The following is a 57,671-nucleotide window of genomic DNA, read 5'->3' on the forward strand; positions in this document are numbered from 1 at the left end:
AAGCCTCGAACCTCTCGCAGCAACTCGCGGTCCTGCGCCGGGCCGGCATCGTGACGTCATTCCGCGACGGCGCCCTGGTGATGTACGCCCTCAGCACCCCGGACGTCGCCGACCTGCTGGCGGCAGGCCGGCGCATCCTCGGCGCGGTACTCACCGATCGCGACGGACTCCTGGTGGAGTTACGCGCTCACCGGAACACCTAGAAACTGGCGTAGTACGACGCGGCCATGTCCTCGTCACCGTGCCCCAGCTCAGCCGCTCGGCGGAACCGTTCCGCGCCGGCTTCGGCCACGTCCAGGCGTACCCCATGATCTCGGCCGGCATCGACGATGAGCCGCGCGTCCTTCTCGGCGGTGACCACCGCGAAGCTCGCAGGCGAAAGCCTGCCCTGAAGAATCGCGTCGCCCTTGGCGCGCAGATAACCCATGTCCAGCGGACCGCCGCTGATCAGACCGAAGAAGTCCTCCGGGTCGACGCCGAGCCCTTTCGCGAGTGCCAGCGCCTCACCGATGCCGTGCGTAGCCGCCAGCACCCAGCTGTTGGCGACCAGCTTCAGCCGCGTCGAGGATCCGGCCGAACCGTCCTCCCCGGTCCAGACGGTACGCGCGCCGACCGCCTGGAAAACCGGCTCCACCGCGATCCGATGCTCTGTGGGCCCGGCCGCGAGAACGGTGAGTTGCCCCGCCTCAGCTGGCTGCCGGGTACCGAGCACCGGCGCGTCGAAGAACACCACCCCTTGCTCTCCGGCAAACCTCGCCAGCTCCGCGACCGCCCCGAGGCTCGCCGTGGTCGACTGCACCCAGGAGGCCCCGGCCTGCAAACCCGGTGCCGCCTGCCGCATCACGTCGGCCACCGCGTCACCGTCATAGAGCATGGTCAGCACGACGTCAGCCTCACTCACCGCGTCAGCCGGGCTCGCGGCCAGATGCGCGCCGTCCTTTTCCAGCGGCGCGGCCTTGTCGGGGCTGCGGTTCCAGACGTGTACTGCATGTCCAGCTTTGACCAGGTTGCGGGCCATCGCGGCCCCCATGATCCCGGTGCCAAGAACACCAACAGTGAGTCCACTCATGCCCCCATCCTCTCCAACACCTCCCTTGGGTACGCCCAACACCCACGGCCGGCAGCAGACCATGCCCGCATCAGACGGGCAGGCCCCCGGGCAGCGGGTGACGGGCGGGCCGCCCAGGCAGCGGGTGACGAGCGGGCCGGCCCGCTTGCTGAGAGGGGGCAGCCCTGGCAGAGAGAGTGACGCGGTTGACCTTGTGAGTTTGTGGCTGCCGCGGCGGCGCAAACTCACAAGATCCGCGAACCGCGACAGCTCGGCAGCGCTCCACCCACCCGCCCACCGCGATCTTGTGAGCTTGTGGCCGGCACAACGGCACAAGTTCACAAGATCGCCCGGTTCCCCCGCGGTCCGCCCGGCCATCAGTCGTGGCCGCGCGCCCGCGCGCCCGCGCACCCGCGCACCCGCGCACCCGCGCACCCGCGCACCCGCCGGCAGCCAACCATGCCCGCATCAGGGGAGGACCGCCGCCGGGCAGAGAGGGTGGCGGGCGGCCCGGCTGCTGAGGCGGGCGGCCCGGCTGCTGAGGGAGGGGCGGGCAGCCCCGGCCGCTGAAAGGCGGGCAGCCCCGGCCGCTGGGAGAGGGTGGCCAGGGGGCGCTGGGAAATGGTGGCCAGGGCGCTGCGAGAGGCGGCCGGGGCGCGAGACGAGCCCGGGGCGCGCGAGTGCGGGCGTGACGACGACAGGCGGGTCTGCGGTCCGAACGCGAATGCACGAGTTTGCGGGACGGCCGTCCGTGGCATGTCGGTTTCGTAGGTTTGGCGTGCGTTTGTGGTGACGCTCGGCCACCACGGCAGGTTGGCGTGCCGGATCTTGGAGACTCGTGGGCTATGCCCTACTGGTCTCCAAGGTTCGGCCAAGGCGGTGGTTCACCGTTTCGACCGGTGAATGCGGTGCTTCACCGTTTCGGCGTGGTGGACGCGGTGCTTCACCGATCTTGTGGAGTTCGGCGAGCCGTTCGCGTGTAACTCCGCAAGATCGGCCAGGCTTGTTCGATCTTGTGGAGTTGTGCGGACACGTCTGCGGGGAAGTCCACAAGATCCACGCGGATCGGCTCGGCGCGGCTCGGCTCGGCGCGGCACGGCACGGCACGGCACGGCACGGCACGGCTCGGAGCGGCTCGGAGCGGCGCGGCTCGGCGCGACACAGCTCGGGGCGGGCCGACCGGGCGAGGCCGGGTCGACGGCCGGGCGGGTCGGCGGCCGGGCGGGTCGGCGGCCGGGCGGGTCGGCGAGGTGGGTGCGGCTTGGGAAGGTTTCAAATGTTGCGGACAGGGTTGGCTCAGGGTGGGGCCAGGGTCGGGGCCGAGGATCCGCCGCATGGTGAAGGTGCTGTACATCGTGGGCTGGGGTCGCAGCGGTACGACGATTGTCGACAACGTGCTCAACTCGTACCCGTCGGTCTTCTCCACCGGTGAGCTGTTCTATCTGTGGCGGCGTGGCCTTCTGCAGAAGCGCAAGTGCGGGTGTGGGGCACGGTTCGCCGCCTGTGCGCTGTGGCGGGAGATTCTCGACGTCGCCTACGGTGACCGGCAGCCCGACCCGAAGGCCGTCGACGAAATGCAGAAGCGGATCACTCGGGTACGGCACACCCCGTCGCTGCTGAGCGGACCGCTCTCGGACGAGGCTGAGGAGTACCGGCGGCTGCTGACCCGGCTCTATCACGCGATCGCCGAGGTCACCGGGGCGAAACTGATCGTGGACTCGTCGAAGGTGCCGTCCGGGGCGGCGCTGCTGCCGAGGATGCGGGGCGTTGAGCCGTACCTCCTGCACATGGTGCGGGATCCGCGGGCGGTGACGCATTCCTGGATGCGGGCCACGCCGCAGCTCGATCGGCCCAAGCCGCAGCTGATGCAGCAGCATCGGCCCGCCGACAGCACCATGCATTGGCTGGTCTGGAACGCGTTCGCCGAGCGGCTGTCCCGGGCCTATCCGAACCGGCACCGGCTGCTGCGGTACGAGGACTTCGCGGCCGCGCCGAGGGACGGTATCGAGAGCCTGCTGGAGTTCACCGGAACTGAAACCCAGCACGACACCGGACCGTTCCTCGACGGGTCGACCGTGCGGCTCGAACGGAACCACACGGTCTCCGGCAATCCGAGCCGATTCCGTACCGGTGAGGTCGCCCTTCGGGCTGACGACCGGTGGCGAGCGGACCAGCCGATCGGTCCCCGGCTCGCGGTGACCGCGCTGGCCCTGCCCATGCTGCACCGGTACGGATACAGCGTGTCAGTAGCCGCTTGACCTGGCCCACAGGTTGATCCCGGACTCGGTGGCGTACTCGTCGATCTCGGCCAAATCCGAAGAACTGAACGAGGCGAAGTCGAGGGCTGCCACGTTCGCCTCCAGCTGCGCGACACTGCTCGCGCCGAGGACCGTCGAGGTCATCCGCGGGTCGCGCAGCACCCAGGCGATCGCCATCTGCGCGAGGGTCTGGCCTCGTCGCTGGGCGATCGTGTTGAGTGCACGGACCTTGCCGAGGTTTTCCTCGGTCAGCCAGTCGGCGTGGAACGAGCCACGGGCGGGCTTGTTCGAGCCGTCCAGGTAACGGTCGGTGAGCAGGCCCTGTGCCAGCGGGGAGAACGCGATGCAGCCGGCGCCGTCGCGTTCCAGGGTGTCGAGCAGGTCGTCCTCGATCCAGCGGTTCAGCATCGAGTACGACGGCTGGTGGATCAGCAGCGGTGTGCCCAGGTCACGCAGGATCGCCGCGGCCTCGGCGGTCTTGGCGCCCGAGTACGACGAGATGCCCACGTACAGCGCTTTTCCGGCTCGGACGGCCGCGTCCAGGGCGCCCATTGTCTCTTCGAGCGGGGTTTCCGGGTCGAAGCGGTGCGAGTAGAAGATATCTACATAGTCCAGTTTCATCCGCTTCAGCGACTGATCCAGGGACGCGGTGAGATATTTGCGGGAACCCCACTCGCCGTACGGGCCGGGCCACATGTCGTAACCGGCCTTCGTGGAGATGATCAGCTCGTCGCGGTGGGCGGCGAAGTCCGAGGCCAGGACACGACCGAAGTTGGCCTCGGCCGAACCGTACGGCGGGCCGTAGTTGTTGGCCAGGTCGAAGTGGGTGATCCCGAGGTCGAAGGCGCGGCGCAGGATGGCCCGCTGGGTGTCCAGCGGACGGTCGTCGCCGAAGTTGTGCCAGAGGCCCAGCGAGACGGCCGGCAGTTTCAGGCCGCTTCGCCCGGAGCGGCGGTATTCCATGGTGTCGTAACGGGTCACCTGACGAGTTCATCAGATGAAGCGACCGGATGCTCACCGGACACGAGACCACCCCGCCCGTAGTCGCGCGAGCAGAGCAACCGCTCGCTTAGGGCGTACCAAAGCTGGTTGAGCAACGGGGACCGGCGGCGAGGCCGCGGGCCGCACCTGGCGCAACCGATCCGCGAAGGCCGCCATCGTGTCGACCGAGGGCGCCGGCGTGAGCGTCTCGTCGAGAAGCTGGGTCAGACCGGGCCAGGATTTGATGATCCGGTCGTCACCGTCCGGCCAGTGGCTGCCGGTGAGCGCGCGGAACAGCAGCGCCGCGAGGTTTGTCACGTCGTCACGAGGCGTCGCGTTGCTTCGCAGGGCGAAATCGTGCACGAGCGGGGCCCCGGCCGAAGTGATCAGGACGTGCGAGGCGCGCAAGCGACCGTGCGTCATCGACGTGTGTGCCGCAGCCAGCGCATCGGCAAGCGTGATGACCAGATCGATCGCATCGGCCGGGGCGGGCGGGTCATCGCGCAGGACCTCTTCGAAGGTGCGGCCCTCGATCAGGTCCAGCGCGAGCCACGGCCGGCCGGTGGCGGTGATTCCACCGGAACGCGCCGGGACGATCCCCGGATGGCGGCCGAGGCTGACGGCGGTGGCGCAGTACTCGGCGAAGGCGGCCTCCTCGGCCCGCCCGCGAGCGAACCGGTGATAAAGCCGCAGAACGACCGCCTTGGCGGCCCGCTCGTCCCAGGCTCGATAGAGATCGGCTTCGGCGCCGGTGCTGATCCGCTGCAAGCCGGTGTAACCGGCCGGGGTGTCGATCCCCGCCACCCTCGCACCCCCCGATGTCTCGGAATCAAGATCTCACCGGACCGGGCGGCGCCGGGCAACCTGTTCCTAGCCACCAAAAAGCGTAGCTTCGGAGGATGGCCTTCGACGAATTTCCTGCTGAGCACAGGCGGCCGTGGACAACGACAGGATCTCCCGGCCCGGACGCTGCCAGAGCTCCTCGTTCATGACCTCGACCTCGATCGGGCCGGTGTACCCGGCCTTCTCCACGGCGGCGTCGAACGCCGCGATGTCGACACAACCCTGGCCGGGCAGGCCGCGCCCGGTCAGCACGCCCGCCGGCAGCGGGGTGATCCAGTCGGCCAGCTGGTAGATCGCGATCCGGTCACCAGCCTGCTCGATCTTGTCGAGGACCGTGTCGTCCCACCACAGGTGATAGGTGTCGACAGTGACACCTACCTGGTCGGCGGGGAAAGCTGAGGCGATCGCCACGGCCTGGTCCCAGGTGTTGATCACGCAGCGGTCGGCGGCGTACATCGGGTGCAGGGGTTCGATCGCGAGAGTGACGCCGGCCGCGGCGGCATGCGGCACGAGCTGGGCGATCGCGTCGGCGACGTGCTGGCGGGCGCCTTTTATGTCTTTTGACCCGCTGGGAAGGCCTCCGGAAACGAGCACCAGAACGCCGGTGCCCAGAGCCGCCGCCTCGTCGATCGCGCGGCGGTTGTCGTCGAACCAGTCCGGCTCCTGGAAGAAGCCGCTGCGGCACAGCGTCGTGACTTCGAGCCCGGCATCCCGGACCAGGGCGGCGACGCGCTCAAGACCGTATTCGGCCACCGGCTCGCGCCACAGCGCCACCTTGTCGACATCCGCCTCGACCAGGCCTTTGACCAGGTCGACCAGGTCCCAGTGCTTCGCGGTGATCTGATTGAAGGAGAACCGGCTCATCCCACCGCCACCTTGAAGAAGCTGTTGGCCCGCGCGGCCGCGAGCTCCGGGTCGCCGATCAGGCCGGCCGCGTCGGCCAGCTCGATCAGCTTGGCGAAGTGCGGCACCGACCGGCCCGACTGAAGACCGCCGACCATGGTGAAGTGGTCCTGGTGACCGGCGAGCCAGGCCAGGAAGACGATGCCGGTCTTGTAGTAGAACGTCGGCTTTTCGAAGATGTGCCGGGAGAGCGGGACGGTCGGGGCGAAGATCCGGTCGTACTCGGCCAGGTCGCCTCGGTCCAGCGCGGCCAGCGCGGCGGACGCGGCCGGGGCGATCGCCGCGAAGATGCCGAGCAGCGCGTCGGAGTAACCCCGCTCGTCGCCGCGGATCAGGTCCGGATAGTTGAAGTCGTCGCCGGTGTAGAGGCGGACACCCTCGGGCAGCCGCCGCCGCAACCGGATCTCGTGGTCGGCATCGAGCAGCGAGATCTTGACGCCGTCCACTTTGGCCGGATTTCCGGCGATCAACTGAAGGACTGTTTCGGTGGCTTTGTCGACATCGGCCGAGCCCCAGTAGCCTTCGAGCGCCGGATCGAACGCGGTGCCGAGCCAGTGCAGCACGACCGGCTTATCGGATTTTTCCAGCAGGTCGCGATAAATGCCGAGATAGTCGTCGGCATCCCTCGCGACCGCCGCCAGATGGCGGCTGCACATCAACACCGGCACGGCGCCGGCTTCTGCCACATCACCCAACTGCCTTTGGTACGCGTAACGCACCTGCTCCAGCGTCGCCTGCCCCGGAGCCAAGTCGTCAGTGGCGACGCCGGCCACGATCTTCCCGCCGACACTGCGAGCCTCAGCCGCGCTACGCCGGATGAGTTCCCTGGTCGCGGCGTAATCGAGGCCCATGCCCCGCTGAGCGGTGTCCATCGCCTCGGCCACACCCAGACCGTGCTGCCACAGGTGATGGCGGAACTTCAGCGTGGTGTCCCAGTCGACGACAGCCGGTGCGCCGGGCGCGTTCCCGGCTCTCGGGTCGGCGACGACGTGCGCGGCTGCGTACGCAATGCGGCTTTCGATTAAATTTTTGGAATTTTCCCAGGCGGGGTGGCTTCTTAACACCAATTTCCGGCCGTCGGGCAGGTTAACCGTGGCCATGTCAGGCGCTTCCCAGCTCGATGCGGCGGCCCTCGCTCGCTGACTGAAGACCCGCCTCGGCCAGCCGCACGCCCCGGGCGCCGGACTCGAAGTCCCAGTGGAACTCCTCGCCGGCCACCACGTGCCGCAGGAACGCTTCCCACTGGACCTTGAATCCGTTGTCGAACTCGTCGTTGTCCGGCACCTCGGACCACTGGTCGCGGAACGACTCGGTGACCGGCAGGTCCGGGTTCCAGACCGGTTTCGGCGTGGTGGCCCGGTGCTGGATCCGGCAGCCGCGCAGACCGGCGACGGCACTGCCCTCGACGCCGTCCACCTGGAACTCGACAAGCTCGTCGCGGTAGACGCGGACCGCCCAGGACGAGTTGAGCTGTGCGACGATCCCGCCTTCCAGCTCGAAGATCGCGTACGCGGCGTCGTCGGCGTCGGCCTGGTACGTTTCGCCGCGCTCGTCGACCCGGCTCTCGATGTGCGTGACCGTTGTGCACTGCACCGCACGGACCGCGCCGAAGAGTTCTTCGAGGACGTAGTTCCAGTGCGGGAACATGTCCATCACGATGCCGCCGCCGTCGGCCAGCCGGTAATTCCACGAGGGGCGTTGTGCGGTCTGCCAGTCACCTTCGAAGACCCAGTAGCCGAACTCTCCGCGTACCGAAAGGATCTTGCCGAAGAAGCCGCCATCGATCAGCCGCTTGAGTTTGCGCAGGCCGGGCAGGAAGAGTTTGTCCTGCACCACGCCGCTGCGGATGCCGGCGGCGGCGGCCAGCTCGGCGAGCTCCTCGGCGGCGCCCGAGCTCTCCGCGAGAGGCTTCTCGGTGTAGATGTGCTTGCCGGCCGCGATGGCCTGCCGGATCGCCTTCTCCCGCTGGGCCGTCACCTGCGCGTCGAAATAGATCTCCACATCCGGCCGGGACAGCGCGGCGTCGAGGTCGGTGGTCCACTCGGTCAGGCCGTGCCGGGCCGCGATCGAGGCGAGTTTGTCCGGGTCGCGGCCGACCAGGGTCAGCTCGGGCCAGATGTGCCCACCGCCGGCCAGCGGCACGCCGCCCTGCTCACGGATGGCGAGGAGGGATCGCACCAGGTGCTGGCGATATCCCATCCGGCCGGTGACACCGTTGATGACGATCCCGATCGATCTGCGCGCTGCCATGCGGGGGTTCCCTTCGAGGACGGGGAGGAAAGCGCTTTCCTGCTGCTCGTAGCGTAGGCCGCCAGTCCCGTCCGGTACAAGGCCTCGTTCCCGGGCCGGCCGGGGTCTTCATTCTTCTAATTGACGCGAGAAGCCAATGGCGGAAATGATTCTTTCCGTTGACGGGGGCGCGTTTCCGCTGGTGAAGCGGTTCTCAGAAAAAGTGATATGTGTGCGGCGCCATTATGACCGCGCGTTGACAGGCGCTGTTCGGGATATTTAATCTCGGTCCGCTTTTCCATCCACGTCTGGAGGCGGCGATGAGCAGGATCGGCGATCTCGTCGCTGCGGCGCAGAGCGGCGACCGGAGGGCGCGGGAGGAGTTCGCGCGCGCCTACCTGCCGCTCGTCTACAACGTGGTGGGCCGGGCGCTCGGCGGGCACCCGGACTTCGAGGACGTGGTTCAGGAGACGATGCTGCTGGTCCTGCGGGATCTGCCGGCACTGCGGCAGCCGCAGAGTGTGCGGGCCTGGGTTCTGGCGATCGCCATGCACCAGATCGGCGTGCACCGGCAGCGGGCCGAGAGCGCGGCCGCTCATATGGCGGTGGTTCCCGCGGTGCCCGGGCGGGCTTCGTCCGACTTCGAGGAGCTGGCGATCCTGCGGCTGCGGCTCACCGGGGAGCGCCGGCAGGTGGCTGAGGCGAGCCGGTGGCTTGATGACGAGGACCGGGTGGTACTCGCGCTCTGGTGGCAGGAGGCCGCCGGTGAACTGAGCCGGGCCGAGGTGGCGGGCGCGCTGGAGACGACGGTTGCCTATGCGGCGGTACGGATCCAGCGGATGCGTGGGCAGCTTGATCGCAGTCGTGCGCTGGTCGCGGCGCTGGAGAGCCGGCCGCGCTGTGCCGAGCTGGAGGCTGTTGTCGCGGCGTGGGATGGGCAACCCAGTCCACTGTGGCGCAAGCGGATCGATCGGCACGTGCGGGATTGCCGGATGTGTGCTGGCAGGTCTGCTGGGGAGGTCGCGGTGGAGCGGCTTCTCGTCGGGTGTGCGTTGCTGCCGGTGCCAGCCGCGGTGACGGCAGCGGTGGGTGCCGCCACCCCCAAAAGCACTGGCTCCACTCCAGCCTTTGTGGGGATCGCGGCCACGGCTTTGGTTGCCGTGGTGGTGGGCACTTATGCGTACGTCTCGAAGCCGGAACGGCCGGAACCGGCCGCTCAGAGTGCCGTTGTGGCACCCAGCGTGAGTGTCGTTGATTCACCAAGCGCTTCGAAGAAGATCGCGCCCAGCAAGATTGAGAAACCCAGCGCGAGCCCGACGCCGACGGCGCCGACGGCGCTGGCGAGCCGCTGGGCGAGCTGGCCGGTGCCCGGCCCGGCACGAAAAGCGAGCTACAAAAATCTGGGAAACGGCACGGTTCGTGACAACGTCACCGGACTGGAGTGGCAGCGCGAGGCCGCGGCGAAGACCTATACGTTCACCCAGGCCAAGTCCTATTGCGATGGGCTCGGTACCGACGGCGGCGGATGGCATCTGCCAACCCGGATCGAGCTCACCTCGATCGTCGACCACTCCCGTTCCGCTCCGGCGATCGACACGAAGGCGTTCCCTGGCACGCCGGCTCAGTTCTTCTGGACCGCCACGCCCTGGGCGGTGACCAAGACGCCGCTGCGCGCCTGGATCATCAACTTCTACGAGGGTCTGGCCAGTAACGGAGCGTTCCAGGACGGTTCGTTCCAGGTCCGATGTGTACGCTCAGTGACCGGCACCGGCAAGCCCGCCTATCAGATCTCCGGCGGACAGGTGACCGACCCGCAGACCGGGCTTATCTGGCGACGGGCCACCTCGAAGGAGATGTCCGCGACCGAGGCGACAGCGTTCTGCGACGGCCTCGGCGACGGCTGGCGCCTGCCGACCGTGCGGGAGCTGTCCACCACTGTCGACGACTCGCGGGTCGCGCCGGCGATCAGCACGAAGGCGTTCCCGGACACGCCGAAATTCGGCTGGTACTGGACCTCGGACAAGGCCGATCCGGAACCGGGCAAGCGGTGGGCGCTCAACTACGACGACGGCTACACGAACTACCGCAAGATCGAGAGCGGATTCGCACGCTGCGTACGGCAGTGAGCGGCGTCACATAAGCGGCGGCGCAACCAATTCACCGTCCCGGACCACCTCTGGACTGTCCGGGGCGCCCCCACGCCCCCTCATCCCCGCCGCGGTACGGCGCGGGACCGAAAGGGAGCACATGAAGAAGCGGAACATCTACATCGCAGCCGGGATGGCCGCGGTGGTGACCGGAATCGGCGCGCTCGCGACGGTCTCGTTCGCCGGCACCGAAGCCGCCACGGCCGCGGGTTTCAGCGACGACTTCGCGGACGGCGACACCGCGGGCTGGAGCAAGTCGGGTGGCACCTGGGCCGTCACCGGTGCGGCGCTGCGACAGACCAAGACCGGCGCGACGCTCTCCCGGCAGTTCGCCGGGCTGACCGACTGGGCCGACTACACCGTTTCGGCGAAGGTGCAGCCGCTGTCCGTGGCGGCCGGCGGGTACGCCGCCCTCGTGGCACGTTCCACCAGCTCGACCAGCTTCTACCGGCTGGCGCTGACCGGCGCGAACAAGGTGCGACTGGAGTCGGTCAAGTCGGGCAACGCCACGGTTCTGAGCGAGGCGGCGCTGACCGTTTCGGCCAGCAGCTCGTACACCCTGGGCCTGACCGTCAAAGGGAACACACTCACCGGATCGGTGAACGGGGCTTCGATCCTGACCGCTTCGGCGTCGACGTTCGGCACCGGACGGATCGGGCTGCAGACGTACAACGCGACCGCGTCGTTCGACGATGTGAGCGTGAAGACGACAGTGGCGTCTCCCACCACCTCGGCCGCGGCTTCTTCCCCGGCGGCTTCTTCCCCGGCCGCGACCGCGACCGCGTCGCCCACAAAGACCGCGACCGCGTCGCCTACAAAGACCGCCAGCGCGTCGCCGACGGCGACCGCGTCATCGTCGCCTTCGGCCGCCACCGGGAAGTTCGAGACCAGCCCGATCGGGTTCGGCGCGGGCACGACCGGCGGCGCCGGCGGCTCGACCGTGAAGATCACCTCGCTGGACCAGCTGATCACTGAGGCCGCCTCCGACGGCGCCAAGATCCTGCAGATCTCCACGATCCTCACGGGCAGCGGCACCGACCAGGTCGTCGTCTCCTCGAACAAGACCCTCGTGGGCGTCGGCTCGAACGCGGGTCTGACCGGTGCCGGCATCTACATCAAGAAGGCCGACAATGTCATCGTCCGCAACCTGAAGATCTCGTTCGCGCAGGCGCCGGTCGACCTGATCGCCGCGCAGAAGTCCACCAAGATCTGGATCGACCACAACGAGCTCTTCAACGACACGAGCCACGACAAGGACTTCTACGACGGCATGGTCGACCTGACCCACGCCACCGACCTTGTCACGGTCTCCTGGAACTACCTGCACGACCACTCGAAGGGCTCGCTGCTCGGCCACAGCGACAGCAACGCCGCCGAGGACACCGGCAAGCTGCACGTCACGTACGCCCACAACTGGTTCGACAACGTGGCCTCCCGGCTGCCGCGCCTGCGCTTCGGCACCGTGCACCTTTACAACAACCTCTTCACCAACGCGAAGACCAGCGGCATCCACTGCCTGATGGAGTCGCAGTGCCTGGTGCAGAACAACGTGTTCGTCAACGTGAAGCTGCCGGTCTGGACGACCGAGGACTCCGATCTGGACGGTTTCGCCGTCATCTCCGGCAACGACTTCGGTGGTGAGGCGCCGGTGATCACCCAGACCGGCACGTTCACCTCGGCGCCGTACTCGGTGACCCTGGATGCCACCTCCTCGGTGTCCGCGCTGGTCAAGGCCGGTGCAGGAGCCGGCAAGATCTGAGCAGTCGCTCACCCGCATCAATGACGTCGGCGGCGGTCCACTCCAGGGCCGCCGCCGCGATCGTCATCTCGGTCATCGCGACATCCGGCACCGGCGTGTCCTGCCCGACTCCGCAAAACCAGATCGACTCCTTCGCAGCGAGTTCACTCACGGCCGCGTTCAAAACCCTTGCCGGGTACGGGATAAAAAGCCGGAACTGATGCGTATGCGGCGGTTCGGGCTGCACCCGGACACCTGGCAACGCAGTGAGCGCGTCGGCGACGACCCGGGCGTGCCGTACGTAATCCGGGATCCGCGGCAGTTCCCGGTCGAGCCCCGCGAGGGCGGTCAGCACTGCCGGCCACTGCTGGAAGATGTTGCCGCCGTGCCGGTGGCGCCAGGCTCGCGCGTACCGGGCCAGGTCGGCGGTGCCGGCCAGCGCAGCGCCGCTGATCCCGCCCAGCGTCTTGTAGAACGAGACGTAGACGCTGTCGGCCTGCTCCGCGATCTCGACGAGCGACCGGCCCAGATAGGGCGTCGACTCCCAGATCCGGGCGCCGTCGAAGTGCACCCGGGCGCCGATGTTCACCGCCTCCTCGCAGGCCTCGGTCAGCTCGTCCCAGGTCGGCAGCGTGAAGCCGGCGTCGCGTAACGGCAGCTCGAAGACGACAGTACCGACCCGCTCGTCCAGCTCGGCGAGGTCGGCGGCGGTCGGGTTGCGGGGTGCGGTCGTCGAGGTGACGGCTCGCAGTCCGGTCAGGCTCGCGTACGCGTCCCGCTCGTGAACCAGCTGGTGGCCGAGCGGATGCAGGGCCACCGCGTCGGATTCGGTGGCGCCGTACCGCAGCGCGACCTGCTGAGCCATCGTCCCGGTGGGAAACCAGACGGCCGCCTCGGTGCCGAGCAGGTTCGCCACCCGCTGTTCGAGGACTGTCACCGGGCCGTCGCCGTAGAAGTCCGGCAGTTCGTCCAGGTCAGCGCCGGCTGACAGATCGGTCAGCCGCTCCCGCATGGTCGCTGGGCGTACGCCGGAAAGGATCCGATCGCAGGCTCGCATGACCGTCTGGCGGTGGCGCATCGAGTTTTCCGGCATCGCCGGATGGTCGCAGACCGTTCCCGGTTTTGTCGTACCGTCTCGCTAACGTGCCGGCCATGGAAACCCTCCCCGAGCCCTGGCACCGGCATCGGCATCCGCGTCGCGGCAGCGCCGGGGTGACCCCTTTCGTCCCCGACGCGAAAGCTCGCGCCGTGGTCCAGGAGGAGATCGGCCGCCGCCCCGGCCTGGTCAACAAGATCCTCGCCGCGCCGACCACCGAAAAGTCGACGGCCCTCGCCGCGCGCGCCTGGATCGAGAGCAAGCCCGGTGCGTCGCCGCTCGGTGCCGCGGCGGTCGCGGCGATCACCGCGCTGGGCAACTTCTCGCCCCGGCCACAGCTCGCCACCTGGGCCGATCTGCTGATCGCCTCGCACGGTCTGAGTTTCGCCGCCGAAACCGCCGTCATCCTGAACGCGTTGATCATCATCGACGACGGCCCAGGGCGTGACGACCTTGGCGTGCGGCACCTGCGCTCCGGCGAAAACCGGCAGGGCTGGCAGATCGACACCCCGCTGCTGGTTCTGCTGCGCGTGCGCCGTGCGCTCGCCACGGCGAGCGACGCCCAGCACGACGCGGTGGTCCAGGCCCTGCTTCCCTACCGGTCCTTCCATGCGTACGCACGAGCGGCCACCTCCATCCTCGCCCCGTCCCGGCATGACTGGGTGGAGCAGGACGTGCTGGCCGCGGTGGCCGACTCCGACTCGTACCGCGCTGCCGCCCTGACCACCGCGGTCGCGACCGGCACGCAGCTGGACGCGCTCGTCCTGGTCGCCAACACCTGGACCGTGGTCGGCTCCACGGCCATGATCGCCACGATCGTCGACGGCGTCGGCCCGGCCGCCGCGCCGGCGCTCTTCCATTGGTTCGACGAGGGCTACGGCAACGTCGACGTGCAGAAACGCCTGCTCGCCACCCTCGCCTCCCTCCCCGGCGACGACGCGATGCGTGGGCTGATCGCCAGGGTCGACGCGAAATACGTGGGGGCCACGCTGACCGACGCCGCCGCGGACAACCCGGCGCGGGCCCTGCGGCTCTTCGCCGAGGGCGCGGCGAAACAGCAGGTCGCCGACCTCCTGCGCGGCCACGTGCTGACCCACCCCGAGCTGATCGACGAGGTGGTGCCAAGCCTCGACCCGGCCGCTGCCGAGCAGATTCGGCGAATCGCCGACGAGTCGCGTTCGCTGGTGACCGCCCCGGCCTCGGCAATCCCGCCGATCCTGGTCAACCCACCCTGGCTGATCCGCTCCAAGCCCGCTCGGCCGGTCGTGATCAGTGGCCTGACCTGCGCCGACCCAGCCGCCGCACGCTGGCTTCCGGGCGAGCGCGATCAGTGGGCCGACCCGGCCGGTCTGCCCCGAGCCTTCACGTCGAAACTGTCCTGGATCCAGGTCGCCGAACGGCTGCTGACCGGCCGCGGTCAGTGGAGCGAGGCGGCCGGCTTCTTCACCCGCGCACCCACGATCGTCGCCCGCCCGATCATGCGGCAGTGGCGTCCGCAACATGGCTGGGAGGCCGGTCCGTGGATGCGAGTCGCCGCCGCCCGATTCGAGGTCGACGCCCTGCCGTCCCTGCTCCACCTGGCCAGGCACGGTTCGGCCGACACGGCGGCGCTGCTCATGCCATTCACGTCACCCGAGGTCGCCACGGTGATGGCCGACTGGCTGGCCCGGCTCAAGAGCCTGCGCCGCCCCGCACTCGCCTGGCTGCTCCGGCACCCGGCCGAGGCCGCGGCCGCCCTGATCCCGGCCGCGCTGGGCAAGGCCGGCCCGGCTCGCCGCCAGGCCGAGGGTGCGCTTCTCGCCCTGCACACGCACGGCCTGGGCGAGACGGTCCAGACTGCCGCACATCGGTACGGGCGAGACGCCGCCGCCGCGATCGAAACTCTGCTCACCACCGACCCGCTCGCCGTGCTGCCTGCGAAAATGCCGCCGCTCCCGGGCTGGGCCGTGCCCGGTCTGCTCCCGCCGGTGCGTTTGCGGGACGGCTCCGGCGCGCTGCCGCCCGAGTCGATCGGTCACCTCGTGACGATTCTGGCGCTGTCCAAGCTCGACAGTGCGTACCCAGGCCTGGAGATCGTCAAGGACGCGTGCGACCCGGGTGACCTCGCCGAGTTCGCCTGGGGTGCCTTCCACCGCTGGCAGTCGGCCGGCGCCGAGTCGAGGGAGAACTGGGCACTCGACGCACTGGGCCTGCTCGGCAACGACGAGACCGTCCGCCGCCTCACCCCGCTGATCCTGGCCTGGCCCGGCGACGGCGGCCATCAGAAAGCGGTCACCGGTGTCACCGTGCTCTCCACCATCGGCACCGACGTGGCCCTCATGCACCTGCACGGCATCTCCCAGCGAGCCAAGTTCAAGGGGTTGAAAGCGGCCGCACAGACCCGGATGGCCGAGGTGGCGGAAACACTCGGGCTGACCACCGAGCAACTGGCCGACCGGCTGGTCCCCGACTTTGGCCTGGCCCCGGACGGCAGCCTGCGACTCGACTACGGCCCCCGGCAGTTCGTCGTCGGCTTCGACGAGCAGCTCCGCCCGTTCGCAGCGGACACGAGCGGCAAACGACTCAAAACACTGCCCAAGCCGGGCACCCGGGACGACCCGGACCTCGCCCCGGCCGCGTGGAAACAATTCGCCGCGCTGAAAAAGGACGTCCGCACCATCGCGACCGATCAGGTACGCCGCCTCGAACAGGCAATGGTCCACGGCCGCCGCTGGACACTCCTCGAATTCCAGCAGTTCTTCGTCGAGCACCCCCTGGTCTGGCACATCGCCCGCCGCCTGGTCTGGCGGCTCGACGCGGTGCGGGCTCCCCGGCTCGACTCGGGGCAGGCTCCGCAGCTCGACTCGGGGACTGCTTCCCGGCCCGACTCGGGCACTGCTTTCCGGATCGCCGAGGACCGCACGTTCTCCACGGTCGCCGACGATCCGCTGATCCCGCCCGAGCACAGTGTTGTCGGGGTGGCGCATCCATTGCACCTTGGCGACTCGCTGAGCGCCTGGGCCGAACTCTTCGACGACTACGAGATCATCCAGCCGTTCCCGCAGCTCAACAGGCCGACCTTCAGCGTGGAGGCGGCCGGCGAGGTGCTGTCCCGGGTCCAGGGATCCACCCTCCCGACAACAAAGGTGCTGGGCCTGGAACGCCGCGGCTGGCGTCGCGAGCAACCCCAGGACGCCGGCATGCAGAGCCGCATGGAGCTGCCGATCGCCCCGGGTCTGGAGTTCGCACTGGACATCGACCCCGGCATAGCGATCGGCTCAGTCGACTATTTCCCGGAGCAAAAGGTGACAGGCGCCTACCTGCACGACGGCACCGGCTCCCGCTGGCGCCACAACACCGAGGGCGAGGTCCCGTTCTCCACCCTGGACGCTGTGACGACATCCGAGCTGCTACGCGACCTGACCGACCTGACAACCTGACCACCCGCCCGTAACGCTTGGCGCGGCCACCGCCCTCAGCCGCCCGACCACCAGAGCGCCGCACGCGCTGCTGTCAGTAAGCAGTCGCTCACCCCCCCAACCGCGATCTGTAGCGCTTTCACAGACGGAGTTCGATCCATAGCCGCTCGCTGATGTCCACCACGGTCTTGCATGCCGATTTCCTTGACCCGCATCGCGCATCGCGCATCGCGCATCGCGCATCGCGCATCGCGCATCGCGCATCGCGCATCGCAGGATTCAACAAGATCGACGGCCGAGGCAGCGGTCGAGCGAGCGGTCGAGCGAGCGGTCGAGCGGCGCGCCGGCTGTCGAGCGCCGGACCTGCCGGGTCGGTGGCGGCTGACTTTCTTCAATCTTGTCGAGTTTCCCGAACACGCTGCTGCTTAGGTCCGCAAGATCGACGAAGACTTCCCGATCTTGTGGTCTTCCCCGCAAACGGTTCGGAAAAGTCCACAAGATCCGGAGCGGAGGGCGCGCGGCGGCGGGCGGTTGGCGGCGGGCGGCGGGCGGGCGGCGGGTGGGGGGGGTGGCGGGCGGGGGTTTGTCAGGCGGCTGTGGGGATGTCTTCGGGCCAGGCTGTGCCCAGCTCGGTGAAGATGGCCCCGTTGAAGGCGAACGCCTGGCGGGCCTCGGCGAGGATTACCTCTAGGCGCTCCTCCGGCAGGTCGAGCGCGTCCAGCTGCTGGCGGTACGCCGTCTTGTAGGCCTTCGCGTCGGGGATCTGCTCGAAGCGGTAGAAGTTTGTTGCCGCCGGCGGGAGGCCGTACTTGTCGCTCAGGGTGCGGCCGATCAGCTGGCCGCCGCTCAAATCTCCCAGGTAACGGACGTAGTGGTGGGCGATGAAGTGCTCCGGGGAGGTGCGGCACTTCTCACGGAGCCGCTGCGCGTACCGCTGGGTGGCCTCGACCGGGACGACCGCGGACTCCCAGCCGGCGCCCTGCAGGTGGGCGAGGTCCGCTTCCAGGGCCGGCACCCGGAACAGGGCCGGGTCGGCGAAGGCGCCCGCGATCGGGTCGTTGCGCATCGCCTCGGCGGCCGCTTCCAGCTCGCGGTAGATCACCAGGTACTGGGTGGTGAGTTCGGCGAAGCCGGCCACCGGGATGGTGCCCGCCATCAGACGGGAGATGAAGGTCCTGGTCTCGGCCTCACGGTGTTCGACCATGGTGGCGCGGCGGATACGGGCTGCGAAACCGGTCATCTCGGCTCGTCCTTCCTGATCTGCGGAGCAGCAGCGATTCGCGGAGCGGCGATGCTGAGCGAATGCGGTGTGGAAGCCATACCGAGCTTCCAGTATCGGGGTTCCGGAGCGGTCCTCATTAGGCGGTTACCGGATTCGGAACGGCACGAGCGCGCCGGGAGCGCACTCGACGGCGGACAAGCCGGACAATAACGTATAGAAGGGCGGAACCGAGCAAAGCCACGAGGGCCCAGGGCCAGGCCCAGACTCCGGTGCCGCGGGAGACGGCCGGCAGCTGCTCGTCGAAGGTCGCAGGTACGACGCTGACCTCGGCGGCTAGACGCACCGTGGGCTGCACACCAGTGACCTTCTCAGTGATCGTGATCGAGCCGCCAGGTAGCAGTTCGGGTATCTCCATAGCGCCGGTGCGGGCGAGCTCCCAGCCGAACGGGCCGGTCACCCGTACCGACCCGATGCCGGTGAGCCGCAGGTTGCCGGTGTTGCGGACGAGGTAGCGGACGGTCATCACGCCGCCGTCGGCCGGGTTCGTGGCTTGGCTGTACTCCAGGCGTACCGAATCGATCTTGACCGTGGGCGCGACCGCGCCTGCGACGGTGAGGTAGACGCGCGCCGCGATGCGGCGATCCACGAGGACCTTCTGGCCACTGGCGTCGATCTGCTCCTCGGCGATCGAGGCGATCACTCCGCCGGCGTGGTCGCCGGGCGTCGCGTTGTCCGGAACGGTGATCGAGAAGGGCACGTCGAGCCGGGTGTTCGGCGGGACCGTGTACTGCTTGGCACCGAGACCGATCCACGAGCCGATGTCGGTGGGCTGCTGCGCGGCGGCGAGCAGCGCGAACGAGCCGTCGTCGGTGGTGTACGCGTCAGTGCCGTAAACCTGGAACGTCTGCGTCTTGGCAGTGAGGTTGGTGATGCCGACGTAATCGGTGATCCGCTCGCCGGGCGAAGCGCGCCGGATGATGAAGTCCCGCCCGTCGGGGCCCTTGGCGCTCGACGGCTGCACGGACCAGCGCACACCGGAGTCACCGGGTGCCGCCGAGGCCGGAGCGGGGATCGACACCACGATCACAACGGCGGCCAGAAGGCCCCGGACGAACATGTTGCTCCTTACGATGGGGCCGGGCCGGCCGGGAATAATTGCGGTATTCCCGGCCGGTTCCCTCGCCCAGTGAAAATCAGGCGAGCGTCAGGGTGAGAACGGCGCTGTACTCACCAGCTGCGCTGGACTCGGGGATACCGAGCTCCAGAGCGGCGCCACAGGTGGAGCTGCCGAGGCTGCTCCCGGTCTCCGCGCTGCACAGAGTGCGGCTGGCACCGAGGCCGGTGCCGGGCGCGACCGGGTTACCGGCCGCCACCTTGTTGCTGACGCCGGCGGCGTCCACAAGCGAGCTGTCGACCACCGCGGCGGTCGGCTTCCAGCCGAGGTTGGCCGCGGGGATCTTGCCGCCACCGGTCGACGAGAACTCGGTGACCTGACCGACCAGGTCCCAGCCGGCGTTGGTGCCACGCAGGTCGCTCACGGTGACCGAGTTGAGCGCACCGGTCGCGGTCTGGCCCGGCGTCGCGGCGGAGAGCGCCACGTTGGAGCCGGCCGACGTGAGGGTCAGCGCACCACCGGTGACCGCCGCCTTGATCGTCTGCGACGCGGAGCCATTACCGGGCTCCGGGTCGGTCGGGTCCGTCGGGTCCGTCGGGTCCGTCGGGTCCGTCGGGTCCGTCGGGTCCGTCGGCTCCGTGGTGTCCTCGGCCGACGCGCTCGCCGTGATCGGGTCCAGGTCGCTGCCCGCGGCGTAGAAGCCGGCGAACGCGGCAGCACCCGACGCGGTGAGGGTGGAGGCGAGCTTCGAGAACGAGATGTCCCCGTCGGTGACCGTGGGGGCGGTGGTCACCACCGAGGCGACCTCGGCCTGCTCGAGGTCGGAAGCGACAGCCCCGCCGTTGACGAGTTCCACGTCGGCCAGCAGCGAACCGGTGCCGTCGCCGTCGACCACGAGGGTCGGGTTGGCGAGCGTGATCTGGAAGAAGTGCGCCGGGTACGAGAAAACCACGGTGCCCTTGTAGTTGACCGTGGCGGTGCCGGCGGCCGAGTCGTACGTGCCACCCTTCGCGGTGAAGTCGAAGGTGCCGTCACTGTTGCGGGTCGCACCATCGCTCACAGCGATCGGCGGGGTGCCGTTACCGGTGCCGATGTAAGCCCGGAACGACGCCTTGAAACCCCAGTCCAGGGTGCCACCGGCCACGTTGACCGGTGCCGCCAGGGCCGGGCTGACCCCGGTCAGCGCCGTGGCGGCGCCGATCGCGATCGCACCAGCGAACAGTGCGACCCGATGCGGGCCCTTGGTATTGCCCATGCTCGTTTTCCTTCCGATGAGGGCAGACGCTCGCTGATGCGAGCGAAGTTAGGCTAGCCTCACCTAAACTCATGATCAAAAGCAAGATCATGTGAGCTGGGAAATCCCTGGAGGACAACGGTGCGCATCGGCCGGACAGCCGCGGTCGCGGCCCTGGCGCTGATCGTGGTGACAGCGGGCGGTACACCCGCGCACGCCGCGAAGCGTCTCACGGTCTCCAAGACAAAAGGGCTGGACCGGGCCGGTGAGACCGTCACCGTGACCGGCAAGGGATACGACGTGGAGAAGGGCATCTACGTCGCGTTTTGCCTGGACAACGGTGCCGGCGTGCTGCCGTCACCATGTGGTGGCGGCGCGGACATGTCGGGCGGCTCCGGCGCGTCCGTGTGGATCTCCAACAATCCACCGTCCTATGCCGAGGGACTCACCCAGCCGTACGGCAAGGGTGGCTCGTTCACGGTGTCCCTCAAGGTCAGTCAGATGATCGGCGACATTGACTGCGCCGTCCGGGGCTGCGCGATCGTGACCAGGGCAGACCACACCAGGACGAGTGATCGGTCCCAGGACGTCCGCATTCCGGTGCGTTTCGCGGCTGCTGCGGGTGTGGCGTCCGCAACCCCACAGAACGCCGCAACCCCACAGAACGCCGCAACCCCACAGAACGCCGCCGCACCGCAGAAAACCGCCACCGCCGCTAAGCCGAACGGCAGCAAGACCCCGGTCGGCCCGCCCACTGGACGCCTCGCCACGGCCGCGCCCCCGGCCGCGACAACACCCGCCGCGGTCGCTGTCGCCGAGCCGATGCTGAGCCGTACCAGCACCGCCACCCCGATGGGGCACTGGTGGGCGATCGGCGGCGCGTTCCTGGTCGGCATTCTCGCCACCACCGTGATGGGCCGGATTCGGCGCCGCAAGCAGGAGAAAGCATGAAGATCCGCCACGTCGCCACGGTGCTGGTGACGACCGCCCTGCTGACCGGGGGCTGCACCTCGGTGAGTGAGATCGGACCCGAGGCCGAGGCCGCCTCGGCGAACGGCTGCGGTGTCACCACCGCGAAGCTCGCCAGCGAGGACATCACTCCGCTCGACGCCGCGCCCGCGCCGAAGCTGCCGGTCACCGTGGACTCGGCGGACAAGCGCAAGGTCACCGTGAAGAGCGCCGACCGGATCCTCGCGGTGAATCTGTACGGCTCACTCGGCGAGATCGTCTTCAGCCTCGGCCTCGGCGACCGGGTTGTCGGCCGGGACACGTCCACCACGTTCCCGGCCGCCGCGAAACTTCCGCTTGTCACACCGCAGGGTCACGACCTGTCGGCCGAGGCGATCCTCAAGCTGAACCCGACGGTCCTGCTCGCCGACGACAGCATCGGCCCGCCGTCCGTGCTCAACCAGATCCGTGCGGCCGGCATCCCGGTCGTGATCATCGACGACACGCAGACCCTGGCCTCGGTGCCCGAGCACATCCGGGCCGTCGCGGCCGCGCTCGGCGTACCCGAGGCCGGTGAGCAGCTGGTCCAGCGGGTGCAGTCGGAGATCGACGCGGCTCGCAGGACCGCGCCGACGGGTGGCACGCCGCCGCGGATCGCGTTCCTCTACGTCCGTGGCACGGCCGGCGTGTTCCTGATCGGCGGCGAGGGCGCCGGCTCGGACTCGATGATCGAGGCGATCGGCGCTGTCGACGCGGGCAGCGAGATCGGGCTCAAGAAATTCCGCCCACTGACCAGCGAAGGTCTGATCAACGCGGCGCCGGACGTGATCCTGGTGATGACCGAGGGCCTGAACTCGGTCGATGGCGTGGACGGGCTGCTCAAGCTGCCCGGTGTTGCGCAGACTCCGGCCGGGATCAACCGGCGGATCGTGGACATGGACGACGGCATCCTGCTGAACTTCGGCGCTCGGACCGGCAAGGCGGTCGAGGCTCTGGCCAAGGCGGTTTACGGCCCGTGCAGCTGACTGAAGAACGAACCACGCTTTACGCGTACAAAAAAGCGGGCTTGATCTTGGGGTTGGCAGTGACCCTGGTGATCGTTTGCCTGGTCGCGGCGGGCAAGGGGCAGGTGCCGATCTCGCCGGGCGAGGTGGCGGGGTCGCTGCTGCATCGCCTCGGGCTCGACATCGGGCCGATGCCCTCGGCAGTGCAGGGTGAGAACGCGCTCTGGCTGGTGCGGTTCCCGCGCGTGGTGCTCGCCGTGATCGTCGGTGCGTCGCTGGGCTGCGCCGGAGCCCTCATGCAGGGCGTTTTCGGCAATCCGCTGGCCGAGCCGGGCGTCGTGGGTGTCTCCTCCGGCGCGGCGGTGGGCGCGGCTGCGGCGATCGTCAGCGGCATCACGATCTTCGGGGCCTGGAGCACCGCGGCCGCCGCCTTCGCCGGCGGCATGATCACAACCCTTCTTGTGTACGCGATGTCGCGCGCCGCCGGCCGCACCGAGGTCGTGACGCTTGTCCTCACTGGCGTGGCGGTCAACGCGACCGCGGGCGCCCTGCTCGGCCTGCTGATGTTCCTGACCGACGACGACGGTGTCCGGGCCATCGCGTTCTGGCAGCTCGGAAGCCTGGCCCAGGCCACCTGGGGCGCGGTCGCGGTCGCCGGTCCGTGCATGATCGCGGGTCTGGTGGTGGCAGCGGTCTGCTCTCGCAAGCTCGACCTGCTGGCCCTCGGCGAACGTCCGGCCCGGCACCTGGGCGTCGACACCGAGCGACTGCGGATCATCGCGATCGTCGCAACCGCCCTGCTCACCGCGTCGGCCGTGGCGTTCACCGGGATCATCAGCTTCGTCGGTCTGGTCGTGCCGCACCTGATCCGCATGATCGCCGGGCCAGGACACCGGGTGTTGATCCCGGCCAGCGCGCTGGGTGGCGCGGTGATCGTGGTGACCGGTGACCTGATTGCCCGGACCGCCATCGATTACCAGGAATTACCGCTCGGGGTGCTCACCGCCGTGGTCGGCGGGCCGGCCTTCTTCTGGCTGCTGCGGCGTACCCGGGCAAGGGCCGGAGGCTGGGGATGAGAGCGACCGGGGTATCGGTCAAGCTGGGCGGCCGTTTCGTCGTATCCGAGGTTGACTTCCACGTCGATCCGGGTGAGTTGGTGGCGCTGGTCGGCCCGAACGGTGCCGGCAAGTCGACGCTGCTCGCGGCGCTGGCCGGGGACGTCGAGTATTCCGGAGAAATCGTGATCGGTGGCCGCGACCTCACCGCCTACAAGGCTGGCGAACTCGCCCGCCAGCGCTCGATGCTGCCGCAGAAGGCGACGCTCTCGTTCCCGTTCAATGCCGGCGAGGTGATCCGGATGGGCCGGGCACCGTGGAACGGGCAGCCCGAGGCCACCGACGACGAGGACGCCGTCGCCGAGGCGATGAAGTGGACCGAGACGAGCGCGTTCGATCAGCGCCCGTTCCCGGCGCTCTCCGGCGGCGAGCAGGCTCGGGTCGCTCTGGCCCGGGTGCTGGCGCAGCGAACCCCGGTGCTGCTGCTCGACGAGCCGACCGCGGCACTCGACCTGCGCCATCAGGAGCTGGTCATGACCGCGGCACGCGCCCGCGCCGCGGACGGCGCCGCGGTGGCGGTCGTTCTGCACGATCTGGGGCTTGCTGCCGCGTACGCGAATCGGGCATATGTGCTGGCCGCAGGGAAGGTTCGCCGTTCCGGGCCGCCCGCCGAGGTGTTCACCGCGGAGTTGCTCAGCGAGGTGTACCAGCACCGGGTCGAGGTGATCAACCACCCGCGCACCGGGATTCCCCTTATCGTTCCGCATCGATCCTGAAACAGGGGATGCACGACGGTACGGTCACGTCCTATCATCCATCCATGTCATGGTCGTCCCGGATGCCCATTGTGGTGGGTGCCGCGCTGCTCACCGGTCTGTCCGCCACCCTTGTCGGTTCGCCGGCGCAGGCCGCCACCCCCGCCACCGCGAAGGTCTCCGGCCGGACGGTGTTGTACACCGCGGCCAAGGGCCAGCAGAACAAGGTCGTGGTGACCGTCTCAGGCCGGACCGTCACGATCGACGACCGGGTCGCGATCAAGGCCGGTAAGGGCTGCAAGAAGGTCAAGGGCGACAAGACGAAGGTCCGCTGCACCACGAAGAAGGCCCCGACCTGGCTGGACATCTACACCGGCACCCGCAACGACTCGATCGTCAACAAGACCGGGATCAGGATGACCGCCGACGGCGGCAGCGGGAACGACTCGATCACCGGTGGCTCGGCGGCCGACTATCTCTCCGGTGGGACCGGCAACGACAAGATCTGGGGCCAGGGCGGCAACGACTACGTCACCGGCAACAGCGGCAACGACCGGCTCAGCGGCGGCAACGGCAACGACACGGTGTTCGGCAACACCGGCCACGACGGGGTGAACGGTGACAACGGGCGCGACCTGCTCGGCGGCGGCGCGGGCAACGACCGGTTCAGCGGCGGAGCCGGCGACGACGTCATCGGCTGGGACGACACCGATGTCAGTGGCGCGGACAACGACGTGTACTCCGGCGGGACCGGGTTCGATCTCCTCGACGCGTACAAGTACTACAAGCACGCGGTGCGGATCGACATCGACGGCGGCGCCGACGACGGCAAGTCCGGTGAGAAGGACAACGTCCGGACCGACATCGAGAACATCCTCGGCAGCCCGAAGAACGACCGCATCTACGGCAGCAACCGCGGCGAGTACCTCGACGGTGGCGCCGGTAACGACACCATCTACGGCAACGGTGGCGTCGACCAGATCTCGGGCAGCCGCGGCGCCGACACCCTCGACGGCGGTGCCGGGAACGACGAACTCATCGGCGACTTCCCGCCTGACGGGGTGGGCGCTGACGTGCTGCGCGGTGGCGCCGGCACCGACCTGGTCAACTACACCGGTTACACCAAGCCGGTCACCGTCGACCTCGACGGCGCCGCTCGTGACGACGGCCAGGCCGGCGAGGGCGACACCGTCGGCACCGACGTGGAGAACATCTACGGCGGCGAGGGCAACGACCGGCTGACCGGCAACGCCGCCGCCAACTACATCCTCGGCGGGTACGGCAAGGACACGATCTTCGGCGGCACCGGCAACGACGAGCTGAGCGGCGACGGCGGCAACGACTACATCTACGGCGAGGCCGGTGACGACTACCTGGACGGCACCGACTTCGGCTCCTCAGCCGAACCGGACCGGCTCGACGGCGGCGCCCTCGGCGACGACCTTTGCCGCCCGTGGCCGGACGACGTGATGGTCAGCTGCGAGAGCGTCGTATAAAACATTTTTTCACACGGGGGATTCCACATGCTACATATCGCTCGAACCACCGCTATATCCGCAACAGCCCTGGTCACGCTCGGCCTTTTCGCCGCGCCGGCACAGGCCGCCACCACCGGAACCGCCTCGGTTTCCGGGACGAAGGTGGTCTACAAGGCCGCCAAGGGCAAGCAGAACAAGGTCGTCGTGACCAGGTCCGGCAACACGATCACGGTTGACGACCGGGTCGCGGTCAAGGCCGGCAAGGGCTGCAAGAAGGTCGCCGGTGACAAGACCCGGGTGCGTTGCACGACGCCGAAGACGCCGACGAGGGTGCGGGTCTACACCTACGACCGGAACGACTCGATCGTCAACAAGAGCGGCATCACGATCTCCGCTTACGGCGGTAGCGCGAACGACTCGATCACCGGCGGGCCGCGAGCTGACTACCTCGAAGGCGGCACCGGCAAAGACAAGATCTGGGGCCTGGGCGGCAACGACGGGATCGACGGGCTCACCGGCAACGACTGGATCAGCGGCGGTGACGGCAACGACGGCATCGACAGCGGCGATGGCCATGACGTCGCCTACGGCAACAACGGCAATGACCAGGTAAGCGGCGGGTACGGCAACGACCGCCTGAACGGCGGCGCCGGAGACGACGACCTGGGTTGGTCGGACAACGACGCCGAAGGCGCGGACGCCGACATTCTCTCGGGTGGGAGCGGATCCGACTCGGTCACGTACGCGAACTGGGATCATCCCATCCGGGCGGACGCCGACGGTGTCGCCGACGACGGCAAGTCCGGCGAGAAGGACAACATCAAGCCCGACGTCGAGCGGATCATCGGCGGGCCCAAGAACGACCGCCTGTACGGGACGAGCCGAGCAGACTCCCTGCAGGGCGGCTTCGGTAACGACACCATCTACGGTTACGGCGGCAACGACGAACTGGGTGGCGGCGCCGGGACGGATTTCCTGGACGGCGGGTCCGGCAACGACCGCATCGAGGGTGACGACCCCACCTATTACGCCGCGAGCGCGGACGTGATCCGTGGCGGCTCCGGTCGAGACCTCGTCGACTACGGCTTCTACTCAAAGCCGATCACGGTCGACCTCGACGGCGCTGCTCGCGATGACGGCCAGGCCGGCGAGAAGGACAGCGTGGGCGCTGACGTCGAGGACATCATCGGTGGCGCCGGCAACGACCGTCTGACCGGCAACGCGGCCGCCAACGAGATCATCGGCTACGAGGGCAACGATGTGATCCGCGGTGGTGCGGGCAACGACGTCCTGGACGGACTGGCCGGTCGCGACACCCTCTACGGCGAGGCCGGCGACGACGATCTGCAGGGCTGGAGCTGGCTCGGCGACAGCACCCCGGATCGCCTCGACGGCGGCGCGAACGGTACCGCTGCCGGTGACCTGTGCCGGCCCGAGACGATCGACACCGCGATCAGCTGCGAACGGCTCCTTTGATCCAGAGCTTTTCGGTACGCACGGCGCCCTTCTCCACCTTCGGCGGCTTGAGAGTCACCTGCCGCCATTCTTCAAGCGCCTCGTTGTAAAGCGCGTTGTCGTACCCACTGAGGACGACAGGGCCGGCATGACGGCGGAGCACGTCGAGCATCTCGATGTGCTCCGCCGTTGTCATCTCCTGGCCGTACATCCGCTGCGTACGTACCTCCGGCAGATATGGCGGATCCGCGTAGATCAGGCAGTCCACCGCCGAGAACCGCAGCATCACCTCGATCGCCGGCCGGTTCTCGATCTCCGCCTCGGCGAGCCGCCACGCCATCGACCGCAGTTCGTCGGGTACCCGGCTCCATCGGTCGGACATGCCGCGTGCCCGCTGGCGTACCCCTCGGGTCTTCCATCCGGTCTTTTTGGCGAGGTCGCTGGCGTGGGCTTGCCAGACCCGGACGACGAACCGGCGGGCGTCCTCCAGTGGGTCGTCGGTGACCACGTCGGAGATCGTGTACTCGTCCCGGGACCAGGGCGTCGTCTCCAGCGCCCAGCACAGGTCCTCGGTGCGATCACGCAGCATCCGGAACAGGTTGACGACCGCGCCATTGGTGTCATTGATCAATTCGTGCGGTGACGGTTCCTTGGTGAAGAAGACCGCGCCACTGCCGAAATACGGCTCAAGATAGTGATAGTGGCTTCCGAAATGCGCGGCCACTGCGCCGGCGATGGACCACTTCGCGCCGGGGTAACGCAGCGCGGCTGACCTGCGCGAAAGCACCGGCACCATCTCTCCACTGGTGTCCACCCGGTATTGATATGGTGGACAAGTGCATGTCTAGTGCCAATTAGCAGGGTGAAAAGGCAAATAACATCTTTTCATCCCCCGGGATTACCGATGGTGATCCTTACGCGGGGGTCTCGGACCGCCAGCCGGGACCCCCGGGTACGCAGAAACGGCGGCGCCCCCTTCACAGGAGGCGCCGCCGTCTGGCGTTTCGTGGCGTGTCAGTTCACCTTGACGGCGTCGGTGGCAGCCGCGGCGACCTTGGTGCCGCTACCGGCGTAGACGACCTTCCAGGTGCCGGTCTTCGTCGCGGTGAACTTCTTGCTGAAGACGCCCTTGCTGTTGGTCGTCGTGGTGGCCTTCAGGGAGTAGGACGTCGCGCCCTTCTTCTTGAAGTAGATCTTCACCTTGGCGCCGGCCAGCACCTTGCCGTCGACCTTCAGGGTGCCCTTCGCGGTGATCTTCTTGCCCTTCTTCACCGGCTCGGGGGCAGCGTTCAGGGTGACCTTCGACGGCCGCTTGATCGTCAGCGTCTTGGTGACGACGTTGGTGATCTCGACGTTCTCGTTCTTGTCGAGCACAGCGCCATAGATCAGGGCGGAGTACTTGCCCGGCGCGTACTTGCCGCAGACCTGGAAGGCGCCCTTGTAGGTGTTTGTGGTGCCGACCCGCTTCAATTCGGCGTCGGCCACCGACTTGTCGACGTTCGCGGCGACCACGAGGTCGATGCCCACGCCGCTGTAGACGCCATCCCCGGTCGGGAGCGGCGCGCTCAGCGTCGCCGTCGCGCTGACGTTGGTGCAGCCGGCCTTGGCGGACAGCACGAACGCGTTCTTGCTGATCGAGGCGGACTTGACGGTGACGTTCAGCGCGGCCTGCGCGGGCGCGGCGCCAACCAGGAGGCCGGCGGCGGGAACGGTGGCGAGCAGCGCGGCGAGGGCGCGGATACGTACAGAAGTCATGACAATCCCAAGATCAGAAGAAGGGGTCGTCGGAGTATAGGACGGTACGGTAACGACGCAACCCCGCCGTTTGGGCAGATCACAGTGGGAGATCCAGGGTGACCAGTTCGGTGATGCGGCGCTCACGGAGAAAGGCCGCCACCCGGTTTCCCCGGTGGCGGCCTTTCCGTCAGCTCTTTTACTTACTTACTGGCAATGCGCCACAGGCGGGCCTTGTCGTCGTCGCCGGCGGTGATCAGGCGTTTGCCGTCCAGGGTGATTCGCAGCGCCCAGACCGGGCCCTTGTGCCCGGTCAGCGGCTTGCCTTCGAGGCTGCCGGTCTTGGTGTCCCACAACCGCACGGTGCCGTCGTCGCTGCCGGTGGCCAGGCGATCGCCGCTCGGGCTGAACCGCAGGGCGCGTACCGGCCCGGCGTGGCCGGTGAGCGGTTCGGTGGCCGGCCGGCGGGTCGCCGTGTCCCACAGCTGCACGGTGTTGTCACCGCCGGACGAGGTGGCCAGGAGATCGCCGTCGGGGCTGAACGTGAGGGCGAGGACCGGCCCGGCGCTGCTGGTGAGCGGCTTGCCCGCGGGCTTGCCGGTGGCGGGATCCCAGAGGCGGACGACGTCGCCGGCGTCGGAGGTGGCCAGCAGACGTCCGTCGGGGCTGAAGCTGATCGCGTAGATCGGGGCGGTGCTCGCGGTCAGCGGCGCACCGATCGGCCGGCCGGTGCTGGTCGCCCAAAGCCGGACGGTGCTGTCTTTGGTGCTCTTGTCACTGCTGACCGCGGTGCTCTGGTCGCCGCCGCTGCCGGTGGTGGTGCTCTGGTCGCCGTCGGCCGTGGTGCTCTTGTCGCCGCCTGCTGTCACGAGGCTTTTGCCGTCCGGGCTGAACACGACCGAACGTACCGTGCCGGTGTGGCCTGTGAGAGTGCGTACCGAACGCCCGGTGACCGAATTCCACAGCCGAACCGTGCCGTCGTCACCGGCGGTGGCAACGAGTTTCCCGCTGGGGCTGAAGGCGACCGAGCGCACCGGCCCTTCGTGCCCGACCAGCGGCGACCCGAACCGTTCCCCGGTGGCGGATTCCCACAGCGCCACTGCACGCTCACCGGCAACGGCGAGCAGTTTGCCGTTGGGGCTGAACCCGACGGAGTGAACGGTCCCGGCATCGGCGGCGAACGGCGTACCGATCCGGCGCCCGTTCACGGTGCTCCACTGCCTGACCATCCCCTTGCTGACAGTGGCGAACGCTTTCCCGTCGGGGCGTACGGCGATGATGCCGTCCGCACCAGGCATGACGCTACGAAATCTCGCCGCGGCAGCCGTGCCGGCCGCGCCGGCGGCCGCGACCAACGTGGTTTGCGGACTGGTGTGGGCAGCAGTGGCGGCAGTGGCAGCAACAGTGGGTGCGAGCAGCCCGATCATGGCCGCGGCAACGACCCTGCCGGCACGTCGCCGGAGGCCGCCAAACGAGGAGTCACTGAAAGCGCCTGCGCGATAGCTCTCGGTAGTCACCCCCGCACCGTAGCGATCACGCCAACCGATTGTTCGGCTCTCGCCCGGCAGTCATCCAGCCGAGTACGGCGTTCTCCGCCTCATCGGAACCACGTCACCGGCACTGCGGCGGCCATCGCGGCCATACCGGCGGCGTTCGGGTGCAGGTGGTCGCCGCTGTCGTAGGCCGGGTTGAGCCGCTGCGGGTCCGCCGGATCGCCCATGGCGCGGTCGAAGTCGATAACCCCGTCGTACTCCCCGGAGCTGCGGATCCATCGATTCAGCGCTGACCGCTTACGCTCGTTCTCCGGGGTGTAGAAGCCGAGCGTGTCACCCTTGAACGGCAGAATCGTCCCGCCGAAAACTCGCAGGCCGGCCTGGTGCGCCCGGCTGATCAGCTGGCGATGCCCGAAGATCAGGTCATCGGCCGAGACCACTTCCGACAGCGGCGCGACCGTGCCGGGATGACCGAGATCGTTCACACCGAGCAGCACAACCAGGTACTCCCGGCCAGGCTGGGCGAGCACGTCCCGGTCGAACCGGCGCAGCCCGCTCACCCCGAAGTAGTTGGCGAACGCCTCGGCGCCACTTCCCGCAGGCGGGTTCGGGTCGTGCAGCAGCCGGTTGCCGGAGACACCGACGTTTGCCACGCCGCGGTCGAGCCCGGCGGCACGCAGCCGCGCGGCGAACAGGTCCGGCCAGCGCTGATTGAGGTTCGCCTCGGTGTTCGCGCCGTTGGTGATCGAGTCCCCGAGGGTCACCACGGCCGACCCCCGAGCCCGCACCGCGACGCCGGAGAGGAAGAGATCCTGCGCCACGGTGATGACCGGGGCGACGGTACGGGCGGCGGCCACGTCACCGTTCGCGATCACGTTCTCCTGAAAGGCGAAGGCGGCGAGCGTGGTCACCGGTGTGCGATCCGGCAGATAGAGACTGATCACGAGGTCCCCGCCGGGCGCAAGCCGCAGCCGCACCGGGTCGCTGACCAGGGGCGACCCGGCCGGAATGGTGACATCGCCCCGCCCGCCGAAAGTGACACGCCGGTCGGTGCCGGCCACTGCGTCGGTGCTCGCGCCGGAGCCGGCACGTAGCGCGACGTGCACCGCACCGACGTGCAGCGGAGTTTCCCCGAACTCATTGGTGAGCCGGATCCGCAGCTCATCACCGCCGATGCTGCCGTGCACGACATGCCGGACGGTCTGGTTGCTGAGGACGGTGGGCTCCCCGGGAGGAACGGTGGTCGGCACAGCCGCCCAGCTGGCAACCCAGCCCTGGGCCCTGGAGGCGTGGGCCGAGCCGGGAAGAGCGACCCCGGCCGCTGCGGCAGCACCGCCCACAGCGAACAACTGACGTCGGGTAGCCATGAGAGATCTCCTTGTCAGCCACGGCCGAAAGTTCCGGACTCACCTCGGTAACTCCGTCGTAACGTATAGCCGCTTATCTATGCGGTCAAGGAGGCCGGAAATGGCGCCCGGCCGACGTCCGGCGACGGACAGGATGCCGAGCAGACCGGCGATGGTGGCCGCGAACGCGGGCGGGTGACCCCAGGAGATCAGGGCAGCGACAAGCAGCACGGTGTAGGCGCTGATCGCGGCGGTGTGCGCAGTGAACCCGGCGGTGAGCAGCCAGAAAGTACGGTCCGCCAGTGCGGTCCGGACCGTGCGGGCGCCCGGAGTGCTGTGCTGCGCCGCATGCCGTCCGGCGTTAGGCGCGGGACGGACGGCCAGGGCGTGCAGGGGAATGGTCACGGCGTGGATGCCGGCGAGTACGAGCAGGGCAGTGCGCCAGCCGTGCTGGTCGGTGAGCCAGCCGGCCAGCGGCAGGAAGATGGTGCTGGCGAAGCCGGCGACGACGGTCAGGGCGAGTAACGCCGCGGACCGCTGCTGCGGCCGGTGCCAGGCGATGACGACGGCGAAGGCGGCTTCGTAAAGGCTTGCTGCCGAGGCGGCGCCGAGCCCGATCTGGATCGCATAGAGCTGCCACAGCTCGCCGACCTGTGACCACGCCAGCAGCAATCCGGTGCCGAGCAAGGAGCCGACGGTCATCAACGCTCGGCCGCCATGCCGGTCCAGCCAGCGGCCGATCGGCACGGCAAGCACTGCCGACGTCAGGACGGAGGCGGTGAATGCGCCGGTGACGGCCGTGGTGGAGGTGTGCAAATCAACGGCCATCGGTACGAGTAACACGGCGAAGGCGTAGTAGAGGACGCCGTAACCAATGGTCTGGGTGATCGCCAGTGCGGCGACCAGCCGAGCGTTGCCCGGTGGTGAAGGCTGGTGCCCGCCGACCTGCGGGTCGGCGGGCACCGGTGCGCCGGTGGAGCGGGTCACGAGCAGCAGCTGCCGCCGGACGAGGAGGTCAGGCTGATCAAGCCGGTGACGCTGGGCAGCGCGTCCGGGCCTTCGGCAAGGGCAGCGATCTGCAAGGCGGTGTCCTGGTCGAGGCCGATCTTGTCGGCGGCGGCCCGGATCGCGTCCTCGGTGCTGGCGGCGGTGGGCAGCAGGGCCTCGGTCATGGTGGCCAGGTTGATCGGGACGTCCGGGGTGAGACCGAACCGGGCCGAGATCTGTCGGGCGGCCTGCTCGGCGACCAGGTTGACGCTGCACACGCCAGTTTCGGGCAGGTCGAGCTGTACGTCGTCGGCGGCATCGAAATCGCCGGCGAGGACGGCGGCGATCGAGCGGACCTGTTCGTAACCGGTTGCCATCAGGAACGTCGGCGCACGTCCGTAGGACTTCATGCCGACGGCGTAGTAGTTCGGTTCCGGCTGGCCGAGTTCGCGGTATCCGTGCGGGGTGACAGTGCCGCACGAGTGTTCGTTCGGGTCGATCAGGTCGGCGAGGGTGCGGGTGCAGCCCAGGATGGGGTCGAGGTCGAGGCGCAGCTCACTGCCGAGGCCGTGGTCGGGGCGAAAGCCCGTGGCCGAGACGACGCGGTGGGCGGTCAGCGTGCGCCCGTCGGCGGCGACCAGGGTGATGCCGTCGGCATCGGTACGGACTGAGTGCACGCCGAAACCGGTTACCAGAGTGAGTTTGCCGGTGTCGACAAGGGAATGCAGGCCGGAGCCGAGCGCGCCGCGAGCCGGGAGTTCGTCGGCGTCCTCCCCGCCGAACGCCCGCTGGGCGGAACCGCCACGGACGACCCAGGTGATTGTGGTGCCGGGTTCGGTCTCGGCGAGCCGGGCCAGGTCGAGCAGGGTGTTGGCGGCGGAGTGTCCGGAGCCGACCACGATGATGTTCTTGCCGGCGTGCTGCTCACGAGCAGTGCCGAGGACGTCCGGCAGGGCGTGGTCGATCATGGCGGCGGCCTCGTGTTCGCCGTACGCGGGCAGGCCGTTGGCGCCGAGCGGATTGGGAGTGCGCCAGGTGCCGGACGCGTCGATGATCGCGCTGGCAGTGATCTCGGTGCCGTCGGCGAGACGGATCACGAAGGGCAGGTCGGCGCGGCCGGCGGTGCGGACCCGGTCGGCTCCGAGGCGGCTGATCGCGGTCACCCGGGCGCCCAGGCGCAGGCGCGGTGCGATGGCCGGCACCTTGGACAAGGGTTGCAGGTAGCCCTCGACGAGTTCGGCGCCGGTGGGCAGGGCCTCGTCATCGGGTGCGGCCCAGCCTGCGGCGTCGAGCAGGCGGCGGGCGGCGGCGTCGATGTCGTATCGCCACGGACTGAACAGCCCGACATGCGCCCACTGCCGCACCGAGGCGCCGGCCTGGTCACCGGCTTCCAGCACCAGGAACGGGACACCCTGTTCGTGCAGGTGCGCAGCGGCGGCCAGCCCCACCGGACCGGCACCGATCACCACGACCGGCAGCTCACCGGCGTGGTCACTGGTGGCCGGGGATCGCAGCGCGGCCGGGGTGGGAAGCAGTTCCACACTGCTGACCGTGGTCGCCGGGCCGCAGCAGCCGGCGTCCTCGGCGATCGCGTCCGCCTTCGCCGCGGGTGCGCAACAGGCGTCGGCTTGGGTGGCCTGTTCGGCGGTACCGCAGCACGGGTCCTGCCCGGCTGCCGGGACAGTGGTCGAAGCGTCGCTACTCATCGCGGTTACTCCTCGTTGAGGTCATGGTCGGGCACGGCAGCGGATCCATCACCACCCACCGTACGCGGATTCGAGAACCGTCGAATCCGATGAGTGTCGAAGCCACGCTTGCAGATGGGTTCGACATCTGTCAACCTCGACACATGTCGAAACCATCGGTCGTGTCAGCCGTCGCCGAAGACACTCCGTGCTGCCCGCCGATGACCCAGGCGCGCATCGCCCCCGAGGTGTCCAGCTCGCTCGCCCAGGCATTCAAAGCGCTCGGCGACCCGATCCGGCTGCAGCTGATGTCGATGATCGCGTCCGCGCCGGACGGCGAGATCTGCGTCTGCGACCTCACCCCGGCGTTCACCATCTCCGGTACGACAATCTCGCATCACCTGAAGGTGCTGCGCGAAGCCGGCCTGGTCGACGCCGAACGTCGCGCCAGCTGGGTCTACTACCGGCCGCGCCCCGGGCTGATGCGGCAGCTCTCCGCACTCCTCGCGGTCGACGAGCCCGTCACGGCCTGACCCCGGTGGAACCCCGATCCGGGCATCCCCGGAAAGAGGCTGGCCGGGAGCTTGTCACGCCCCGGTAGCGCGGGGGGCGTACATGATGATGGCGACGCCGATCAGGCAGATGCCGGCGCCGAGGAGGTCCCACCGGTCGGGCCGGAAGCCATCGATGACCATGCCCCAGATCAGGGATCCGGCGACGAAGACGCCGCCGTAGGCGGCCAGGATCCGGCCGAAGTTCGCATCCGGCTGCAATGTGGCGACGAACCCGTAGGCGCCGAGCGCGACCACACCGGCGGCGATCCACCACAGGCCGCGGTTCTCACGCCAGCCCTGCCATATCAGCCAGGCTCCGCCAATCTCGGCGACGGCGGCCAGGGCGAACAGCAGCAGAGAACGCAGTACGGTCACGCCCGGCACCGTATCCGGCCGACACCGGCGTCGACGGCCACGGCCGCCCGCAGGGTCGCGGCGATCACCTGCAGGTCGTCAATTTTCTGCTGCACCTCGGCCAGCGTGGCCTGCGCCCGGACGTGCAGGCCGCTGTCAGCGGCGGCGTGCCGGCGCCCGCCGGCCTCGAGGAGGTCGGCGACCTCGTCGAGGGTGAACCCGAGCCGCTGCGCCGCCTTGATCACCTTCAGCACGGTGACCGCCTCGACCGGGTAGAGCCGGTGGCCGCCCACTGCGATCCGGCTCGGTAAGCAGGTTGCCATCCAAAAATGCCTCAGCCATGATTGAGTCAATGAACGCTGAATCTTCTTCGCTGGCGGTGCGCGCCCGGGTCCATGCCGCCCTTGGTGACCCCGCCCGCCTCGCCATCGTTGACGCGCTCACCCTCGGCGACGCCTCCCCCGGCGAAATCTCGGTGAACCTGGGCATGCCGACGAACCTGGTCGCCCACCATGTGAAGGTGCTGCAGGACGCCGGCCTGCTGGTGCGGACCCGGTCCGAAGGCGACCGGCGCCGCACCTACCTGCGCCTGGTCCCCGGAGTGCTGTCCACGCTTACCGCACCGCGCCTGGACACCGCGGAACGCGTGGTGTTCGTCTGCACCCACAACTCCGCCCGCTCCCAGCTCGCCGCCGCCCTCTGGCGCGACCGCATCGGCGGGAGCGTCACCTCGGCCGGCACCCATCCCGCCCCGCGAGTGCATCCCCGCGCGGTCCGGGTGGCGCACGAGCACGGTCTCGCTCTCGACCCGGCCGGCACCAACCACGTCGACGACGTGGTCGGCGACGGCGACCTGATCATCGCGGTCTGCGACAACGCCCACGAAGACCTCACCGGCCCCGCCCGGCCCGACCTGCACTGGTCGGTGCCGGACCCGGCCCGCGTCGACACCGACGAGGCGTTCGAGGCCGCCTACACCGACCTGGCCGACCGCATCGAGCGGATCGCCACCCCGGCCGGCTGACCAACCGCCCCGCCCACGATCCCGGAGTCACATCCTCATGCACCAGAACACCCTGTGGCGGCGACTGCTCGCCGAGTTCCTCGGCACCGCGCTGCTGGTCACTGCCGTCGTCGGCTCCGGCATCATGGCCACCACGCTGTCCCCGAACGATGTCGGCCTGCAGCTGCTCGAAAACTCGGTCGCCACCGCGTTCGCGCTCGGCGCGCTGATCCTGACCTTCGGCCCGGTCTCCGGCGCCCACTTCAACCCCGTCGTCTCCGCAGCCGACTGGTTCCTCGGACGCCGCACCAGAACCGGGCTCACCCTGAAGGACCTGGGCGGATACGGACTCGCGCAAGCTTTCGGGGCGATCGCCGGCTCCATCCTGGCGAACCTGATGTTCGACCTGGCCCCGGTCACGTTTTCGACCAAGGAGCGCGCTGCCGGGAATCTGTGGCTCGCCGAGAGCGTCGCGGTCGTCGGCCTGCTCCTGCTGATCTTCGCCCTCGCCAGGTCAGGGCGCGCCGCGGTCGCCCCGGCCGCTGTCGGCGCGTACATCGGCGCCGCCTACTGGTTCACCAGCAGCACCAGCTTCGCGAACCCGGCCGTCACCATCGGGCGGGCCTTCACCGACACCTTCGCCGGCATCGCCCCGGCCTCCGTACCCGGCTTCATCATCGCCCAACTCGCCGGCCTGATCGTCGGTGTCGGCTTACTCCTGGCGCTCTACCCCACCGTCGGTCAGACCGCGGACCAGGTCGTTGTCGAACACCCGGCTGACGACGCCCGCACCGCCTGACCTCTCCACCCGCCATCACCCAGCCTTGCGAAGGAAGACCGAGCTCATGAGCGACACCAAGCCCAGCGTCCTGTTCGTCTGCGTCCACAACGCCGGCCGCTCCCAGATGGCCGCCGGCTGGCTGCGCCACCTCGCCGGCGACAAGGTCGAGGTCCGCTCGGCCGGCTCCGAACCCGGCGACAAGATCAACCCGTCCGCCGTCGAGGCCATGCGCGAGGTCGGCATCGACATCACCGGCCAGACCCCCAAGAAACTGGAGTGGGAGACCGCCCAGTCCTCCGACGTCATCATCACCATGGGCTGCGGTGACGCCTGCCCGATCTTCCCCGGCAAGCGGTACGAGGACTGGAAACTCGAAGATCCGGCCGGCAAGGGCGTCGAATCGGTCCGTCCGATCCGCGACGAGATCAAGACCCGCATCGAGGTGCTGCTCGCCGACCTCATCCCCGCTGGTTCGGTTTCCACGAGGTCTTTCACGCCCTGACCATCGCAGCGTTCGCCGCCCACTGCATCGGCATAGCCATCGCGCTGCGCACCACCGCCGCCTGAACAGCCGCTCAGCCGGTGGTACGTCCGGCCAGGGGAACACGCGCCATGCGAAACGGTCCTTCTCATGATCGGAGAAGGACCGTGCAGGAGATCGGCTCAGGCGGCTTCCGCCTGCTGTCGGTGCGGTTGGCTCCGGTTGCGTTGAAGAGCTTCCTGGAGCTGGTCCTCAAGGACGACGATCCGGCAGGCAGCTTCCAGTGCGACGCCTTGGCCGACCATCTCGCGGACGCGTGCGGCGAGAAGCAGGTGGTAACGCGAGTAGCGGCGGTGACCTCCGGCCGACCGGGACGGGGTGAATAGTCTCGCCTTCTCCAGGCGGCGCAGGAAATCCTGCGAGGCGCCGGTCATCTCCGCGGCGCGGCCCATCGTGTAGGCGGGGTAGTGCTCGTCGTCAAGCACGTCATCGGGTTGGGCCATCCACACGCACCTTCCTATGACGAGGGCCCCGGCGCGGGAAGCGCCGGGGCCCAGGGTTATGGGTTCACAACACCATCTACCGACGTGTTCGTCGGCTTGCCTTTTCCGCACCTGCCGCCTGTCGCGGATTGCGGTGCGAGGATCGCATAAGCGTGACCGGAGACCACCTCACGTTCGATGGAGACTGCGGTGTCCACCACAGAACCAGAGAACAGTTCTGACGGCGGGCGATCCAACGGTGCTCGTCCCTCCCTTTCCTCTGCTTCCATTTCCTGTGGTGCTGTCGTACTAGCTGCCGGTGTCGGAGCCCCACGCAAACTTCACGGCCCCGCACACGTACGGCGGATCTTCCTGCATCAGGTCGAGCCCTGAACCTGCCTCGGCCCCACCTGCGTCTGCCCTGACCTGGAATTACGTCAAGGTCTTGTCGTGCAACTGCCTTACTGAAATGCATGCGGTGATGCTGTGCCACCGCCGTGCCGAGCGAGCCACGAAAAGGATCCGGGCCCTGCTTGACGCTCGGTCTTCGTCTGCGTCTTCAACGATCTCTGCTGTCAACGAGAGAAACACTAACCGGCCCTCGCAAGAATGTCTAGTCCCGTCACCATAGATTTTCTCGGCGAGCAATGAAGGCTTCGGCCGTGTCACCGAAGATCGGCCGAATCTGCAGGTCCCGACCATCAAGCCCTCCGCAGAGCCGAACGCCCGCCGCGCCATCAACACCCCGCCAGCCGACGGGCCCGGGTGAAGCGGCGAACATAGGTGGCGCTCCTGGCCGCCCTCAGCTGTTCGTGCTCGCGGGGCATCACGCCCCTTGCCGCGGCGTGCCGCACGATGCAGTCAGGGAAGCGGGCGTGACCTTTCACCCGCGCCTTCACTGACAGGTCAACCCACTCCCGGCCGTACCAGGAAAGGTCCGCACATGAGCGCCACCGCCACCGCCACCGGCACCGGCATCGCCGAAACACTCAACCGCGCATTCGACGAACCCACCATGACGATGACGATCCTGCTCGCGGAGGTCATCCCCGCTCTGGCGGAGTACGACCAGGACGCCACGACCGCGGCCGACCCCGAGGGCTATCGCGACCGGATCGTCCTGCACGACGGCAGCATCATCCTCTATGACAGCCGCATCGAACGGTGGACCGTCAGCAGCACCGAGGAAGTCGCCGCATCCGACCGCCGCCGGACCACATCGGACTGAACGCTCTGCGTGGCCTGCGCCGTGGTGAGGTCTGCGGCCTGCGATGGGCGGCCGTCGACCTCGACCGGGGGCTGCTGTTCGTCGAACGCCAGCGCACCGTCGTCGAAGGCGACCCACAAACGCCGCCGGGCGCAGCGTCCCGAGCCCGCCGACACTCGCATTGTCACGGAAAGTGATGACACCCTCGTGACACCCAACGCCCACAAAGGCCGGACAACAAGAAGGGCCTGACCCGCGTTTCCGCAGTTCAGACCCGACTAAATCCTGTGCGCCCTAAGGGACTCGAACCCCTAACCTTCTGATCCGTAGTCAGGCGCCTAGTGGTCACCATTACACTCTGCTACCCCCGGGCTCAGAGCCGTACCAAAGACGAACTACCAGCTCAGAGCAGCTTTGCGTTTCTGCCGGTCGGGGCCGAGTGCATATTTGACGTGCCTCGCACGCCGATGGCCGCAGGCTCCGCGTGCTGATTCAGTCGCGCCCATGCTGAAACGGTCGCCGACATCCGATCACCACAGGATCACCACGCGACGCCATCACACAGCGTAGACCCCGCTCCAATCAGCGCCGCTCAGGGCAAAGAGCCAACGGCACACTGGAGCGGGACACCGTGTCGCAACACCCCTGACAGCTGGGCGGTCACCGACGGACCAACGTCCTCAACGCTGTCCAGGCCCCTCTACCATGACCCGGCACCGAAGCGTGTGAACGCGTGAAGAACGCATCTAATCCGTATCTTCATTTAGACTCGAGCCGTCGGCGTTTGGTATTTCCAGAGTTAACATCCCTGGCTTTACGGGCGAGCCAAGCACGAAAATCCGGATAAGCCAGTAGGTGCTCATATCCGTCTTGGGCGAACCGATATTCTAACGCTGTGAACATTTCATGCGGCGACCTGCCGGCAGAATCCCGGAGAATTCCCCCAATTTTTCCATTTATTCTTTGCTCTAACTTCTGCGCAGTTTGCGGATCACCGGCAACGTCTTGAAGGACAGTCCTCAAGACTTCTGTATTCGTGCGCTGATCGCCGTCCAACTTCGGCATATCCGCGACCTCATAGAGGCGATACCAGGAAACCCGCCGCCCGTTTAATTCGACAACTCCGAAATCCAGCGCATCACCCCGAAGGTCGGCACGGTTCGTCGCATAGTCCAGGACGTTTGTCCCTGGGGTACAAACCAGTCGATCATTTTCCGGCCCGTGGACGATGAAGACCCACCCCGCAAAGAGGTTACGCCGCAGTCCGAGGACTGTGGCAATGGCACTCAGCCCTGCCGCCTGCGACTCATTCAGGAGTGAATCCATATCCTGGCCATGAGTACGCAAAAGATGTCCGACCCACCGGTCCGGAAGCATAACTCCGCCGGCGAAGATGTCGGCTTGTTCTTCTTGGCCGTACGAAGGGAGTCCAACAACGTCGTAGGCTGGTTGACATGCGTCGGAGCCGACGTGCCAGGGGATCAGGATATGCCCGAGCTCGTGCGCCATGGTGAAGAGTTGGCGACGACGATGCGCTTCTCGTCGAAGAAAAACGCGAGGACGAGAACCGCTTCCGATACCGCTAACCAAGGCATCCACACTGGAGTACGGCCATGAGGTCTCGATTACTTCAGCATATTCTTGAAGCATCCTCCTGATATCCACAGGCGGAACGAGATCTTTCTTTTCGACAAGTCGCGCAGCAAGACGTCGGGCAGCCAAGTCTGGAGCCGTATAACGGCTAGACATCTATCGGCCTATCCTCAATTGTTAGGGGTCATCTGACCTGAATCGACCAGCCATCGAACAACTTTAGCGAGTTCGTCCTGGTCGCTCGAAGATCGAGCCGCGAGAGCAAGCTCTGATTTTCCGGCCAGAAGCGCACTCACATCAATCCCACGCCGGTGCGCGGTAATGATGAAGCGCAAAGAACGAGGCTGCTCAACCCACAAGGAATACTCGGCCTTGTTCATCCCCAGGTAGTCACGCAACGGCACGGCACTTCCGTTGGGCGCCCCGTCATGGTCATGCCAAGCATCTACCCAGTCGTCAATTTCATCTTCGAACGCTTCCCCCGAAAGGCAGGCCGTCACGAAGTCACGGCGTGGCGCGTTAGACATCGATCCTCCTTCCAGGTACTGCATCACCAATAGTTCGCCCAGTTTGTGCATCCAGAACACCTACGTGGCGACCTCGCTTGCTGTACGCCTCGACATGCCCGTGGAGCCGATCATATTCGTAAATACGGCTGCCATCTTCGTTACGCCATCTCGCGTTTCCAGACCAGGCCACCTTTACGCAGGTATCCAAAAAGTCCGGCCGCTGTCGCGCGACGTACGTCACACCATCTCCGACTTCGCAGCCCTGTCCAGTTGGTTGCTCCGCTCTCCCACGAGTGTCGCACAGTCGTCCCTTTAAGCAGAAGCTGAAGCGCCTGCGGCCAGCAATTTTAGTCGAATTTAGTGTATTTTGTCGTCCTGAGCATAGTCTCGGAAGGCGGATGAGGGCGTTTGGCTGACGTTGGTAGCAACGGGACCTGGTGCCTCTTGGGCTGATTATCATGCTGAGCCTCTTCCTCCTGCATAGCGGTTGGCTTCGACGTGGTGCAGAACGATGGCCGACTCCCTCCCACGTACGCGGGGTGCCAAATTTCGATGAGCCTGACGCGAGGCACTCCACGCTCGAATCCGGCGTCGATCGATCTCAGTTGACCGTTGGACCCGGGGGTTCCGGCATGGCGAACGACGATGGACCGCAACCGCACCGAGAGGGCCGGCCGGTGGCCTGGGATGGGTACTGCGGCGAGCCGGTCGCCTGATTGACGGTCGGCGAACCCGTCCTCGGCACCTTGTACGGCGGCTCGGGCCCGATCGCTTACACCCACCTCCTGACCGTTGAGGAAGCCGTCGAGGTTTACGGGCCGGTCAGCGAATGGGTTGTCGGCCCGCAAGGCGGCTTCCGCCGGGTGTGTTTCGGCGAGACGGTGTTCTCCAGCGCCGAACTCGGTCGCGGCTTCAACACGCGGACGCTGCCGCAAGGCATCGTGACCGTTGAGGATCCGGACCTGGACTGGCCGTGCCTGCAGTGCGGTGCCGCACCGGATGACCGCTGCAGTGGAGCGTCCAAGCGTCGGGTCCGTCGCGCCCGCGGCGAGGAGTACCAGCGTCTTCAGAACGAGATGAGCCAGCTCCGGGAGACCATCGCGAAGCTGCGCAAGCAGAACGAACTGCTCGACGAACAGGTCCACGCCTTTCGGCGCGAGCAACGCAAACGAGTGCCGATCTGTAGCAGGCCCACCCGGGCGGGGCAACCGTGCCAGGCCGACGCGATCAACTATCCGACGCCGATCGAGTCGTGCCGTATCCATCTCACGCCCGAGGAGAAGACCATGCTCGCCGCCGCCGAGGCTGAACCGCGGGCCGAGTTCACAATCCGCCCTACCGGGGACTGAGCCAGCCGGCTGGACCCAGGCGGCCGGACGGCACTGCGAAGCTAGCGGCCTTCCCGGCACAGCGGTGGATCGAGAATCGCCGTTCGCCTTCAGGGGTTCGCCAGCGACGGCTTGTCGAGGTGTGGTGTGGGTGCGCTGAGAGGGAGCGGCCGTGGCAGATGACTGCCTACCAGTGGCGGCGCCGGTAGACCTCGACTTCGCGTACGGGTATCTCGCAGACGCACGGTAGATCGCCGGTACGACACTTCGGGCGCGCACGGTGGGCTGCCAGCCGGTCGCCGGCCACCGCGGAGGGCGGGAACCTGCAGTATTAGCACTCGATGTGCCAACAAAGACGATCAGGTTCCGGCCGTAACGCCGCAACCGCCGCGGATGGCAGGATGCTCCCTGGAGAGTGGCAAGCATCTATTTGTGATCGTGATGTGTGAACCCTCGGAGGATCGCTGCCGATGCCGTTCGTGAAGGCCCACACCCGCAAAGACGGAACAAAGGTCAAGAGCCACTACCGGCTCAACTCCATCTGGAACTTCTGGTTCGGCTTCCTGCTCCTGCTGTTGTTCTTCGCCGTCATACGCTGACACGTCAGCTTCGACCGCCCTCCACGACGAGATCGGCGGCGGCCCAATTGGGTGCGGCCTTTCGACGCCGGTGGCTGCCGAGAAGGCAACAGACCACTGGCACTACCGAGTCCGGCCACACCGCAGCTGGGAAGAGTGGGCATTCGCGGGCTCGTTCGGCCTGAACCAGGCCTCAATCACAGAACGCCCCGACGCTAACTCAGCTCAGCCGTACGGCTGAGGTAGCGATAGACGAATCGCGTGCTTACCCTTGGCGACGCTTTGCCGCTGCCGTGGTGTGATGTCTGATCCAATGAGTTGTGGGCATCGAAGCGGGCGGAAGGCAAGTCTTGGACGCGTTCGAGGTTCATCGTCGGCTGATCGAGGATTACCGCACCTTCAGCGAGGGCTTCGTAGACATCCACGACGGGCGGATCCGGGCTCGCGTGGAAGAAGAGAGCGCGCGGGGTGCGCAGTGGCCCGCGCCGTGGTCGTCGTTGAATCCGTCTTTCGAGTCCGGAGGCCGTGTTGACGACCTCGTTCGTGAGGGCTTGCTGCACCAGGAGTGCGCACGGATCTTCCGGGTGAAAAAGGCCCCGGACGACACGGGTCTTGCGCCGATCACCTTGCATCGGCATCAGAGTGACGCGGTGCGCGTAGCCAGTACTGGGTCGTCATATGTGCTGACCACCGGCACTGGATCAGGTAAGTCGCTGGCGTACATGTTGCCGATCGTGGATCGGGTCCTGCGGGAGGGATCCGGGCAGGGCGTCCGGGCGATCGTGGTGTACCCGATGAACGCGCTGGCGAACAGTCAGCGGGAGGAGATGCGCAAGTTCCTGGAGTTCGGGTACGACGCCCGGCCGCCGGTCACGTTCGCCAGGTACACCGGCCAAGAGACCGAGGATGAGCGTAGAGCGATCCTGCGGAACCCACCGGACATCCTGCTCACGAACTACGTGATGCTGGAACTCGTGCTGACCCGGCCGGATGAACGGCGCCCGCTGGTCGAGGCGGCACACGGCCTGCGGTTTCTGGTACTGGACGAGTTGCACACCTATCGGGGCCGGCAGGGCGCGGACGTGGCGATGCTGGTCCGCCGGGTACGTGATGCGTGCGGTGCAGGGCAGTCATTGCAGTGCGTGGGGACGTCGGCGACGATGGCCAACGCGGACACGGTTGCCCAGCAGCAGGTCGAGGTGGCCGACGTGGCATCCCGGATCTTCGGAACGCCGGTCATCCCGGATCATGTGATCACTGAGACGTTGGTGAGGGCGACCACCACCCGCAACGCGTCGCCGGAGGCACTGGCGGCAGCGGTTGCCACTCGCGGCGATGCCGAGTCCGACGATCCGGTGTTACACGCCGGGTACGAGCGGCTCGGTTCGGATCCCCTGGCGTCGTGGATCGAGGACAACTTCGGGGTACGGCCTGAGCCGGAGAGCGGTCGTCTGGTACGGCAGACGCCGATGAAGGTGAACGATGCGGCGACGGAGCTTGCCGGACTCACCGACCGTCCGGATTCCGAGTGCGCCACCGCTATCCGGGCGACGCTCCTGGCGGGGTCGCGGGCGCGGGACGAGGACACTGGCCGGCCGTTGTTCGCTTTCCGGTTGCATCAGTTCCTGTCCAAGGGCGGCACGGTGTACTCCACCCTGGAGTCTGTCGCGTCCAGGGAGATCGAGACGACGTTCCAGGTCGTGTTGCCCGGCAGTCCGGAGCGGCGGTTGTATCCGTTGGCGTTCTGCCGTGAGTGCGGCCAGGAGTATCTGATTGTCCGGCGGCAGAGTCAGTTGAAGACGGCGGTGTTCAGGGCCCGGCACGGCTTGCGGATCACCGACCGCGATGACGGCTATCTGTTCGTGTCGGCGGATCGGGAGTGGCCGGCCGATCCGGTGGCGGCGGGCCGTCTGCCGGCGTCGTGGCTGGGGGCTGATGGCACCGGGCACGAGATCGTGCCGGCGAGGCGGCGTGACATGCCGATCCGGTATCGGGCGGCAGCCGACGGCACCGCTGAGCTGGCGGATGCCGCCGGTGAGGCCGACGGGGTGATCGCGGCGTGGATGCCGGGTGCGTTCCGGTTCTGCCTGCGCTGTGGGGTGTCGTACGAGCAGGTCCGCAGCAACGAGTTCGGCAAGCTCGTCACCCTTGATCGGGAGGGCCGCAGCAGCGCGATGACGGTGGTGGCCGCCAGCGTCGTGCGGGCGCTGCGGGGGCAGCCGGAAGCCGCGCTGGGTATGGACGCCCGCAAGCTGCTGACGTTCGTCGACAACCGCCAGGATGCCAGCTTGCAGGCGGGGCACTTCAACGATTTCGCGCTGGTGGTGCAGTTGCGTGCGGCGCTGTATCGGGCTGCGGCAGCCAGCGAAGACGGTCTGGACCCGCTCGACATCGGCGTCGAGGTAACCCGGCGGCTGGGGTTGCACCCGTCTGACTTCGCGTTGGCGCCGAAGTCGCTGGATCTGCGTACTGCGCAACGCGCCCTGCGCGCGGTGGTCGAGTTCCGGGTGCTGCGCGACATCCAGCGCGGCTGGCGGGTTACGTTGCCTAACCTGGAGCAGTCGGGTCTGCTCGTGATCGATTACCCGTTGCTGGCGCCGCTGTCCGAGATTGACGAGGAGTGGGACGGCACGCACAAGCTGCTGGTCGAGGCAGAGCCGGGCCAGCGGTACGAGGTCATGCGGGTGCTGCTTGACGAGATGCGGCGGGTGCTGGCCGTTGATGCGGAGGCACTGACGCCGGAGTTCGTGGACCGGCTGCGCAGGTTGAGCCGCGAGCACCTGACCGGGCTGTGGACCGTGCCTGAGACCGAACCGGATCCGGTGATCGGGCTGGCCATCCCAGGCAGGGGCGGGCAGTACCGGCCCCGCCATTCCCTGTTCCTGTCGGGGCTGGGCAGCTTTGGCCGGTGGCTGAGGCATAAGGACAGGTTCGGGCAGCAGTTGTCGCCGGCGGTGGCCGATGACGTCATCGCGGCCCTGATGAAGCTGCTGGAGAAGCACGGGGTGCTAACGAAGATCGTCGAACGGGGTGAGACGGCGTACCGGATGAAGTCGTCGGCGATGCTGTTGCGGGCCGGTGACGGCACGGCGGGCGCTCCGGACCCTGTTCGGCGCCGGTTCGAGGCCGATCAACGCCCGAGGGTGGTGCCGTTCTTCCGCGACCTCTACCTAGATGTGGGTTCACAGCTCGCTGGGCTACGGGCGGCCGAGCACACCGCGCAGGTGCGTCAGGAGGTTCGGGAGGAACGGGAGCAGCAGTTCCGGGAAGGGACAGCGCTGCCGCTGCTGTTCTGCTCGCCGACGATGGAACTCGGTGTCGACATCTCGTCGCTGAACGCGGTCGGGATGCGCAACGTGCCGCCCACGCCCGCCAATTATGCGCAGCGCAGCGGCCGGGCGGGGCGGTCGGGGCAGCCAGCGCTGGTCGTCACATACTGTGCCAGCGGCAACAGCCACGACTCGTACTATTTCGAGCGTTCCCATCTGATGGTGTCCGGGCAAGTCCAAGCGCCCCGACTGGACCTGGCAAACGAGGACCTGATCCGCTCCCACGTGCACGCTGTGTGGATGGCCGAGACCGGCGTGCGGTTGGACCGGTCGATGGCTGAGGTACTGGCACTGGACCTGCCGCGACAGCCGGTCCGCCCGGAACTGGCTGCGAAGCTGCGGCTGCCGGAGGTTGCGACGGCGGCCCGGCATTCCGCGCAGGAGTTGCTGCGTCCGCTCCACCCGGCGCTCGAGGAGTCTGCCTGGTGGTCGGCGGACTGGGTCGGTGAGGTGATCGACGCAGCGTTCGACACCTTCGACGCGGCGTGCGGCCGGTGGCGGGATCTTTACACCACGGCCGATGCCGAACGGCAGGCGGCGACGGAGTTGGCCGCCGATGCGACGGTCTCCCGGCAGGTCCGTGAAGACGCCGACCAGCGCTATCGGGAGGCACGTCAGCGTATCGAGCTGCTATTGAATCAATCCGACGACGCCGGGCAGAGCGACTTCTACACCTACCGATACCTCGCGTCGGAGGGATTCCTGCCCGGGTATTCGTTCCCGCGGCTGCCGCTTGCGGCGTACGTGCCCGGTAACCGCGGCCGAGGAAACACCTGGTTGCAACGGCCCCGGTTCCTCGCAGTCTCCGAGTTCGGGCCGGGGGCGCTGATCTATCACGAAGGCGCCCGCTATCAGGTGACCAGGATCAGCCTGCCACGCGGTGGCGACGATCAAGGCAGCGGCGAGGTCGTCCGCACCTCGGCCCGGGTGTGTGACGCGTGCGGCTATCACCATCCCCGCCAGGTCGGTGTCGACGTCTGCGAGAGCTGCGGGCAGCGGCTCGGCACCACGTGGCGGGATCTGTTGCAGATGCAGACGGTGATCACCCGGCGGCGGGAACGGATCAGCGCGGACGAGGAGGAACGCAACCGGATCGGGTTCGAGTTGCGGACCACCTACCGGTTCATGCCGCGCGGCGGGCGGCCAGGACGACTCGTGGCCGAAGTGCTCACCGCCGACATGATGCCGGTGGCGTCGATGGCGTACGGCGACGCCGCCGAGATCCGGGTGACCAACCTCGGCCGCCGCGCCCGCAAGAACAAGGACACCCACGGTTTCTGGCTCGATCTGGTGAAAGGGCGCTGGCTTTCGGAGAAGGAAGGCACCGCCGAGGCCGACCCGTCCGATGAGGAAATGGAAGCCGGCTTCGAGGACGTCAACCGCAAAGCACTTATCACGCCGTACGTGGAGGATCGCCGCAACATCATGGTGCTGCGGTGGGCCGAGCCGGTCAGCGACGAGGAAGCAATCACCTTGCAGTACGCCGTCGAGCGGGGCATCGAGGCGGTATTCCAGTTGGAGGACGTCGAGCTGTCTAGCGAGCTGCTGCCGGACGCCGACGACCGTGGCCGGGTTTTGCTGGTCGAGGCGGCCGAGGGCGGCGCCGGGGTGCTGCGCAGGTTGCAATCGGAACCGGACGCTCTGCGGCGTATCGCCGTCGAGGCCTTGCAGATCATCCACGTCGACCCCGCCACTGGGGCCGAGAAAGGCGATGCTTGTGTACGTGGTTGCTACCGATGCCTGCTGTCGTACGGCAACCAGCTCGTACACGAGCAGATCGACCGTCGGCTCATCGTCTCGGCCCTGCAACGCCTCGCTGAAGCGAGCACCCACCCGGTTGACGAACGCCCGTCCGCCGGACGAGCCGCAGACGTCCCCGAGGCACATGCGGACGAGTCCGGGACGCGCGGCAGACTGCTGCTCCTGCTACGCGAGCACGGTTATGTGATGCCCAGCCAGACCGACGTGGAGATCGAAGGCATCAAGGCCGATTGGGTCTACCCGAACGCCGCCGTGCCCACCGTTGTCCTCGTCGACTATGAGGGACACAGCAGCCGGGACACCGAACCCCTGATCTTCGGAGGCTGGAACGTGATCCACATCAACGCGAACGACGATGTACTCGGCGTCGTACGCGCAAACCCGGGCGTCTTCGGCGAGCCCACCCAATGACCGCCACCTCCCTGCCCGCGCAGCACAGCTTCCCGATCGGCTCGCTAGTCAGCGCCCGCGGCCGGGAGTGGGTGGTGCTGCCCGGCAGCGACACCGACTTTCTGATCCTGAGGCCGCTCGCCGGGGGTGACGCCGACATCGCGGGAGTGTTCGTCGAAGAAGGCATCACGCACGCCACCTTCTCGACACCGGACGCCACCGATCTCGGCGACGACCGCAGCGCCCGCCTGCTTCGCGATGCGCTGCGGATCGGATTCCGGGCCAGCGGTGGCCCGTTCCGCAGCATCGCCTCGCTCGCGGTAGACCCGCGCCCGTACCAGCTCGTGCCGTTGCTGCTCGCGTTGCGGCAGGAGACCACCCGGCTGCTGATCGCCGACGACGTCGGCATCGGAAAAACCGTGGAGGCTGCCCTGGTCGCCGCCGAACTCGTCGCGCAGGGCAGCGCCCGCCGGATGACCGTGCTGTGCCCACCCAGCCTCGCCGAGCAGTGGCAGTCGGAGTTGCAGGCGAAGTTCGGGATCGCGGCCGAGCCGGTGTTGCCCGGCACCGTCCGCCGCCTGGAACGCGGCCTGGAGTACGGGCAGTCAATCTTCGAGCGATATCCCTACACGATCGTTTCCACCGACTACATCAAATCGGACATGCGCCGCGACGACTTCCTGCGAGCCGCACCGGAACTGGTCATCGTGGACGAGGCACACGCCTGCGTCAGCGACGAGACCGGGGCCGGAGGCCGGGGCCGCACCCAGCGGTACCGGCTGCTGAAAGATCTCGCCGCCGACGCTCACCGCCACCTGATTCTGGTAACGGCGACCCCGCATAGCGGCAAGGAAGAAACGTTCCGCAACCTGATCGGGCTACTCGACCCCGCCCTGCGCGACATCGATCTGGCCGGCGAGACCGGCCGGCGCGTTCTGGCGTCCCGCATGGTGCAGCGCCGCCGCGCTGACATCCGCGAATACCTCGGCGCCGACACGAAATTTCCCTCGGACCGGGCCACCGACGAACGCACCTACGAGCTGTCGCCGCAATACCGCACCCTGCTTGACAACGTCCTCGGCTACGTCCAGGGACAGATTACCGACCACAGCGGCAGCCGCGTGCAGCAACGCATCCGATGGTGGTCCGCCCTGTCGCTGCTGCGCGCGCTCGCCTCCTCACCCGCCGCGGCGGCGGCCACCCTCACCACCCGGGCCGCGTCCGCCGGCGCCAGCACGGAACAGGCGGCTGACGCCACCGGTGCCGCCCTGGTGCTCGACCTGATGAACGATGACGCGCTCGACGTCGCCGACGCTATACCCGGAGCAGTCGTCGACGACAGCCCCGGCAGTGCCGGCAGTACCGCGGACCGGCTGAACGACCTGCGCAGCCAGGCCCTGGCCATCGCGCAGGAGCCCGACGCCGAACGGCGTAACAGCCTGGACACCAAACTGGCGCTGGTCACCGTCACCGTGAAACGGCTACTGAAGGACAGTTTCCACCCGATCGTGTTCTGCCGGTTTATCCCGACCGCCCATTACCTCGCTGACCACCTCAAGGAGGCATTCCCGAAAGCCGTCGTCGAGGTGGTCACCGGTGAGCTGCCCCCGGAGGACCGCGCCGCCCGGGTCCGGGACCTCGCCGACCGGGCCGGCACCGCCAACAAGATCCTCGTCGCCACCGACTGCCTCTCCGAGGGTGTCAACCTGCAACACGACTTCCAGGCCGTGGTCCACTACGACCTGGCCTGGAACCCGACCCGCCACGAACAGCGCGAAGGCCGCGTCGACCGGTTCGGCCAGCCTCGCGACATCGTCCGCGCGGTCACGCTCTACGGCGCCGACAACGTCATCGACCGACTCGTCATGGAAGTCCTGATCCGCAAGCACGAGGCGATCCGCCGCGACCTCGGAATCAGCGTCCCTGTCCCGGCCACCAGTGACCAGGTCCTCACCGCACTGCTGGACGGGGTCATGAAACGCGGCGCCACCTACGTCCAGGAGACCCTCGAATTCGACGTGCCCGAAACCCGGCAACTCGAATTCGACTGGCAGAGCAGCGCCGAGGCAGAACGCCGCAGTCGCAGCCGCTACGCCCACCACACCATCCGCCCCGACGAAGTACGCCGCGAGGTCGAGGCCATGCGGGCCGCCCTCGGCAGCCCCGACGACGTAGCCGGGTTCGTCGCCACCGCCCTACAGGAGTGCGGCGGCATCCTCACCCGCGAGCCGTACGGATTCACTGTCGAACCCACCGGCCTGACCGTCGGCCTGCGCGACGCCCTCGGCCAACCCGCCAAGGCGATGCCGTTCCACCGGGACCTTCCCGCCCCTCGGGGCGCTGCCGTCCTGGCTCGCACCGACAGCACTTCGGCCGGCATCGCCCGCTACGTCCTCGACGCCGCGCTCGATTCCGCTCTGCCGGCCGACGCGCGGCCTGCCCGGCGGTGTGGGGTGATCGTCACCGATGCCGTCACCATCCCGACTGTGCTGCTACTGACCCGCGTACGCGCCAACCTCACCCTTCCTGGCCGCTACGGTCCGCACACCCAGGTCGCCGAGGAAGCCCGCCCACTCGCCTTCACCGGCACGCCATCGAAACCCCACTGGCTCACTCCTCAGGCCGTCGAAACCCTGCTCGCCGCCCGCCCCGACCACAACCTCAGCCCCGACATCGCCCGCAACATCATGACCGGAATCCTCTCCGCCCTGCCCGCCATCACGGGCCACCTCGACCAGATCGCCCACGACCTCGCCGATTCTCTACGAGACGCACACGTCCGGGTCCGCACCGCCGCCCGAGGCGACCGCGCCGGAGCGCTCGGTATCCGGGGCCTCGCCGTCGAACCCCAACTGCCGGTCGACATCCTCGGCGTCTACCTCTACCGACCGGCACCCACGAAGACGGGAGCAACCGCGTGAGCAGTCCCGGACTCCAGGCCATCCATACCGTCGGCGGTGTCGTCCCACCGGGCCTACTCGCCCGCATCCAAGCCGGAGAACTCAAGAATCCGGCCGGCCTCACCCCGGCCTCCTACCACCTCATCGGACGAGAGACCGTCCGCGACGCCGCCAGCCGCGCCTGGTCCTACCTGCGCAGCGCCTGGACCGCCTGGCGCGAACACACCGCCACCCAGGCACCCGGAGCCCACGGCACGACCGCCGCCCAGCAACGATGGCTGCTCGTTCTGCTCCGCGAACTCGGCTACGGCCAGGTCCCCGCCCTCCCCAGCGGCTACACCATCGACGACCGCAACTACCCGGTCAGTCACGCCTGGCAACACGTGCCCATTCACCTGCTCGGCCCCACCGCCGACCTCAACCACCGCAACCCCGACCTGCCCGGCGCAGCCCGCGCCCCACAGGCCATGCTGCAAGAGCTACTCAACCGCAGCGACGACCACCTGTGGGGCGTCCTGTCCAACGGGCTACGCCTGCGACTGCTGCGCGACTCCACCGCCCTCGCCGGATCCGCCTACCTCGAATTCGACCTAGAAACCATTTTCGACGGCGAGCTGTACCCGGAATTCCTGCTGCTCTGGCAGCTCTGCCACGTCTCCCGCCTCGAGCAACGCCCCGACGACACCGGTACCACCACACCGGCAGGCTGCTGGCTCGAAATCTGGCGCGGCGAAGCCGCCGACGCCGGCACCCGGCTACTCGAACGGCTCCGCGATGGCGTCGCCGACGCCATCGCCGCACTCGGCACCGGCTTCATCCGCCACCCCGCCAACCAGCCGCTGACCACCGCCCTCCGCGACGGAAACCTCAGCACCGCCCAATACCACCGCGCGCTGCTACGCCTCGTCTACCGGCTGCTGTTCTGCTTCGTCGCCGAAGACCGAAACGCCCTCCTGCACCCCGACGCCGCCACCCAAGCCCGCGACCGATACCAGCAATACTTCTCCACCGCCCGCCTGCGCCGGCTGTCCCGCAGCCGCGCCGGCAGCCCTCATCTCGACCTCTGGCACGCCCAGCGCCTCGTGCTTCGGGCCCTCGGCGGCGATGGGCACCCCGGCCTCGGACTACCCGCCCTCGCCGGCCTGTTCGACCCCGACCCGCACCTGCCCACCCTCAACGGCCTGGCCGTCGACCCGCTGCTCAGCTGCGAACTCACCAACGAAGATCTGCTCACTGCCATCCGCAAACTCGCTTGGGTTGCGCTGCCCGGACAACGAATCCAACCCGTCGACTATCGCAACCTCGGCGCCGAGGAACTCGGCAGCGTCTACGAATCGCTGCTCGAACTCGTCCCTCGCCTCGACCTCACCGACCGCGCGTTCCGACTCGTCACCATTTCCGGCAACGACCGCAAGACCACCGGCTCCTACTACACTCCGCCCAGCCTCGTCTCCGCCCTGCTCGACACTGCCCTCGACCCGCTGCTCGACGAGGCCGTCACCGGCGCAGCCAATCCCGCCGACGCGGAAACCCGGCTGCTCGCCCTGACCGTCTGCGATCCCGCCTGCGGCTCCGGACACTTCCTCGTCGCCGCAGCTCGCCGCATCGCCCGCAGGCTCGCCCAGGTCCGCTCCGGCGACGACGAACCCACGCCCGCCCAGGTCCAGCACGCGCTACGCGAAGTCGCCGGCAAATGCATCTACGGCGTCGACCTCAACGACCTCGCGGCCGAACTCGCCAAAGTCTCGCTCTGGATGGAAGCCCTCGAACCAGGCAAGCCTCTTGGCTTCCTTGACGCCCGCATCCGCATCGGCAACTCCCTGCTCGGCGCCACCCCGGCTCTCCTGCACGGAGATGTTCCCGACGGCGCTTTCAAAGAGCTCGAAGGCGACGACAAGGCGACCGCCGCCGCCGTCCGCAAGAACAACAAGGCGCAAGCCACCGTCACAGTCTCCATCCAGCCCGGCACCGCACGCGGCTACGCTCAGGACGCCTTCGTCTTCAGCAACGGGCCGGACGTCTCGAACGCCGAACTCGCCGCGCAACGAGCCGCGCTGCTCGACCTGCCCGATGACGTCAACGCGATCCGCGCCCAAGCCGCCCGCTGGGAGAAGCACGAACAGTCAGACGCCTACCAGGCCAAACACCGCCACGCCGACGCCTGGTGCGCCGCATTCGTCTGGCCGATGCCCGCCCGTGTCCCCGGCACCGACTACCCGGTGCCCGAACCACCCACCAACGCAGTCATGCGCGCTATCGCCGCCAGCCCTCTCGACACGACCAACGACCAATTCACCGGGTACGCCCAGCACCTCGCCGCGCAGTACCGGTTCTTCCACTGGCACCTCGAATTCCCCGAGATCTTCCAGGTCGACCAGACCACCATCGAGACCACTGCGCGGGGCTGGGACGGCGGGTTCTCCTGCATCCTCGGTAACCCGCCCTGGGAACGGATCAAGCTTCAGGAGAAGGAGTTCTTCGCCGCCCGCCACCCCGGCATCGCCGCCGCCGCCACCGCTGCGGCCCGCAAGAAACTCATCGCCGCACTGCGCACCTCCGACAGCACCGCCGACCAGACGCTCCACCAGGAATGGACCGCGGCCCTGCGAACCTCCGACGGGGCCAGCGCCCTAATCCGCGAGTCGGGCCGTTACCCGCTGACCGCCACCGGCGACATCAACACCTACGCGATCTTCGCCGAATCCGCGCGCGCCGTCATGAACCCCCGCGGCCGACTCGGCATCATCGTCCCCACCGGCATCGCCACCGACTCGACCACCCAGCGGTATTTCCGCGACATCATCGAGCAACGCAGCCTCGTCACTCTGTACGACTTCGAAAACGAAGACAAAGTCTTCCCGAGCGTGCACAACCAGTACCGATTCGCGCTGCTCGCACTCTCCGGCAGGCCGTCCGGGCAGGCAACGCTCGCATTCCGGGCGCGGCATGCCGCCCAGATCCCCGAACGCTCATACGTCATGACACCCGACGAGATCATGCTCCTGAACCCGAACACCGGCACCTGTCCTGTCTTCGTATCCCGCCGCGACGCCGAGATCACCATCGACATCTACCGGCGCACCCCCGTGCTCTGGAAGACCGGCGAAGACGAGGACAACCCCTGGGAACTGTCGTTCATGGCGATGCTGCATATGTCCAACGACTCGAAACACTTCATCGACGACGAGAAGGCAGAAGCGGACGGCTGGCAGCGCACAGGAAACCGCTGGCAGCGCGGCCACGAAACCCTGCTACCGCTCTACGAAGCCAAGATGGCTCACCACTACGACCACCGATTCTCTACCTACGACGGCGCCACACAGGAACAGCTAAACAAGGGCACCTTGCCACGACTCGACGACGCCGCACACAACGACTCGTCCCTCGGCGCCCAACCCCGTTACTGGGTACCCGAATCCCTGGTTGAAGAGAAGCTCGCCGGCGACCCCGAGCGAGCAAAACCCGGTTGGCCGTACGACTGGCTTCTCGGCTGGCGCGACATCGCCCGCAGCGTCGACGAACGCACCCTCATCACAACTGTGATTCCTCGCACTGCGGTGAATAACAAGTACTTGCTCGCGCTGTCACGCGTCAATCCTGTCTCTGGGCTTCAAGCCAATATGAGTTCGTTCGTCCTCGACTTCGTTGCCCGGCAGAAGCTCTCCGGCGCCGGCATGGGCTACTTCATCGTCAAGCAGTTGCCGGTGCTGCCCCCAGAGACATACGAACGGGACACCCCATGGTCAGGTCCAGTCAGCCTGACCCAATGGATCACGCCTCGGGTCCTGGAACTGAGCTACACCGCATACGACATGGAAGGCTATGCCGTCGAGCTAGGTGACGACGGGCCGCCGTTCGTGTGGGATCGTGCCCGGCGGACCACGCTGCGGGCGGAGCTTGACGCCGCATACTTCCACCTCTACGCCGTAACCCGTGACGACGTCGACTACATCATGAACACCTTCAAGGTGGTGCGCGAGCGCGACGAGAAGGCGTACGGCGAATACCGCACCAAACGCATGATCCTGGAGATCTTCGACGCCATGCAGGAGGCCACCGTGACCGGCGTTCCGTACGTCACGACCCTTGATCCGCCACCCGGCGCCGGTATCCGCCACCCGGCCCGGAAGGAAACGCTCGGATGAGCGAGCCTGGGCTGATTACGCCGGCGCGGCCGGACGACCTTGTCCGCAAGGTCGGGCGGGAGCTGCTGGAGTTAGGCCTGCTCCAGGGCCGGTCGTTGTTCACCCCGGATCGGCGAGTCTGGAACGCAGAGACCACGGCCGAATTACACTGCCACTACAACGAGCGACCCGACGCGAGCAAGGATCAGTTCCTGGCTAAGCTCCGCCGTCAGCTCGACGGCGCGCCTGACAATGCCATCCAGCTCGCGGCGGAACTACTCACACTGCAAGGGTTACCGCTGCTCAACCTGACCGCCGCGACACTGCACGGACGGGTCGTCGAGGTGCTGAGCTGGATGCGTGAGCCTGTCAGCATCCCGGAGCATGTGCGGGCTGCGTTCGCCCAGGGCACCTGGAACGGCGGCACCGGCGCACACACCATGCTGTGGAAGTGGCTGGTCGACGCGGTCAACTTCCTTGGCAACTGGTGGCAGATGCCGCAACCGCAGCAAACCGATGCGCTTGCCGACCCGTGGACCTGGCAAGACGCCGTCTACCAGCACCGTTTCATGCCATCACTACGCGAGGAACTGCTGTATCTCGCGTTCCCGACACACTTCCTGCCGATCCTGAGCATCGCCGACAAGAAGGCAATCCGAGACACCTTCCTCGGCCAGGGCGAACGGTCCTCCGGTGACCTCAACCGGGACCTGTTCGCCATCACGACCCGGATCGAGCAGGAGACGGGACAGCCGGTCGACTACTACCGACCGCCGTTCGCCGCGCAATGGCGGAAGCAGGCTGATCGGCCGCCCGGGGAACGCCGGGCGTGGCTGGTACGGCCTCGGCAAGGCGGCTCTGACCTGGTGGGCAGATGGCGAGCGGAGTCGTTTGTTTCGCTGGCCGCGACCCACCTGGGCGAGATGACACCCGGCGCGTCCCGCGCCGAGGTCCGGGCCGCGGTGGAAGCCGGTTATCAGCACCTGGACTACGCCCAGCGGATGAGCCTGGCTACCGAGTACCACGCATTCCTATCGCAGATGGCCGCCGATGACATCGTGGTCACTCTGCTCGACGATCACCTGTACGGCGCGATCCTCGACGGCGACGCGGAGTACAGCCCGGACGACAGCGGCGCTCGCCTACGCAGATCCGCGGCATGGCTGACCCACGACCCGATCAGCGTAGAGACGCTGCCCGCACCACTTCCCGCCGAACTGGACCAGCAAGGCACCGTGGTCGACCTGACCGGCGCTCTGGACGTTCTCACCACTCTGATCGGCGCCGACGCCGACAGCGAGACCACGCCGGAACCGGACACGGCCGCGCGTTCGCAGCCGGCACCGCTCACCGTGCCGAAACTGACCGCGGCGACCGAGGCGCTCGCCGCCCGGCTGCACATCGACCGACCCTGGCTACAGGACCTGATCGAGATATGGCAGGACCGATCCCAGATCGTCCTCTATGGCCCCCCAGGCACCGGCAAGACCTACCTCGCGCGAGCACTCGCGGCCCACGTCGCCGACCGCGACGCAGTGCGCCTGGTGCAGTTCCACCCCTCGTACGCGTACGAGGACTTCTTCGAAGGTTTCCGCCCGGTCGAAGGCGCTGACCCCGGCACGGTCAGCTTCGCCAAGACACCCGGCCCGCTACGCGAGATCGCCGCCGAAGCCCGCAACAACCCCGACCAGTCATACGTCCTGATCGTCGACGAGATCAACCGGGCGAACCTGGCCAAAGTCTTCGGTGAGCTGTACTTCCTGCTGGAGTACCGCCACGCCACCGTACGGCTGCAATACTCCCCGTCCGAGGCATTCAACCTTCCGCCCAACGTGTTCATCATCGGCACCATGAACACCGCCGACCGGTCGATCTCCCTGGTGGACGCCGCGATCCGGCGCCGGTTCGCCTTCATCGAGCTCCACCCCGACGAACCCCCGGTCCGCAACGTCCTCAGCAACTGGCTAACCGCCAACGACCGGCACGACGACCAACGCGCCGCGCTGCTCGCCGCCCTCAACGACAGCATCGACGACGAACAGGACCACGACTTCAAAATCGGCCCGTCCTACCTGATGCGGCCCGGCCTCGACACCGACGCCGCCCTCGAACGCGTCTGGCGATACGACTTGATGCCGCTGCTGGA

General features: G+C 67.8%; 45 protein-coding genes (2 of these 45 running past the window's edge). 23 read left to right on the forward strand and 22 right to left on the reverse strand.

Annotated elements, in window-relative coordinates; translation table 11 throughout:
• Positions 1 to 203, forward strand: partial view of an ArsR/SmtB family transcription factor gene (locus tag ACQP2E_RS37585; RefSeq protein ID WP_433827679.1) — the 3' portion only. The gene continues 133 nt to the left of window position 1, outside the view; 203 of the gene's 336 nt are visible here — the last part of the coding sequence; the start codon falls outside the window, past its left edge; its stop codon occupies positions 201 to 203.
• Here the strand turns inward: ACQP2E_RS37585 and ACQP2E_RS37590 are convergent.
• Positions 200 to 1,069: an NAD(P)-dependent oxidoreductase gene (locus ACQP2E_RS37590; RefSeq protein WP_433827680.1), complete on the reverse strand. Its 870-nt coding sequence runs from the start codon at positions 1,067 to 1,069 to the stop codon at positions 200 to 202. The two genes, ACQP2E_RS37585 and ACQP2E_RS37590, sit on opposite strands and share 4 nt — an antisense overlap.
• A 1,313-nt stretch (positions 1,070 to 2,382) precedes the next feature.
• Between ACQP2E_RS37590 and ACQP2E_RS37595 the strand changes: the two genes are divergently transcribed.
• A complete protein-coding gene (locus ACQP2E_RS37595) occupies positions 2,383 to 3,306 on the forward strand; it encodes a sulfotransferase (RefSeq protein ID WP_433827681.1) in 924 nt (307 codons plus the stop codon).
• Here ACQP2E_RS37595 and mgrA read toward each other — a convergent pair.
• The 5 genes from mgrA to ACQP2E_RS37620 form a co-directional block, all read right to left on the reverse strand.
• Entirely contained in the window at positions 3,292 to 4,269 is a 978-nt protein-coding gene (gene mgrA, locus ACQP2E_RS37600; protein WP_433834248.1) for an L-glyceraldehyde 3-phosphate reductase, read from the reverse strand. The two genes, ACQP2E_RS37595 and mgrA, sit on opposite strands and share 15 nt — an antisense overlap.
• Before the next feature lie 51 nt (positions 4,270 to 4,320).
• The gene (locus tag ACQP2E_RS37605) at positions 4,321 to 5,091 is read right to left on the reverse strand and encodes a hypothetical protein (RefSeq protein ID WP_433827682.1); all 771 of its coding nucleotides are present in this window, start codon (positions 5,089 to 5,091) and stop codon (positions 4,321 to 4,323) included.
• A 66-nt stretch (positions 5,092 to 5,157) separates the two neighbouring features.
• A complete protein-coding gene (locus ACQP2E_RS37610) occupies positions 5,158 to 5,994 on the reverse strand; it encodes a sugar phosphate isomerase/epimerase family protein (protein WP_433827683.1) in 837 nt (278 codons plus the stop codon).
• Complete coding sequence (locus tag ACQP2E_RS37615) at positions 5,991 to 7,133, reverse strand: dihydrodipicolinate synthase family protein (RefSeq protein ID WP_433827684.1); 1,143 nt, start codon at positions 7,131 to 7,133, stop codon at positions 5,991 to 5,993. Before ACQP2E_RS37615 ends, ACQP2E_RS37610 begins: the two co-directional genes overlap by 4 nt.
• Before the next feature lies 1 nt (position 7,134).
• The gene (locus ACQP2E_RS37620) at positions 7,135 to 8,283 is read right to left on the reverse strand and encodes a Gfo/Idh/MocA family protein (protein WP_433827685.1); all 1,149 of its coding nucleotides are present in this window, start codon (positions 8,281 to 8,283) and stop codon (positions 7,135 to 7,137) included.
• 299 nt (positions 8,284 to 8,582) lie between these two features.
• Here ACQP2E_RS37620 and ACQP2E_RS37625 point away from each other — a divergent pair, with 299 nt between their 5' ends.
• Positions 8,583 to 10,388 carry an Lcl domain-containing protein gene (locus tag ACQP2E_RS37625; protein WP_433827686.1) on the forward strand — a complete coding sequence of 602 codons (1,806 nt, stop codon included), beginning with the start codon at positions 8,583 to 8,585 and terminating at the stop codon, positions 10,386 to 10,388.
• Positions 10,389 to 10,509: 121 nt separating this feature from the next.
• A complete protein-coding gene (locus ACQP2E_RS37630) occupies positions 10,510 to 12,168 on the forward strand; it encodes a pectate lyase family protein (protein WP_433827687.1) in 1,659 nt (552 codons plus the stop codon).
• Here ACQP2E_RS37630 and ACQP2E_RS37635 read toward each other — a convergent pair.
• The gene (locus ACQP2E_RS37635) at positions 12,137 to 13,240 is read right to left on the reverse strand and encodes a threonine aldolase family protein (protein ID WP_433827688.1); all 1,104 of its coding nucleotides are present in this window, start codon (positions 13,238 to 13,240) and stop codon (positions 12,137 to 12,139) included. The two genes, ACQP2E_RS37630 and ACQP2E_RS37635, sit on opposite strands and share 32 nt — an antisense overlap.
• A gap of 59 nt (positions 13,241 to 13,299) precedes the next feature.
• On the opposite strand from ACQP2E_RS37635, the gene ACQP2E_RS37640 reads away from it, so the two are divergent.
• Together ACQP2E_RS37640 and ACQP2E_RS37645 are read left to right on the forward strand one after the other, a co-directional pair.
• A complete protein-coding gene (locus ACQP2E_RS37640; protein ID WP_433827689.1) occupies positions 13,300 to 16,662 on the forward strand; it encodes a DUF4132 domain-containing protein in 3,363 nt (1,120 codons plus the stop codon).
• A 171-nt stretch (positions 16,663 to 16,833) separates the two neighbouring features.
• On the forward strand, positions 16,834 to 17,070 hold the full coding sequence (locus tag ACQP2E_RS37645; RefSeq protein WP_433827690.1) for a hypothetical protein: 237 nt from the start codon (positions 16,834 to 16,836) through the stop codon (positions 17,068 to 17,070).
• Between the two features lie 157 nt (positions 17,071 to 17,227).
• Here ACQP2E_RS37645 and ACQP2E_RS37650 read toward each other — a convergent pair whose 3' ends face one another.
• From ACQP2E_RS37650 to ACQP2E_RS37660, 3 genes are all read right to left on the reverse strand, one after another.
• Positions 17,228 to 17,881 carry a heme oxygenase (biliverdin-producing) gene (locus tag ACQP2E_RS37650; protein WP_433827691.1) on the reverse strand — a complete coding sequence of 218 codons (654 nt, stop codon included), beginning with the start codon at positions 17,879 to 17,881 and terminating at the stop codon, positions 17,228 to 17,230.
• Between the two features lie 118 nt (positions 17,882 to 17,999).
• Complete coding sequence (locus ACQP2E_RS37655) at positions 18,000 to 18,980, reverse strand: WxL protein peptidoglycan domain-containing protein (RefSeq protein ID WP_433827692.1); 981 nt, start codon at positions 18,978 to 18,980, stop codon at positions 18,000 to 18,002.
• A gap of 76 nt (positions 18,981 to 19,056) precedes the next feature.
• A complete protein-coding gene (locus ACQP2E_RS37660; protein WP_433827693.1) occupies positions 19,057 to 20,232 on the reverse strand; it encodes an HtaA domain-containing protein in 1,176 nt (391 codons plus the stop codon).
• A gap of 120 nt (positions 20,233 to 20,352) precedes the next feature.
• Here ACQP2E_RS37660 and ACQP2E_RS37665 point away from each other — a divergent pair, with 120 nt between their 5' ends.
• The 6 genes from ACQP2E_RS37665 to ACQP2E_RS37690 are packed head-to-tail and all read left to right on the forward strand — an operon-like array spanning position 20,353 to position 26,927.
• Positions 20,353 to 21,162, forward strand: a complete 810-nt coding sequence (locus ACQP2E_RS37665; protein WP_433827694.1) for a hypothetical protein — start codon at positions 20,353 to 20,355, stop codon at positions 21,160 to 21,162.
• On the forward strand, positions 21,159 to 22,184 hold the full coding sequence (locus ACQP2E_RS37670) for a heme/hemin ABC transporter substrate-binding protein (RefSeq protein ID WP_433827695.1): 1,026 nt from the start codon (positions 21,159 to 21,161) through the stop codon (positions 22,182 to 22,184). Before ACQP2E_RS37665 ends, ACQP2E_RS37670 begins: the two co-directional genes overlap by 4 nt.
• 59 nt (positions 22,185 to 22,243) lie before the next feature.
• A complete protein-coding gene (locus ACQP2E_RS37675; protein ID WP_433827696.1) occupies positions 22,244 to 23,239 on the forward strand; it encodes a FecCD family ABC transporter permease in 996 nt (331 codons plus the stop codon).
• Complete coding sequence (locus tag ACQP2E_RS37680) at positions 23,236 to 23,994, forward strand: heme ABC transporter ATP-binding protein (protein WP_433827697.1); 759 nt, start codon at positions 23,236 to 23,238, stop codon at positions 23,992 to 23,994. The genes ACQP2E_RS37675 and ACQP2E_RS37680 overlap by 4 nt, the downstream gene beginning before the upstream one ends.
• A 44-nt stretch (positions 23,995 to 24,038) precedes the next feature.
• Positions 24,039 to 25,469, forward strand: a complete 1,431-nt coding sequence (locus ACQP2E_RS37685; protein WP_433827698.1) for a calcium-binding protein — start codon at positions 24,039 to 24,041, stop codon at positions 25,467 to 25,469.
• 27 nt (positions 25,470 to 25,496) lie between these two features.
• Positions 25,497 to 26,927: a calcium-binding protein gene (locus tag ACQP2E_RS37690; RefSeq protein ID WP_433827699.1), complete on the forward strand. Its 1,431-nt coding sequence runs from the start codon at positions 25,497 to 25,499 to the stop codon at positions 26,925 to 26,927.
• Here the strand turns inward: ACQP2E_RS37690 and ACQP2E_RS37695 are convergent.
• The 6 genes from ACQP2E_RS37695 to ACQP2E_RS37720 all read right to left on the reverse strand — a co-directional run bounded on the left by ACQP2E_RS37695 (position 26,905) and on the right by ACQP2E_RS37720 (position 34,172).
• The gene (locus ACQP2E_RS37695; protein ID WP_433827700.1) at positions 26,905 to 27,720 is read right to left on the reverse strand and encodes a DNA adenine methylase; all 816 of its coding nucleotides are present in this window, start codon (positions 27,718 to 27,720) and stop codon (positions 26,905 to 26,907) included. The two genes, ACQP2E_RS37690 and ACQP2E_RS37695, sit on opposite strands and share 23 nt — an antisense overlap.
• A gap of 200 nt (positions 27,721 to 27,920) precedes the next feature.
• Positions 27,921 to 28,661 (reverse strand): hypothetical protein, encoded by a 741-nt coding sequence (locus ACQP2E_RS37700; RefSeq protein WP_433827701.1) that lies wholly within the window; start codon positions 28,659 to 28,661, stop codon positions 27,921 to 27,923.
• Between the two features lie 182 nt (positions 28,662 to 28,843).
• Positions 28,844 to 29,938 (reverse strand): WD40 repeat domain-containing protein, encoded by a 1,095-nt coding sequence (locus ACQP2E_RS37705; protein WP_433827702.1) that lies wholly within the window; start codon positions 29,936 to 29,938, stop codon positions 28,844 to 28,846.
• Positions 29,939 to 30,237: 299 nt separating this feature from the next.
• Positions 30,238 to 31,500 (reverse strand): SGNH/GDSL hydrolase family protein, encoded by a 1,263-nt coding sequence (locus tag ACQP2E_RS37710; protein WP_433827703.1) that lies wholly within the window; start codon positions 31,498 to 31,500, stop codon positions 30,238 to 30,240.
• Positions 31,501 to 31,539: 39 nt separating this feature from the next.
• Positions 31,540 to 32,466 (reverse strand): MFS transporter, encoded by a 927-nt coding sequence (locus ACQP2E_RS37715; RefSeq protein WP_433827704.1) that lies wholly within the window; start codon positions 32,464 to 32,466, stop codon positions 31,540 to 31,542.
• Positions 32,463 to 34,172 carry an FAD-dependent oxidoreductase gene (locus tag ACQP2E_RS37720; protein WP_433827705.1) on the reverse strand — a complete coding sequence of 570 codons (1,710 nt, stop codon included), beginning with the start codon at positions 34,170 to 34,172 and terminating at the stop codon, positions 32,463 to 32,465. Before ACQP2E_RS37720 ends, ACQP2E_RS37715 begins: the two co-directional genes overlap by 4 nt.
• Before the next feature lie 143 nt (positions 34,173 to 34,315).
• Between ACQP2E_RS37720 and ACQP2E_RS37725 the strand changes: the two genes are divergently transcribed.
• Positions 34,316 to 34,684, forward strand: a complete 369-nt coding sequence (locus tag ACQP2E_RS37725; RefSeq protein ID WP_433827706.1) for an ArsR/SmtB family transcription factor — start codon at positions 34,316 to 34,318, stop codon at positions 34,682 to 34,684.
• A gap of 54 nt (positions 34,685 to 34,738) precedes the next feature.
• On the opposite strand, the gene ACQP2E_RS37730 is transcribed toward ACQP2E_RS37725, so the two are convergent.
• A complete protein-coding gene (locus ACQP2E_RS37730; protein WP_433827707.1) occupies positions 34,739 to 35,080 on the reverse strand; it encodes a YnfA family protein in 342 nt (113 codons plus the stop codon).
• Entirely contained in the window at positions 35,077 to 35,382 is a 306-nt protein-coding gene (locus tag ACQP2E_RS37735) for a MerR family DNA-binding protein (RefSeq protein WP_433827708.1), read from the reverse strand. The genes ACQP2E_RS37730 and ACQP2E_RS37735 overlap by 4 nt, the downstream gene beginning before the upstream one ends.
• A gap of 29 nt (positions 35,383 to 35,411) precedes the next feature.
• On the opposite strand from ACQP2E_RS37735, the gene ACQP2E_RS37740 reads away from it, so the two are divergent.
• Genes ACQP2E_RS37740 through ACQP2E_RS37750 form a run of 3 tightly spaced genes read left to right on the forward strand, consistent with a single transcriptional unit; the run spans position 35,412 to position 37,345 of the window.
• Positions 35,412 to 36,083, forward strand: coding sequence for a helix-turn-helix domain-containing protein (locus ACQP2E_RS37740; RefSeq protein ID WP_433827709.1), 672 nt, complete (start codon positions 35,412 to 35,414; stop codon positions 36,081 to 36,083).
• Between the two features lie 37 nt (positions 36,084 to 36,120).
• Positions 36,121 to 36,861: an aquaporin gene (locus tag ACQP2E_RS37745; RefSeq protein WP_433827710.1), complete on the forward strand. Its 741-nt coding sequence runs from the start codon at positions 36,121 to 36,123 to the stop codon at positions 36,859 to 36,861.
• A gap of 46 nt (positions 36,862 to 36,907) precedes the next feature.
• Positions 36,908 to 37,345 carry an arsenate reductase ArsC gene (locus ACQP2E_RS37750; protein WP_433827711.1) on the forward strand — a complete coding sequence of 146 codons (438 nt, stop codon included), beginning with the start codon at positions 36,908 to 36,910 and terminating at the stop codon, positions 37,343 to 37,345.
• A gap of 161 nt (positions 37,346 to 37,506) precedes the next feature.
• On the opposite strand, the gene ACQP2E_RS37755 is transcribed toward ACQP2E_RS37750, so the two are convergent.
• Positions 37,507 to 37,827 carry a helix-turn-helix domain-containing protein gene (locus ACQP2E_RS37755; protein ID WP_433827712.1) on the reverse strand — a complete coding sequence of 107 codons (321 nt, stop codon included), beginning with the start codon at positions 37,825 to 37,827 and terminating at the stop codon, positions 37,507 to 37,509.
• Positions 37,828 to 38,749: 922 nt separating this feature from the next.
• Between ACQP2E_RS37755 and ACQP2E_RS37760 the strand changes: the two genes are divergently transcribed.
• Positions 38,750 to 39,034: a hypothetical protein gene (locus ACQP2E_RS37760; RefSeq protein WP_433827713.1), complete on the forward strand. Its 285-nt coding sequence runs from the start codon at positions 38,750 to 38,752 to the stop codon at positions 39,032 to 39,034.
• Positions 39,035 to 39,772: 738 nt separating this feature from the next.
• Here ACQP2E_RS37760 and ACQP2E_RS37765 read toward each other — a convergent pair.
• The 3 genes from ACQP2E_RS37765 to ACQP2E_RS37775 are packed head-to-tail and all read right to left on the reverse strand — an operon-like array spanning position 39,773 to position 41,575.
• Positions 39,773 to 40,762, reverse strand: coding sequence for an ImmA/IrrE family metallo-endopeptidase (locus tag ACQP2E_RS37765; protein WP_433827714.1), 990 nt, complete (start codon positions 40,760 to 40,762; stop codon positions 39,773 to 39,775).
• 14 nt (positions 40,763 to 40,776) lie between these two features.
• A complete protein-coding gene (locus ACQP2E_RS37770) occupies positions 40,777 to 41,184 on the reverse strand; it encodes a hypothetical protein (RefSeq protein WP_433834290.1) in 408 nt (135 codons plus the stop codon).
• Positions 41,126 to 41,575 (reverse strand): colicin E3/pyocin S6 family cytotoxin, encoded by a 450-nt coding sequence (locus ACQP2E_RS37775; RefSeq protein WP_433827715.1) that lies wholly within the window; start codon positions 41,573 to 41,575, stop codon positions 41,126 to 41,128. Before ACQP2E_RS37775 ends, ACQP2E_RS37770 begins: the two co-directional genes overlap by 59 nt.
• 256 nt (positions 41,576 to 41,831) lie before the next feature.
• On the opposite strand from ACQP2E_RS37775, the gene ACQP2E_RS37780 reads away from it, so the two are divergent.
• From ACQP2E_RS37780 to ACQP2E_RS37805, 6 genes are all read left to right on the forward strand, one after another.
• The gene (locus ACQP2E_RS37780) at positions 41,832 to 42,464 is read left to right on the forward strand and encodes a hypothetical protein (protein ID WP_433827716.1); all 633 of its coding nucleotides are present in this window, start codon (positions 41,832 to 41,834) and stop codon (positions 42,462 to 42,464) included.
• Between the two features lie 449 nt (positions 42,465 to 42,913).
• Positions 42,914 to 43,042 (forward strand): hypothetical protein, encoded by a 129-nt coding sequence (locus ACQP2E_RS37785; RefSeq protein ID WP_433827717.1) that lies wholly within the window; start codon positions 42,914 to 42,916, stop codon positions 43,040 to 43,042.
• 329 nt (positions 43,043 to 43,371) lie between these two features.
• Positions 43,372 to 48,522: a DEAD/DEAH box helicase gene (locus ACQP2E_RS37790; RefSeq protein WP_433827718.1), complete on the forward strand. Its 5,151-nt coding sequence runs from the start codon at positions 43,372 to 43,374 to the stop codon at positions 48,520 to 48,522.
• Positions 48,519 to 51,422: a helicase-related protein gene (locus ACQP2E_RS37795; RefSeq protein ID WP_433827719.1), complete on the forward strand. Its 2,904-nt coding sequence runs from the start codon at positions 48,519 to 48,521 to the stop codon at positions 51,420 to 51,422. The genes ACQP2E_RS37790 and ACQP2E_RS37795 overlap by 4 nt, the downstream gene beginning before the upstream one ends.
• Positions 51,419 to 55,546 carry an Eco57I restriction-modification methylase domain-containing protein gene (locus ACQP2E_RS37800; RefSeq protein WP_433827720.1) on the forward strand — a complete coding sequence of 1,376 codons (4,128 nt, stop codon included), beginning with the start codon at positions 51,419 to 51,421 and terminating at the stop codon, positions 55,544 to 55,546. Before ACQP2E_RS37795 ends, ACQP2E_RS37800 begins: the two co-directional genes overlap by 4 nt.
• Positions 55,543 to 57,671, forward strand: partial view of an McrB family protein gene (locus ACQP2E_RS37805; RefSeq protein WP_433827721.1) — the 5' portion only. 121 nt of this gene lie beyond the right edge of the window; the window shows 2,129 of its 2,250 coding nt (coding positions 1-2,129); the start codon lies at positions 55,543 to 55,545; the stop codon falls past the right edge of the window. Before ACQP2E_RS37800 ends, ACQP2E_RS37805 begins: the two co-directional genes overlap by 4 nt.

Origin of the sequence: Actinoplanes sp. CA-015351, assembly GCF_050955685.1 — a bacterium.
GTDB lineage: Bacteria > Actinomycetota > Actinomycetes > Mycobacteriales > Micromonosporaceae > Actinoplanes.

Coding starts and splice junctions, on each gene's coding strand:
- ACQP2E_RS37590 (WP_433827680.1), bottom strand. CDS start 1,069: ATGAGTGGACTCACTGTTGGTGTTCTTGGCACCGGGATCATGGGGGCC.
- ACQP2E_RS37595 (WP_433827681.1), top strand. CDS start 2,383: ATGGTGAAGGTGCTGTACATCGTGGGCTGGGGTCGCAGCGGTACGACG.
- mgrA (WP_433834248.1), bottom strand. CDS start 4,269: ATGGAATACCGCCGCTCCGGGCGAAGCGGCCTGAAACTGCCGGCCGTC.
- ACQP2E_RS37610 (WP_433827683.1), bottom strand. CDS start 5,994: ATGAGCCGGTTCTCCTTCAATCAGATCACCGCGAAGCACTGGGACCTG.
- ACQP2E_RS37615 (WP_433827684.1), bottom strand. CDS start 7,133: ATGGCCACGGTTAACCTGCCCGACGGCCGGAAATTGGTGTTAAGAAGC.
- ACQP2E_RS37620 (WP_433827685.1), bottom strand. CDS start 8,283: ATGGCAGCGCGCAGATCGATCGGGATCGTCATCAACGGTGTCACCGGC.
- ACQP2E_RS37625 (WP_433827686.1), top strand. CDS start 8,583: ATGAGCAGGATCGGCGATCTCGTCGCTGCGGCGCAGAGCGGCGACCGG.
- ACQP2E_RS37630 (WP_433827687.1), top strand. CDS start 10,510: ATGAAGAAGCGGAACATCTACATCGCAGCCGGGATGGCCGCGGTGGTG.
- ACQP2E_RS37635 (WP_433827688.1), bottom strand. CDS start 13,240: ATGCCGGAAAACTCGATGCGCCACCGCCAGACGGTCATGCGAGCCTGC.
- ACQP2E_RS37640 (WP_433827689.1), top strand. CDS start 13,300: ATGGAAACCCTCCCCGAGCCCTGGCACCGGCATCGGCATCCGCGTCGC.
- ACQP2E_RS37645 (WP_433827690.1), top strand. CDS start 16,834: ATGCCGATTTCCTTGACCCGCATCGCGCATCGCGCATCGCGCATCGCG.
- ACQP2E_RS37650 (WP_433827691.1), bottom strand. CDS start 17,881: ATGACCGGTTTCGCAGCCCGTATCCGCCGCGCCACCATGGTCGAACAC.
- ACQP2E_RS37655 (WP_433827692.1), bottom strand. CDS start 18,980: ATGTTCGTCCGGGGCCTTCTGGCCGCCGTTGTGATCGTGGTGTCGATC.
- ACQP2E_RS37660 (WP_433827693.1), bottom strand. CDS start 20,232: ATGGGCAATACCAAGGGCCCGCATCGGGTCGCACTGTTCGCTGGTGCG.
- ACQP2E_RS37670 (WP_433827695.1), top strand. CDS start 21,159: ATGAAGATCCGCCACGTCGCCACGGTGCTGGTGACGACCGCCCTGCTG.
- ACQP2E_RS37680 (WP_433827697.1), top strand. CDS start 23,236: ATGAGAGCGACCGGGGTATCGGTCAAGCTGGGCGGCCGTTTCGTCGTA.
- ACQP2E_RS37685 (WP_433827698.1), top strand. CDS start 24,039: ATGTCATGGTCGTCCCGGATGCCCATTGTGGTGGGTGCCGCGCTGCTC.
- ACQP2E_RS37690 (WP_433827699.1), top strand. CDS start 25,497: ATGCTACATATCGCTCGAACCACCGCTATATCCGCAACAGCCCTGGTC.
- ACQP2E_RS37700 (WP_433827701.1), bottom strand. CDS start 28,661: ATGACTTCTGTACGTATCCGCGCCCTCGCCGCGCTGCTCGCCACCGTT.
- ACQP2E_RS37705 (WP_433827702.1), bottom strand. CDS start 29,938: ATGCCTGGTGCGGACGGCATCATCGCCGTACGCCCCGACGGGAAAGCG.
- ACQP2E_RS37710 (WP_433827703.1), bottom strand. CDS start 31,500: ATGGCTACCCGACGTCAGTTGTTCGCTGTGGGCGGTGCTGCCGCAGCG.
- ACQP2E_RS37720 (WP_433827705.1), bottom strand. CDS start 34,172: ATGAGTAGCGACGCTTCGACCACTGTCCCGGCAGCCGGGCAGGACCCG.
- ACQP2E_RS37725 (WP_433827706.1), top strand. CDS start 34,316: ATGTCGAAACCATCGGTCGTGTCAGCCGTCGCCGAAGACACTCCGTGC.
- ACQP2E_RS37735 (WP_433827708.1), bottom strand. CDS start 35,382: ATGGCAACCTGCTTACCGAGCCGGATCGCAGTGGGCGGCCACCGGCTC.
- ACQP2E_RS37740 (WP_433827709.1), top strand. CDS start 35,412: ATGAACGCTGAATCTTCTTCGCTGGCGGTGCGCGCCCGGGTCCATGCC.
- ACQP2E_RS37745 (WP_433827710.1), top strand. CDS start 36,121: ATGCACCAGAACACCCTGTGGCGGCGACTGCTCGCCGAGTTCCTCGGC.
- ACQP2E_RS37750 (WP_433827711.1), top strand. CDS start 36,908: ATGAGCGACACCAAGCCCAGCGTCCTGTTCGTCTGCGTCCACAACGCC.
- ACQP2E_RS37755 (WP_433827712.1), bottom strand. CDS start 37,827: ATGGCCCAACCCGATGACGTGCTTGACGACGAGCACTACCCCGCCTAC.
- ACQP2E_RS37760 (WP_433827713.1), top strand. CDS start 38,750: ATGAGCGCCACCGCCACCGCCACCGGCACCGGCATCGCCGAAACACTC.
- ACQP2E_RS37765 (WP_433827714.1), bottom strand. CDS start 40,762: ATGTCTAGCCGTTATACGGCTCCAGACTTGGCTGCCCGACGTCTTGCT.
- ACQP2E_RS37770 (WP_433834290.1), bottom strand. CDS start 41,184: ATGCACAAACTGGGCGAACTATTGGTGATGCAGTACCTGGAAGGAGGA.
- ACQP2E_RS37775 (WP_433827715.1), bottom strand. CDS start 41,575: ATGATAATCAGCCCAAGAGGCACCAGGTCCCGTTGCTACCAACGTCAG.
- ACQP2E_RS37785 (WP_433827717.1), top strand. CDS start 42,914: ATGCCGTTCGTGAAGGCCCACACCCGCAAAGACGGAACAAAGGTCAAG.
- ACQP2E_RS37795 (WP_433827719.1), top strand. CDS start 48,519: ATGACCGCCACCTCCCTGCCCGCGCAGCACAGCTTCCCGATCGGCTCG.